General features: G+C 45.0%; 59 protein-coding genes (2 of these 59 running past the window's edge). 23 read left to right on the top strand and 36 right to left on the bottom strand.

Annotated elements, in window-relative coordinates; all coding sequences use genetic code 11:
* Positions 1–507 carry the 5' portion of an SHOCT domain-containing protein gene (locus MYF79_RS26120; RefSeq protein ID WP_247810829.1) on the bottom strand. It extends 96 nt beyond the left edge of the window, so the window shows 507 of its 603 coding nt (coding positions 1–507); its start codon is at positions 505–507; the stop codon falls past the left edge of the window.
* 492 nt (positions 508–999) lie between these two features.
* Between MYF79_RS26120 and MYF79_RS26125 the strand changes: the two genes are divergently transcribed.
* A complete protein-coding gene (locus MYF79_RS26125) occupies positions 1,000–1,461 on the top strand; it encodes a hypothetical protein (protein ID WP_247810830.1) in 462 nt (153 codons plus the stop codon).
* 112 nt (positions 1,462–1,573) lie between these two features.
* On the opposite strand, the gene MYF79_RS26130 is transcribed toward MYF79_RS26125, so the two are convergent.
* From MYF79_RS26130 to MYF79_RS26140, 3 genes are all read right to left on the bottom strand, one after another.
* Positions 1,574–2,605 carry a glycoside hydrolase gene (locus tag MYF79_RS26130; RefSeq protein WP_247810831.1) on the bottom strand — a complete coding sequence of 344 codons (1,032 nt, stop codon included), beginning with the start codon at positions 2,603–2,605 and terminating at the stop codon, positions 1,574–1,576.
* Between the two features lie 161 nt (positions 2,606–2,766).
* The gene (locus MYF79_RS26135) at positions 2,767–3,360 is read right to left on the bottom strand and encodes a DUF1877 family protein (RefSeq protein WP_247810832.1); all 594 of its coding nucleotides are present in this window, start codon (positions 3,358–3,360) and stop codon (positions 2,767–2,769) included.
* Between the two features lie 299 nt (positions 3,361–3,659).
* On the bottom strand, positions 3,660–4,529 hold the full coding sequence (locus tag MYF79_RS26140) for a helix-turn-helix domain-containing protein (protein ID WP_247810833.1): 870 nt from the start codon (positions 4,527–4,529) through the stop codon (positions 3,660–3,662).
* A 178-nt stretch (positions 4,530–4,707) separates the two neighbouring features.
* Between MYF79_RS26140 and MYF79_RS26145 the strand changes: the two genes are divergently transcribed.
* The 3 genes from MYF79_RS26145 to MYF79_RS26155 are packed head-to-tail and all read left to right on the top strand — an operon-like array spanning position 4,708 to position 7,820.
* Positions 4,708–5,859 carry an FAD-dependent oxidoreductase gene (locus tag MYF79_RS26145; RefSeq protein WP_247810834.1) on the top strand — a complete coding sequence of 384 codons (1,152 nt, stop codon included), beginning with the start codon at positions 4,708–4,710 and terminating at the stop codon, positions 5,857–5,859.
* A gap of 30 nt (positions 5,860–5,889) precedes the next feature.
* Entirely contained in the window at positions 5,890–7,143 is a 1,254-nt protein-coding gene (locus MYF79_RS26150; protein WP_247810835.1) for an MFS transporter, read from the top strand.
* Positions 7,144–7,193: 50 nt separating this feature from the next.
* Positions 7,194–7,820, top strand: a complete 627-nt coding sequence (locus MYF79_RS26155) for an NAD(P)-dependent oxidoreductase (RefSeq protein ID WP_247810836.1) — start codon at positions 7,194–7,196, stop codon at positions 7,818–7,820.
* A gap of 55 nt (positions 7,821–7,875) precedes the next feature.
* Here MYF79_RS26155 and MYF79_RS26160 read toward each other — a convergent pair whose 3' ends face one another.
* Positions 7,876–8,616, bottom strand: a complete 741-nt coding sequence (locus MYF79_RS26160; protein ID WP_247810837.1) for a hypothetical protein — start codon at positions 8,614–8,616, stop codon at positions 7,876–7,878.
* A gap of 70 nt (positions 8,617–8,686) precedes the next feature.
* Between MYF79_RS26160 and MYF79_RS26165 the strand changes: the two genes are divergently transcribed.
* From MYF79_RS26165 to MYF79_RS26175, 3 genes are all read left to right on the top strand, one after another.
* Positions 8,687–9,076 carry a hypothetical protein gene (locus MYF79_RS26165; RefSeq protein WP_247810838.1) on the top strand — a complete coding sequence of 130 codons (390 nt, stop codon included), beginning with the start codon at positions 8,687–8,689 and terminating at the stop codon, positions 9,074–9,076.
* 299 nt (positions 9,077–9,375) lie between these two features.
* Entirely contained in the window at positions 9,376–10,191 is an 816-nt protein-coding gene (locus MYF79_RS26170) for a hypothetical protein (RefSeq protein WP_247810839.1), read from the top strand.
* Positions 10,188–11,183: a hypothetical protein gene (locus tag MYF79_RS26175; protein ID WP_247810840.1), complete on the top strand. Its 996-nt coding sequence runs from the start codon at positions 10,188–10,190 to the stop codon at positions 11,181–11,183. The genes MYF79_RS26170 and MYF79_RS26175 overlap by 4 nt, the downstream gene beginning before the upstream one ends.
* A gap of 384 nt (positions 11,184–11,567) precedes the next feature.
* On the opposite strand, the gene MYF79_RS26180 is transcribed toward MYF79_RS26175, so the two are convergent.
* The 6 genes from MYF79_RS26180 to MYF79_RS26205 form a co-directional block, all read right to left on the bottom strand.
* Positions 11,568–11,906 carry a nuclear transport factor 2 family protein gene (locus MYF79_RS26180; RefSeq protein ID WP_247810841.1) on the bottom strand — a complete coding sequence of 113 codons (339 nt, stop codon included), beginning with the start codon at positions 11,904–11,906 and terminating at the stop codon, positions 11,568–11,570.
* A gap of 117 nt (positions 11,907–12,023) precedes the next feature.
* Positions 12,024–12,935, bottom strand: a complete 912-nt coding sequence (locus MYF79_RS26185) for a helix-turn-helix domain-containing protein (RefSeq protein WP_247810842.1) — start codon at positions 12,933–12,935, stop codon at positions 12,024–12,026.
* Positions 12,936–13,012: 77 nt separating this feature from the next.
* Positions 13,013–13,819 carry an SDR family oxidoreductase gene (locus tag MYF79_RS26190; protein WP_247810843.1) on the bottom strand — a complete coding sequence of 269 codons (807 nt, stop codon included), beginning with the start codon at positions 13,817–13,819 and terminating at the stop codon, positions 13,013–13,015.
* A 287-nt stretch (positions 13,820–14,106) separates the two neighbouring features.
* On the bottom strand, positions 14,107–14,781 hold the full coding sequence (locus tag MYF79_RS26195; protein ID WP_247810844.1) for a hypothetical protein: 675 nt from the start codon (positions 14,779–14,781) through the stop codon (positions 14,107–14,109).
* A 187-nt stretch (positions 14,782–14,968) separates the two neighbouring features.
* Positions 14,969–16,453, bottom strand: a complete 1,485-nt coding sequence (locus MYF79_RS26200) for a sensor histidine kinase (protein WP_247810845.1) — start codon at positions 16,451–16,453, stop codon at positions 14,969–14,971.
* Between the two features lie 9 nt (positions 16,454–16,462).
* Complete coding sequence (locus MYF79_RS26205) at positions 16,463–17,167, bottom strand: response regulator transcription factor (protein WP_247810846.1); 705 nt, start codon at positions 17,165–17,167, stop codon at positions 16,463–16,465.
* A 139-nt stretch (positions 17,168–17,306) separates the two neighbouring features.
* On the opposite strand from MYF79_RS26205, the gene MYF79_RS26210 reads away from it, so the two are divergent.
* The 8 genes from MYF79_RS26210 (at position 17,307) to MYF79_RS26245 (ending at position 23,381) form a co-directional block, all read left to right on the top strand.
* Positions 17,307–18,605, top strand: coding sequence for a spondin domain-containing protein (locus MYF79_RS26210; RefSeq protein WP_247810847.1), 1,299 nt, complete (start codon positions 17,307–17,309; stop codon positions 18,603–18,605).
* A 56-nt stretch (positions 18,606–18,661) separates the two neighbouring features.
* Entirely contained in the window at positions 18,662–19,129 is a 468-nt protein-coding gene (locus tag MYF79_RS26215) for a YHS domain-containing (seleno)protein (protein ID WP_247810848.1), read from the top strand.
* 31 nt (positions 19,130–19,160) lie between these two features.
* Entirely contained in the window at positions 19,161–19,604 is a 444-nt protein-coding gene (locus tag MYF79_RS26220) for a YHS domain-containing (seleno)protein (protein ID WP_247810849.1), read from the top strand.
* 50 nt (positions 19,605–19,654) lie between these two features.
* Complete coding sequence (locus MYF79_RS26225) at positions 19,655–20,065, top strand: DoxX family protein (protein ID WP_247810850.1); 411 nt, start codon at positions 19,655–19,657, stop codon at positions 20,063–20,065.
* Complete coding sequence (locus MYF79_RS26230; protein WP_247810851.1) at positions 20,062–20,568, top strand: DinB family protein; 507 nt, start codon at positions 20,062–20,064, stop codon at positions 20,566–20,568. The genes MYF79_RS26225 and MYF79_RS26230 overlap by 4 nt, the downstream gene beginning before the upstream one ends.
* Complete coding sequence (locus MYF79_RS26235) at positions 20,556–22,346, top strand: NRDE family protein (protein ID WP_247810852.1); 1,791 nt, start codon at positions 20,556–20,558, stop codon at positions 22,344–22,346. The genes MYF79_RS26230 and MYF79_RS26235 overlap by 13 nt, the downstream gene beginning before the upstream one ends.
* Positions 22,343–23,011, top strand: coding sequence for a LysE family transporter (locus MYF79_RS26240; protein ID WP_247810853.1), 669 nt, complete (start codon positions 22,343–22,345; stop codon positions 23,009–23,011). Before MYF79_RS26235 ends, MYF79_RS26240 begins: the two co-directional genes overlap by 4 nt.
* Before the next feature lie 88 nt (positions 23,012–23,099).
* Positions 23,100–23,381, top strand: a complete 282-nt coding sequence (locus MYF79_RS26245; RefSeq protein WP_247810854.1) for a hypothetical protein — start codon at positions 23,100–23,102, stop codon at positions 23,379–23,381.
* Positions 23,382–23,655: 274 nt separating this feature from the next.
* Here MYF79_RS26245 and MYF79_RS26250 read toward each other — a convergent pair whose 3' ends face one another.
* From MYF79_RS26250 to MYF79_RS26265, 4 genes are all read right to left on the bottom strand, one after another.
* Positions 23,656–24,696, bottom strand: a complete 1,041-nt coding sequence (locus tag MYF79_RS26250; protein ID WP_247810855.1) for a hypothetical protein — start codon at positions 24,694–24,696, stop codon at positions 23,656–23,658.
* A gap of 310 nt (positions 24,697–25,006) precedes the next feature.
* Positions 25,007–25,423 (bottom strand): RidA family protein, encoded by a 417-nt coding sequence (locus tag MYF79_RS26255; protein ID WP_247810856.1) that lies wholly within the window; start codon positions 25,421–25,423, stop codon positions 25,007–25,009.
* 4 nt (positions 25,424–25,427) lie between these two features.
* A complete protein-coding gene (locus MYF79_RS26260) occupies positions 25,428–26,933 on the bottom strand; it encodes a M20/M25/M40 family metallo-hydrolase (RefSeq protein WP_247810857.1) in 1,506 nt (501 codons plus the stop codon).
* Positions 26,934–26,940: 7 nt separating this feature from the next.
* Positions 26,941–27,939 (bottom strand): MBL fold metallo-hydrolase, encoded by a 999-nt coding sequence (locus MYF79_RS26265; protein WP_247810858.1) that lies wholly within the window; start codon positions 27,937–27,939, stop codon positions 26,941–26,943.
* A gap of 201 nt (positions 27,940–28,140) precedes the next feature.
* Between MYF79_RS26265 and MYF79_RS26270 the strand changes: the two genes are divergently transcribed.
* Complete coding sequence (locus MYF79_RS26270) at positions 28,141–28,500, top strand: winged helix-turn-helix transcriptional regulator (protein WP_247810859.1); 360 nt, start codon at positions 28,141–28,143, stop codon at positions 28,498–28,500.
* 38 nt (positions 28,501–28,538) lie between these two features.
* On the opposite strand, the gene MYF79_RS26275 is transcribed toward MYF79_RS26270, so the two are convergent.
* Positions 28,539–28,847, bottom strand: a complete 309-nt coding sequence (locus MYF79_RS26275) for a winged helix-turn-helix transcriptional regulator (RefSeq protein ID WP_247810860.1) — start codon at positions 28,845–28,847, stop codon at positions 28,539–28,541.
* Positions 28,848–28,993: 146 nt separating this feature from the next.
* On the opposite strand from MYF79_RS26275, the gene MYF79_RS26280 reads away from it, so the two are divergent.
* Positions 28,994–29,941, top strand: a complete 948-nt coding sequence (locus tag MYF79_RS26280; protein ID WP_247810861.1) for an MBL fold metallo-hydrolase — start codon at positions 28,994–28,996, stop codon at positions 29,939–29,941.
* 28 nt (positions 29,942–29,969) lie between these two features.
* Here the strand turns inward: MYF79_RS26280 and MYF79_RS26285 are convergent, their stop codons facing one another.
* Together MYF79_RS26285 and MYF79_RS26290 are read right to left on the bottom strand one after the other, a co-directional pair.
* Positions 29,970–32,273 carry a S9 family peptidase gene (locus MYF79_RS26285; protein ID WP_247810862.1) on the bottom strand — a complete coding sequence of 768 codons (2,304 nt, stop codon included), beginning with the start codon at positions 32,271–32,273 and terminating at the stop codon, positions 29,970–29,972.
* Positions 32,274–32,454: 181 nt separating this feature from the next.
* Positions 32,455–33,897 carry an amidohydrolase family protein gene (locus tag MYF79_RS26290; protein WP_247810863.1) on the bottom strand — a complete coding sequence of 481 codons (1,443 nt, stop codon included), beginning with the start codon at positions 33,895–33,897 and terminating at the stop codon, positions 32,455–32,457.
* 232 nt (positions 33,898–34,129) lie between these two features.
* Here MYF79_RS26290 and MYF79_RS26295 point away from each other — a divergent pair, with 232 nt between their 5' ends.
* From MYF79_RS26295 to MYF79_RS26305, 3 genes are read left to right on the top strand one after another with little or no spacing between them, the layout of a single operon-like run.
* Positions 34,130–34,705: a Crp/Fnr family transcriptional regulator gene (locus MYF79_RS26295; protein WP_247810864.1), complete on the top strand. Its 576-nt coding sequence runs from the start codon at positions 34,130–34,132 to the stop codon at positions 34,703–34,705.
* Positions 34,706–34,765: 60 nt separating this feature from the next.
* Positions 34,766–35,218 (top strand): carboxymuconolactone decarboxylase family protein, encoded by a 453-nt coding sequence (locus tag MYF79_RS26300; RefSeq protein ID WP_247810865.1) that lies wholly within the window; start codon positions 34,766–34,768, stop codon positions 35,216–35,218.
* A 47-nt stretch (positions 35,219–35,265) separates the two neighbouring features.
* Positions 35,266–35,916 carry an HD domain-containing protein gene (locus MYF79_RS26305; protein ID WP_247810866.1) on the top strand — a complete coding sequence of 217 codons (651 nt, stop codon included), beginning with the start codon at positions 35,266–35,268 and terminating at the stop codon, positions 35,914–35,916.
* 284 nt (positions 35,917–36,200) lie between these two features.
* Here the strand turns inward: MYF79_RS26305 and MYF79_RS26310 are convergent, their stop codons facing one another.
* From MYF79_RS26310 to MYF79_RS26375, 15 genes are all read right to left on the bottom strand, one after another.
* Positions 36,201–36,665, bottom strand: coding sequence for a heme-binding domain-containing protein (locus MYF79_RS26310; RefSeq protein ID WP_247810867.1), 465 nt, complete (start codon positions 36,663–36,665; stop codon positions 36,201–36,203).
* A gap of 7 nt (positions 36,666–36,672) precedes the next feature.
* Positions 36,673–37,260, bottom strand: a complete 588-nt coding sequence (locus tag MYF79_RS26315; RefSeq protein WP_247810868.1) for a DUF3347 domain-containing protein — start codon at positions 37,258–37,260, stop codon at positions 36,673–36,675.
* A 137-nt stretch (positions 37,261–37,397) separates the two neighbouring features.
* Positions 37,398–37,850 (bottom strand): hypothetical protein, encoded by a 453-nt coding sequence (locus MYF79_RS26320; RefSeq protein ID WP_247810869.1) that lies wholly within the window; start codon positions 37,848–37,850, stop codon positions 37,398–37,400.
* 122 nt (positions 37,851–37,972) lie between these two features.
* A complete protein-coding gene (locus MYF79_RS26325) occupies positions 37,973–38,458 on the bottom strand; it encodes a DUF305 domain-containing protein (protein ID WP_247810870.1) in 486 nt (161 codons plus the stop codon).
* 33 nt (positions 38,459–38,491) lie between these two features.
* Complete coding sequence (locus MYF79_RS26330) at positions 38,492–39,886, bottom strand: hypothetical protein (protein ID WP_247810871.1); 1,395 nt, start codon at positions 39,884–39,886, stop codon at positions 38,492–38,494.
* A gap of 190 nt (positions 39,887–40,076) precedes the next feature.
* Entirely contained in the window at positions 40,077–40,475 is a 399-nt protein-coding gene (locus MYF79_RS32545) for an HYC_CC_PP family protein (RefSeq protein WP_410688330.1), read from the bottom strand.
* 508 nt (positions 40,476–40,983) lie between these two features.
* Entirely contained in the window at positions 40,984–42,336 is a 1,353-nt protein-coding gene (locus tag MYF79_RS26335; RefSeq protein WP_247810872.1) for a DUF3526 domain-containing protein, read from the bottom strand.
* A gap of 3 nt (positions 42,337–42,339) precedes the next feature.
* Positions 42,340–43,776, bottom strand: coding sequence for a DUF3526 domain-containing protein (locus MYF79_RS26340; protein WP_247810873.1), 1,437 nt, complete (start codon positions 43,774–43,776; stop codon positions 42,340–42,342).
* Between the two features lie 33 nt (positions 43,777–43,809).
* Complete coding sequence (locus MYF79_RS26345) at positions 43,810–46,302, bottom strand: TonB-dependent siderophore receptor (protein WP_247810874.1); 2,493 nt, start codon at positions 46,300–46,302, stop codon at positions 43,810–43,812.
* A 5-nt stretch (positions 46,303–46,307) separates the two neighbouring features.
* Positions 46,308–47,012: an ABC transporter ATP-binding protein gene (locus MYF79_RS26350; RefSeq protein WP_247810875.1), complete on the bottom strand. Its 705-nt coding sequence runs from the start codon at positions 47,010–47,012 to the stop codon at positions 46,308–46,310.
* 115 nt (positions 47,013–47,127) lie between these two features.
* A complete protein-coding gene (locus MYF79_RS26355; protein ID WP_247810876.1) occupies positions 47,128–47,457 on the bottom strand; it encodes a hypothetical protein in 330 nt (109 codons plus the stop codon).
* A 224-nt stretch (positions 47,458–47,681) separates the two neighbouring features.
* Positions 47,682–48,803, bottom strand: a complete 1,122-nt coding sequence (hxsC, locus tag MYF79_RS26360) for a His-Xaa-Ser system radical SAM maturase HxsC (RefSeq protein ID WP_247810877.1) — start codon at positions 48,801–48,803, stop codon at positions 47,682–47,684.
* Complete coding sequence (gene hxsB / locus MYF79_RS26365) at positions 48,803–50,308, bottom strand: His-Xaa-Ser system radical SAM maturase HxsB (RefSeq protein WP_247810878.1); 1,506 nt, start codon at positions 50,306–50,308, stop codon at positions 48,803–48,805. The genes hxsC and hxsB overlap by 1 nt, the downstream gene beginning before the upstream one ends.
* Before the next feature lie 2 nt (positions 50,309–50,310).
* Positions 50,311–50,679, bottom strand: a complete 369-nt coding sequence (gene hxsD / locus MYF79_RS26370) for a His-Xaa-Ser system protein HxsD (protein ID WP_247810879.1) — start codon at positions 50,677–50,679, stop codon at positions 50,311–50,313.
* Positions 50,657–51,412, bottom strand: coding sequence for a peptidoglycan-binding domain-containing protein (locus MYF79_RS26375; protein ID WP_247810880.1), 756 nt, complete (start codon positions 51,410–51,412; stop codon positions 50,657–50,659). Before MYF79_RS26375 ends, hxsD begins: the two co-directional genes overlap by 23 nt.
* A 323-nt stretch (positions 51,413–51,735) precedes the next feature.
* Here MYF79_RS26375 and MYF79_RS26380 point away from each other — a divergent pair, with 323 nt between their 5' ends.
* Positions 51,736–52,296 (top strand): Crp/Fnr family transcriptional regulator, encoded by a 561-nt coding sequence (locus MYF79_RS26380; RefSeq protein ID WP_247810881.1) that lies wholly within the window; start codon positions 51,736–51,738, stop codon positions 52,294–52,296.
* Positions 52,297–52,395: 99 nt separating this feature from the next.
* The gene (locus MYF79_RS26385; protein WP_247810882.1) at positions 52,396–52,920 is read left to right on the top strand and encodes a YceI family protein; all 525 of its coding nucleotides are present in this window, start codon (positions 52,396–52,398) and stop codon (positions 52,918–52,920) included.
* Positions 52,921–53,029: 109 nt separating this feature from the next.
* On the opposite strand, the gene MYF79_RS26390 is transcribed toward MYF79_RS26385, so the two are convergent.
* Positions 53,030–54,157, bottom strand: coding sequence for a hypothetical protein (locus MYF79_RS26390; RefSeq protein ID WP_247810883.1), 1,128 nt, complete (start codon positions 54,155–54,157; stop codon positions 53,030–53,032).
* Entirely contained in the window at positions 54,114–54,956 is an 843-nt protein-coding gene (locus tag MYF79_RS26395; protein ID WP_247810884.1) for an AraC family transcriptional regulator, read from the bottom strand. Before MYF79_RS26395 ends, MYF79_RS26390 begins: the two co-directional genes overlap by 44 nt.
* Positions 54,957–55,087: 131 nt before the next feature.
* Here MYF79_RS26395 and MYF79_RS26400 point away from each other — a divergent pair, with 131 nt between their 5' ends.
* The gene (locus MYF79_RS26400) at positions 55,088–56,095 is read left to right on the top strand and encodes a zinc-dependent alcohol dehydrogenase family protein (protein ID WP_247810885.1); all 1,008 of its coding nucleotides are present in this window, start codon (positions 55,088–55,090) and stop codon (positions 56,093–56,095) included.
* 122 nt (positions 56,096–56,217) lie between these two features.
* Here the strand turns inward: MYF79_RS26400 and MYF79_RS26405 are convergent, their stop codons facing one another.
* Positions 56,218–56,780, bottom strand: the final stretch of a protein-coding gene (locus MYF79_RS26405) for a glycoside hydrolase family 43 protein (protein ID WP_247810886.1). The gene runs 949 nt beyond the window's last position; 563 of the gene's 1,512 nt are visible here — the last part of the coding sequence; its start codon lies beyond the right edge, outside the window; it ends in the stop codon at positions 56,218–56,220.

Consider the following 56,780-nt stretch of genomic DNA (forward strand, 5'->3'; position numbering starts at 1 on the left):
AACGGAGCCTTGATTTACAATTACTGTCTGGGCCGGAGCATTCTTAGGCATTTTATCGGCAAATTCCTTTGGTGGTACTATTTCTCCAGCGTCTAGTGCATTGTCAATTTCCACCCAATAATTTACCATTTCACCTAAGCCAATTTTAGCTATAATTGTATAGCCAGGCTTCCTACTACCTATTGGCATAATGTCCTTTATTTTAGCTGTTTTACCTGCAAGGTTTGATTTTAAGTAATTTTTACTTATTTGCATATCCATGGTGCTCATGGATGTCCATCCAACAGGTGATTGATAAATAAAAGCGAACGTCCTGTTAGGCATAGTCCCCTTGCCCAATGTGATAATATCCCCTTCTTTTAATGTCCAGCCAATTTGCGTAGTGTATCCATCTTTTATTTTTTGCTGAACAGAAGTGAGTTTTTCACCCCGGTCAATGAGAGTAGGGGTTTGTGCCAATAACTGTATTGAGACGCACATAGAAATAATAACTAATATTCTTTTCATTTGAGGTGTTTTTTTAAGTAATTATTCGGTTAAATGATGTTTAATACATGCCTATACAATTTATAAATACAACTAAACAGTGCCAAACTCCGGGACACTCGTTGAGCCTCGTTCCCATATACCACAGTATATATCTATAGATTAGTCTATTTAACGAGATTAACATTACTTCCTGGTTGCGTAAATGACAAAGTGATAACACGAAATGATTCGGGGAATGTATAATTTCTCTTATCCCATTCTATTTGCAACAACTGAAGGCACGAAAAAGCTTTCGGTGCTCATTAGGTGTTCATCTGTGTTGGAAAAAATAAATTGTAATATATTGGGCGATCTAATTATTTTTTATACTAATAACTAATAATGATAAAATCCGTCAGCTTTCTAGTCGTTGTTTCAGTTCTAATGTCGTGTCAGCAAAAGAAGTCAGATTATAGCAGTCAGCCTATCGCTCAAAATGATAGTACTGCTGTCTATTCCCAAAATGGTGGCATGCAGTTTTTCTCTGTTCCCTTCAATAGAAAAACGCAGGACCAGCATTCATTATCTTTTGGTTGGGAGCCATCTTTCGGAACCGCTTTTGTGCTAAATCTCTACAATACCGGAACTGAAATACAGGCGGTCGCATATGAGGTGAGGCCTAAAGACCGGGGAAGTATTTTCGGATTCAATTCCAGAGTACAAAAGATATTGCCCTTCGAAGGCTATAGTTTTACCATTGACCTAAATCAGTGGAATGCACTGGTAGAGAAGGTGGAGAATATTCTGAGCCGATCATCTTCCAGTACTGACAAAAGCAACAGGTGTTTTGATGGAACCTATTACTACCTTGAATACGGGGACAAGCAGGTTGCAGGTCACAACTGTGAGGAAGATACTGTTGCAGCGTTGTCAAAATACATTGAGCAGGAGATATTAGCAACTGTTCATGAACTTAGAAAAGCTGAGAAGTAATATAAAAGGCCCTGAAAATGTGAAGTGCCACAAAAAGTTAGCCACTTTAGAGGCAAAAAAGAGGGTGCCTCAAAGGTAATTGAGGCACCCTCTCTTGTCTTATTCATTTAGTTTAGGGTGTTTCTATCATAAATGGCGATTCATCAGTAGTGCCAACCGCATTTGCCCATTCCAGATACCCATTACCACTTGGTAAAGCATAAATAATATTAGTATTGGTTTTAGCTTTATATATTATTACGCCACAAGTGATACTGATAGCAGGTCTTCTGCTGGTAAATGCGAGCTGACCTGATCTTGTTGTGATCTTAACAGGTGTAGTCCAGTTAACCAGATCACTGGACATAGTAGTTTTAAGCTGTCCATCCGTATCCATCCCGGCGATAACAGCAGAAGGCGGCCTGCCAAGGTCAACTGAATTGATGGGCGTTGCCGCAGCGTAACGGAAGAACCCAAAATTTAACTGCGAACCCTTTGTCCAGTTTATTCCATCCACAGAAGTTAAAATGGTAAAAGCAGGAGCTGGCGCAAGGGTGCTGGTATATAAGATACAGATTGCGGAGTGAAAAGTAAATATATATGGATCACCAAAGGATGTATAAGGTAAATTTACCTCAGTCCAATTAGATCCATCTGAACTGTAAGAATAGTGAATAGTGGTGGAGTTATCTCCCAGATGAAAATCGTTGCCTGGATAGGCAAGGAACATCTTACCTCCATAAGTACAAGCGGAAAGGTCACCTGATGTTGCGGCGAAATTCCCCAACATTGCATCCGCAGTCCAGGAACCACCTAAATCGGCGCTGCGGGTATAATATAAGTAATTACTTGTCGCACTTCTATGAAATACATAGATATTCCCATTGAAGACAGTCGCTGCAGGACTACCATTCGCGCCTAGTCCTGAATTATTAAGAGCACTGAAGGTCCAGTTAGAGCCATTGACGCTGTTTCCGGAAAAGATTTTCTTAGCATCAGTGCTATTACCGGTGCCTTTGTAAAAATATCTGTAGAAAGCAGTTATTTGGGCTGCATTACTACTGGCAATCAAATTGTTACTACTTAGCTTTTCGGTTTCTTTCTTTTGGCAGGATGTTAAAGCAAAAGCTGCATACAGCAGAATAAGGATAGTGCTACGGTTCATGGTATAGCGTTAAAGGTTAACGGAAAAATTACGCTGCAAAGTTGCATCATCAAATAATTAGCGCCAAAATAAATTAGTCAACCACCTATGTTTTTGAGTAGAAAATTTAAAAACGAGAAGGCAGCTTGGATAATTATGCGTTGACCGGTTTTCGATGCCTGTCAGGTGTACAGGATACGGACATAAGCTTTCAGTGCTGCAGCATGTTCAAAAAAGGAAACTAATTCCTGGTACTCTTCTTCAATGTATTGAAAAAGTTCCGGACCTTTGGGTTTATAGGCATTTTTCAACACTTCTTCATAATTATACAGCTCCTGCAGCTCTTTAAAAGAAACGGTTGACAAAATACGGCTGATCCTCAATACTTCATCAATATCAAGATACGATCTATAGTCACCTTTTAAAGCAGGGAACGCACTACCATTAAGGAAGTGAAAACCCGGTTCTCCCCTTGCATTATAGTGTTTACTTAAAAGGAAACCCAAGGTGGAGTAGCAACGATAACGACTGAAAAAACGGTAGGGTTTAGCGTTTTGTCCTGGATAAGTCTGCAGTAACTCGTGCCAGTCTTTGATTGTCTCCATCAGGTTTTTTGCCCTGGAACTATTATTATTGGCTTTAGCCTCTAGTAACTCTTCTTCAAGGAGGCCAGGTTCATCAAATTCGTACCATATGTCGGCATAATACGAGGCGTCAGTTGTCTTTTCAATTATTTTATAAAGCGGTATTGCTATAAGGCCAAGATCAATTCCCATAAGTTACTTTAGCTTTCACAGTATATTAGGATATTCCTGCAAAATAATGCAGTCCCCCAATTTACAACTATTGTTTTTATTCTGACATTAAATGGGGTTCTTCATGCGCTTTTGGTGTATCAGACGTCACTTCTTTAGTTCGTCTATTCCAGGTGTCTATTTTTCTTTGCATCTGCCATCCCTCTGAAAAATAGGACGAAATGAACACGACTAAACATCCTAAAACGAAAATTACAAACAAAAGTATCCTATATTTCATGTATTGACGAGCAGCAGATACAATATTTAACACTGTAATATTAATTAACGGAGCTACGATACTGCATGGGCGTAATACCCTTTTGTGACTTAAAGATTGCAATAAAATGACTGGGGTTGGGATAGCCAAGCTGATAACTGATTTCTTTTGTACTTAGATCTGTGAACTGTAACAACCGCTCGGCCTCTCTTACGCAATGTTCCTGGATAATTGACATTGTCGATCTGCCGGTGAGTTGCTTCAGTGTGTCATTAAGATGGGCAGTAGAAACGGTAAGCTTTGCTGCATATTCGGATGGTTTCTTCCACTCGCTGTAATGCTGATAAAGTAAGGCAAGAAACTGCTGCTTGATCTGCTGTGGCCTGTTCTTTTTTCGGGATGCTGTTTCCGTGATATTTAAGGCCAGGCCATTTATTATGTGTAAAACGGAGATCAACAGAGCTGCAATTGCTTTATGCCTTGTGTCCAAAGGTTGGTTATAGAGGTCCTGCATTACATTTAATAATTTCAGGATATGCTGGAAAGCAGCATCAGATGGAGATTGATGCAGCGGCAAAAGGTATTTGCACCTGGTTTCCAGATCCTCTCTCATTTCCTGATCTATCATTGCCCGATCAACATCAATAATCCATCCATACAACGGCGTTTGAGGTGTTAGTAAATGTACCTGTCCGGGAAACACCATCATTAAAAAAGGTCCCTCTAACCCGATTTCCTCAAAATCAATATTTCCGTTAAGTTTTCCTTGTTCTATAACAACCAGCATATAGTGATCGTCACGATGAGGGCTTGCAATACTATGTTCGCCTGAAATATCAATTTCAGGGTCCAGCCTGTTTATTTTGATCCCTTTGGAGCCGGAATCGTTCATGCGAAATGCAGGGATATGTAAGATCTTTTTCTTTGCCATTTTTTACAAGTTCCATGTAGAACGTTCCATCCTTCGGAATAAAACGATTTGCATCTGATTAAGCGTGAATATATCAAAAAACCGCGATTTCTGATATGAATACCCTCTATTCTTCTATATTAAAGGCCTATTACCCCTCTATTTTTGCATCCAATAATTAGATTCAAAAACAGACAATATGGTAAATGAAGATTTCAATCAGGTACACAAACGCTTCAGCGTAATTATTGCCGGAGGAGGACTCGTAGGCATGACAGCGGGAATCGCATTTAAGCGTATAGGCGCCGACGTCCGCGTTCTCGAACAGGCTCCTGAGATCAGAGCAGCAGGTGCTTCAATCAACCTTTGGAAAAACGCACTTGATGTATTTGATGATCTGGGTATTGGTGAGCAGATCCGCTCAAATGGTGTTTCTGTGGATGCATGGTTTTATGATCCTGCCGGGCAACCTTACAGGGCTGCTGGCTTCGATCCTGAAGATTATGCCTTCACTCTTTTTCCAAGACCAACATTGAACACGATCCTTGCAGATACAGTGGGAAAAGAAAATATACTGCTAAACAGCAGACTGGCAAGCTTTGAGGAAGAAGACGACAAGATAACGGTAATATTGGCAGATGGCAGGAGGTTGAATGCCGATCTTTTAGTCGGCGCGGACGGCGTGTACTCTACAGTGCGCCAGCAAATGCTGCCAGGTTATCCGGCAAAGGAGCATAAAGGTCATCATGTCTGGAGAGGTGTTATTCCGATAAATGGTCAGACAATTGAAAACACGATCCTGACCGTCGGCGCCGACAGGACCAGGGGCGGCTTAGCCAAAACTTCAGGCGACCAGGTATTTTGGATGATTAACCAATTTGACAGTTCTGATCCTATAGGAACAAAGAAAGAAGAAGCGCTGCGCCGCGCACAAAACCTCAATGACAGCGGCTGGGGAGAACCCCTGATCAGACTGATCGAATCCACCCCGGAAGAGAAAATTTTGTTTAATCAGATCATGTATGTTCCTGAGTTACCTTTTTGGGCATCAAAACGTGTTGCACTTATTGGCGATGCCGCACATGGACTTTCTCCCCACATTGCGGCTGGCGGTGCATTAGGTATCGAAGATGTAATGGTACTTATCAACGCTATAAAGCATGAAGCCAGTGTGCCTGCAGCACTCGATCGCTATCAGGCTCAGCGCATGCCTTATTTTGAGATAGTGCGTAAGTTTTCCGACGATGTGGAACAGTCAAAAGATTCGAAAGATTTTGCCACGCGATATGCTGCTTTTACTCATTGGATGCTCAACGACGGGTATAACGCTGCACGTTTGACGTCGTTTTGAGTGCTAAAGGATTTACTATTATAAACACCGATGTTTAGAAATCACACTCTTCGGGCTTTCCAAAACCGAAACTTCGCCTTGTTCTTTGCAGGTCAGTCTGTATCACAAATAGGCACATGGATGCAACAGACCGCGGTGATCTGGATTATCTACACGACTACGCATTCCGCTTCTATGATAGGTGTAGCCGCATTTGCGCAGCTATTCCCAACATTTCTGCTTTCTATTTTAGGAGGGGTAATTACAGACCGGCATAGCAGATATAGGATTTTGCTTTTTACCCAAATCGCAGCAATGATACAGGCAATATTGCTTGCCGCCTTAGTTTTCGCTAATTGTTATGTAGTATGGGAAATACTTTCACTTAGCATCCTTCTTGGTGCAATTAATGCGCTTGACGTACCGGCACGGCAAACGATTGTACATGAAATGGTCAACGACAAAGAAGATCTGGCCAACGCAATTTCGCTTAATTCTGCAATGGCGAATCTGGCAAAGCTTATAGGGCCGGCATTGTCGGGGCTCATCTTACAGCGTTTGGGTGCAGGTACCTGTTTTGCTATAAACGCGGGGAGTTATATTGCCGTGATCAGTTCCCTGCTGCTAATGAAGCTCCCGGAATCTCAGGCGTCTCCCATAAAGAAAAAAGTTATTTCCGAATTGGCAGAGGGGTTCAATTATCTTCGGCAAATGCCCGCTATTACCCTTGTTATTGTTCTGATCACTTTTCTGAGTCTGTTGATCTTGCCTTATGACACCTTGGAACCTGTCTTTGCTAAAGTGGTCTTTAAAGGGAATGCCTCTACTTATGGCTATATCAGTAGCAGCATAGGATTGGGAGCATTGACCGGCACACTACTGATTGCATCAGCGCCTAAAGGGATCAATCTAAGAAAGGTTGTGCTGATCAGCATTGCAATATTGGCCATTGGGTTGATCTTATTTTCCCGGATGGGAACCCTGAAACTTGCACTGCCGTTTGCCTTGATCTTAGGTATAGGATCAATAACGCCTATATCAACAAGTATTGCAATTATTCAAATGGAGGCTCATCCACAGATGAGAGGCCGTGTGATGGGCTATGTGGTATTAGCGTTCTTCGGCATGTTACCACTCGGAAGTTTACTAATCAGTACCCTTTCACAAAAAATAGGTGCGCCGGCAACGATGTTGTGCCAGGGAATTGCAGCCCTTCTGATCGCTACCGTCTTCTATAGGCTGTTTGGAAAAAACACTAAAGCGTCCGATATGAATTTGTATAATGAATACGAGATCCCGAATTAAAATAGCCTGGAAAAAAATCTTTAACGACAATTAATTTTAAAAAACAAGCAATGAAATTAGCCATTATTGGAGCTTCTGCGGGAATAGGTGCAGAAACGGTGAATCTTGCATTAAAACGCGGGTATTCAGTCAGAGCACTTTCAAGAAATAACACGACTCTGCCTGAACATGATTCGCTAACTAAAGTAACAGGCACGGCCTTATCAACGGATGATCTTAAAACAACAATTGCTGGTACCGATGCGGTGATCGTGACCGTTGGAACTAAAAAGAAGAAAGGTACGACATTGTTTTCAGACCTGGCAAAAGCGTTGTCGATGGCCACATCCGAATTAAATTACGGCGCCCCGGTAATTATTGTCACTGGCTTTGGAACAGGCGAAAGCGCTAGTTACTTAACTTTTTTCATGCGCCTTATCATTAATCTTTTACTAAAGGATCAGTATAAAGACAAAACGCTTTTGGAGGAAATAATATCTAAAAGTACTATTAATTGGGAATTTGTGAAGCCTGGGATGTTAACTAATGGTCCATTGACTTCAAACTACAAGGTGATAAGTAAATTATTTAAAGGGATAAAAATAAACAAGATTTCCAGAGCAGATGTAGCGGATTACCTTATTAAAGAGGTGGAAAATCCAAGGTTTTTACACCATCATATTGCGTTAACGGTCTAAGTCCTGTTGTGATTTTAATAAATGGTAGAAGGCGTGGATAGCAACAACGATTGAATTAGGAAGAGGTATTGAAGTTCAGACGTTTTTGGAGATGCACCATGATGGTCTCAAAATAACGCGCCAGTTTGTTATTGATGCCGGCCAAGGATAATACGTTCTCTTTAAACATGGACTGTATCTTGTCCAGCGCAACCTCGGTACCGCCCAATTCAATAATTGAATTTTCTTCGCCATTTATTTTGTCCGACTCCAGGTCGCTGATATCATCCAATATCAGAGCATTTACCTTTACACACGACCATGCTTGGATAATGCGCTGTAGCAACTGTTCTTCTACAGGGATGTCGCATAACGTAAAGAAAAAGGCATCTGCCCGGTCGAGCGCCTTTACAGACGTTCCAAGTGTATATTGCAAAGTCTTTTCGTTGTTTAAATGCAGGAGTAGGTCATTGAAAAAAATGCTATTTGCAACAGTTGGAGCATATAACACCTTACAGGCGCCAATAAAATCCTCGTAGCTGATCTGCTTTATTTCATATTTTGCCATCAGGTCAAATCCATCTTCCATTAGCCGGATATGCTTTTCATCCAGCAGGATGGGTCTTTCCACTCCGAGTTTATATTGTAGGTCGAAAAGGAAGGGAATAATGGTATAGCCTAATGAATTGGGCAAATAAACATATTTTCCCTTCCAGAAATGGTTGTTATCAGGAGGGGTCCGGTCTGCAAAGAATGTGGCGATATCATAGTCAATACCATATTCATCTGCCAGTTTTCTTTTGGTGATAGGGAGCATGTTACGCAAACTTAATATTGTTGTAAAAAATACGATTCTTTTACTTTATATTAGATAAAACCTTTGAAAGATGCAAACCCAAACCCATCAACGCCCCATTGCTCAAATAGGCGAGCATGTAGGTATCGAACTAGGTACCAAATTAGTAAAAGATTATTTTGATGCTTACCCCGAACAGGCCTATGGACATGTTATTGGCAGAGCTATTATGGACAAGATCCTGGCACAACCCGGTTGTGAAGGGGTTGTCATTTATCCTGCTTTAAATGAAAATGGCAAAAAGACGCTGGTATATGCCGGTATTGATGCCAACGGAAAAGCTATCGTAAAAATACCGATAGTAAAAACGGACGGTGCTATTCATTTTGAAGACGGAATCGTAGCCGACAGGTCCATTCCTTCCGGCGGTGACGAAGAAGGAATAGACCCGACAGAACCTGGCATCATTCCTGAGTGGTAACACCCATGTTTTGTTTCGTCAGTTAACGAGTAAAGCTGCCAGGTCCTTTGGTCCTGGCAGCTTTTTGATGTGGGCTAAGCTCTTCCAAACAGTAACCTTCTGCTGCCTTCCAGCTACCGAAAGTGGCAGCCATACCCAGATTTACGGGCTTTTTTTTCCTGCACAACGAGAATTGGGAAGATTATAAAAAACACGGTTCGAAAAATACAAACTAGTTGGTATTGCTACAAAATGCTAATCTAAGCATCTTTGTTTTTTAGGGTATTACTATGCTGAACAAACTTCAAATCAAATTAACCATGAGTATCCAGAAATTACTTTGTGACGAAGTCCACTTTAATTATCCGCAATATTTCGCAAACTTTCCGCCAAACACACCTCTTAGAATCGGAGACTTCGGCTATCTTGACAGAAAAATTTTCCAACACGAAAGCAATATCGAGGTGGCCTTCGGCATAAGCCCCGGAAAGCCAAGAGCAGGGAACCTTGCGAATGTGGAATTTAAATCTAAATCGGGTGTTGCCGTCAAAACATCAGGAAATATCCAACTAGATACAAATACCGGAGTAGATCAATTCGGCGAAGCAGTGATAGAATTTAAAAGGGCGAACGGGGTTTTCTTCATGGCCACCGGTTGTAAAGTAAAAATTATTGAAGACAAAGCGACTCTCGCCCAAAAACTAATAGATCTTTTTGAACGTGACCGATGGAAATCAGAATATGTAGTAGTCACTTCAATAATTGAGGTGCAAACGCTTAATCTTTTTATTTCTGATACAGCGAACGCTTCTATAAAGTTAAAGGCGCATTCAGATAGCCCTCATCTTGATGTGTTTAGCGCAGGCGCTAAATGTACTGTCATCAATGAAACGGGAATTGCCAATAAATGGGTGACAGCTGAAAATACTACTCCGCTGATTGGTCTCTCTAAAATTTCAAGAAAATTCTTCTTTGGAGAACCGGTGTTCAAAGTAAGTTATTTGGTTGGTGGCGAAAACAATGGAACTGAGAATCTTGATGAGCTTAAAAATGAAGTAAAATTATCAGGCAGATCTTTCGCGGAGACCTTTGACCTCCTGCCTATTGATGATCGTGACAATCTTTCTCCGTTATGAGAACCTGCTGTAAAAATAGAATAACAAATATCTACCTGGATTTTCTCAAAAAAAACTCAGGAAACACATCTATTTTAGACGCTCGAATTAAACAGCTTTTCGAAAAATTCTCCGGCTGCTCCCTTTTTTTCAGAAGCTACGCTGAAATAAGAACTGCCAATCTAAAAAACAATGTCACCGCCCAGGCTATTACCTTTCGTTGTCCGGAATGTCGGGACAATGCAACTTTGGTCATTATTAACGCACCTTTGCTTTTACTTATCTGGCGAATTGCCACATTTTTTATGGGACAGATTGCTCGCTGGGAATTTGAAGACAACAAGATAATTATTGAAAAAAGACCGCCGGATGAAGATCTTAAATCAGCATTTGAAAAAATGCTCGATGAATATTTGAGTGGTGATACATTGGATCCTCTAATAGTTGAAGAAGAACTTGAAAAACTTAATGGAATCCCCGAACACTGTAAAGAGGTATTCTTTAATGCTATAGACTATGCACAAATGTGGGTAGTAGCTCACGAGGTTGCTCACGCCATCTCCAAAGACATTTTATCAATAGCACTCCCCGAGTTCGCTGCTATACGTGAAGGATCAGAAAACTTCGTTGAAGGATTTAATTTGTATTCAAGTGTAGCTGCCAAGTGGGAAGAAGAATTTAACGCGGATCTGACTGCTATTCTTATTCTGTTTACCACGGAAGGAAAACGATTAAATATAAACATGGATGACGTGTATAACCGGGAAATGATTGCATCTCAAATAGCAGGGGGCGTAGGCCTTGCCTGCGATGTAATGTACCACATTGTTCGAAAAAACTTTCCTTATTACAATGCAGACGCCAATGATCTTGAGCACCCCCCCCTTGAAATCAGATGGGCTGTAGCCAAAAACTATATTACACATATTAGCACACCCCGCCCGACAGTTTCCCTCTTTTATATTGCAGAAACAATCGGTATAATATCGGCATCGTTAACAAAATGTCTGTAAGTACAACTTGACTGAATAAGGGAAATTCATTTAAAACCGTTACTCCAGGTATCTGAAGCAATTTAATGCTGCAAACAAACCCAGACACGTTCCGTGCATTTGAAAAGATTATCTAATATTATATTATCTATCTTTCGAACTGCTTTGTTTCGAATACAACAAGCTGTTATCTGTGGTTCGAACAACAATACCGATGCATGTGTGTATACTGGATTATCGCTTAAACCTACAATTATTTATACTGTAGTACTACATTTGTCACGAGTCATGTCATCTTCTTTTAACGTACACTCACCGCCGTGTTGCACATCCTACGCGTTGCATTTCTTACTTAAGTTCACGGTCCGGCAAATAGTTCCCGTCGATGCATTTGTAGGCCTATTTTTAATGTATTAAATCTGCTTTTGCAAAGGCTATTTTTCCATTCCGAAATCTAAGGTCAAAGGTCCCGCCAATTTTCCCTTCCGGAAAATCACCTGTAAATTCAACTTCCAGGTGAGCGTTTTCACTATCCACCACCACAAGTCTGACAATTCTGCTTTGTGTATTGTAACCTATAAAATAGCTATCGAAATAATCTTTTATGCCTTTATGGCCTATGAATTTTCTGCCTACCGATGGATCGTCTAAAACTGCATCCGGCAGATAAAAATCAAGATATCTGTTTGTATCAAAGGCATTGCTGGCGGCTATCCAGTTATGAATCTGATCGTGTATGTTCATGTTTTTATTGTTTAGAGTGGGACCGGCAGGATTGACTCCCTGCAAACGAATATGCGGAGCCCGCAATGCTCCTGCTACGGGTATTGCTCCCCGGATGTCATTTTTACTGAGCAAGGGTCAATTCAATAAACGCTTTCTGTAACCGGAAGGAGACAGCGTGGTTTTACTTTTGAATAGCTTGTTGAAAGACTGTGGATGTTCAAACCCCAGGTAATATGATATTTCGGCGATTGTTAGTTCATCTTTTGCCAGGTACTCCTTGGCTTTTTCAATCACTTTTTCATGGATGAACTGTTGCGTATTCAACCCGATCAGATGCCTCAGTAAATCACTCAGGTAACGGGGTGTTACATGCAGCGCTTCCGCCAGGGCATTAACGGATGGTAATCCTTTCATCAGGGACTTGTCATTGTTAAAATATTCATCCAGTTGCTTTTCCAATTGGCTAAGTAAATCGTTATTTATAGCCTTCCGCGTCAGAAACTGCCTGTCATAAAAACGGCTGGCATAGTTAAGGAGCAATTCAATCTGTGAAATCATCACATCCTGGCTGAATTTGTCCATTCTTTCATTGAGCTCATCCTGGATGAACGCATAGATGCTCAGGATCGTTGCTTTTTCCTTTTCAGACAGGTACAATGCTTCCGCAGCCGAGTAACTGAAAAAGCCGTATTGTTTGATCTTAGCATTCAGGGAATAAGGACGCAGGAAATCGGGATGTATATGCAGGGACATCCCGCTGTAGTCGGCTTCCTCATCCTGCATGCGCAATAGTTGCCCGGGGGCGATGAATGACATCCCTCCTTCTTCAAAATCATAATTTCCCTGTCCGTATTTCAACTGGCCTGAGAAATGGGTTTTAAAAGAGATCTTGTAAAAATCCAATATTATACCCTGTTCAAAATCCACCGGATCAAACACTGCCTTACCATAATCCAGGATGCTCAGAAGTGGATGCTTAGGAGCAGCTTGCCCCATTGCTTTATGCAGCTGGGCGATTGAATGAAATATGACAGGTTGCTTCTTCATTTCCATGTGAAGTTAATTATTTCCGGAAACATGATTCCTGCTGCGGCTTATCAGCTACAACAGGAATCACCATCAATCTAAAACAGGAAGCCCGCCCTCATTTCCCGGAACTGTCCTTCCGGCGTCTGTTCCAGTCGACTGTTATATAAAGCAATAGCGTCTTTACCGGCTATGTACCTCAGTTGGTCTTTATTATCCGTTGCGGCATCATAGATGATCTGAGCGACCTCTTCTGCCCTGGTGTAATTGGCGATCTTTTCCTCGCTATAGCCTTCACTTACTTTGGCCACCAACTGCTTGTAGGCATCGTGCATCCCGCCCTGGAGGGATCTTCCGGCAAAGTCGGTTTGCATGCCGCCGGGAGCGACCACTTTCACTTTGATCCCGAATTGCGCCAGCTCGAGCGCGAGGCTCTCTGAAAAGCCGTCGACACCGAACTTGGTCGCATTATAAATAGAGCAGGTGGGATATCCTAACAAGCCAAACGAAGATGTAATATTGATGAATGTTCCACTTTTCCTTTCCCGGAAATAAGGTACAAAAGCACTTGTAACGCGGATCACGCCAAACAGATTTGTCTGCACCTGCAATTGTATCTGCTCGTCACTGAGCGCTTCGAGGGGACCTATTAATCCGTAACCCGCGTTGTTCAACACAACATCAACGGTGTGGTGTGACAAAACCGATTCGACTGTTTCCCTGATCTGTTTTGTGTCTGTTACGTCAAGGGGTAATAAGGTGATATCAGGCAGTTTGGAGAGTTCGTATTCCTTTGCCGTATTACGCATGGTGGCTATTACCTTCCAGCCGTTTGCGTGGAACAACAGGGCGGCTGCTTTGCCTAAGCCTGATGATGCTCCTGTAATGAAAATTGTCTTTTGCATATGGACTTGCTTTGATTGTACAATGCAAAATTGGATAAGATGTGAGGGGAAAACTTAGCCGAAAAGGTAAAATATCAAGCCAAAATTGCAGCACTGACACTACTTATAATGTTCCGACCTTACAATGCAGATTTTGTTATGCTTTGGCCAATCCGGGAGCTGGCACCGGATTACCCATCTTATATGTTAAAGAAAAAAGGGAATGCGCTAAAGCACACTCCCTTAAAGAAAAATATGTAAATGAAGATTATAAAAATTGTTCCTGTCGGCGTATAAGCACGAATGATTTACACTGGCAATCCCTTTTCCTGTCTTCTTGCCTGTTCTACCTCCTGATTGAACACGGGCCTTCCTGCCTGGGCTGCCTGACGAACAAGGTGTAAATCCACAAAGTCGCCACCTCTTTCGAGTACCGCGGGGTCAAAAAGTTCCGGTTGGTCGCCGTCGAGGAAGTCAGGTTTTGTTGGCCAGCCCTCGCCACACATGATCAGTGCATCGATTTGTTTCGAGGCTTTTGCCGGCGTATGCGGGTCGAGTAATACACCACGTGCGGTGAGCGTTCCCGTTACATCGAGGCTTGCTCCCCCATCGCCCCAGGTGCCTACCACAAAGCCGTCCAAAGTGGTATCGTCTTCAATTGCCAGTCGTGCGCTACCGGAGAAGAAAAGATGCTGCGCTTTCAATTTCCCTAAAATCACCAGTGTGCTCAGGCGTTCTTCAGGCGTTTTACAAATAAGGGTTCCTTTTATCTCCACATCTCCGTCTATAATAACCGCCCAGGGATCCTCCTCCAGGATGAAATCACCATCCATCCGCAAGGGTCCTGCTATGTGTCTGATTGAAACCGGTTCATCATTCAGTGATGCAGTTTCTTCAAACCATTTCCACCAATACTGTTCACCGTATTGTGCTTTTAATGCGTCCATAGATGTTGCAGTACCAGGCGCCTGTTTGTCTTCCATTATTGAATATTTAGTTGTGCTTTATCATGCTGATTACAGTCTCCTCAAACCATCCCTTCCAGTATTGTTCACCGTATTGCGCTTTTAATACGTCCATAGATGCACCTGTACCAGGCGCCTGTTTGTCAATACCCAGCGCTACAGCGCTTTAAATCTATGAAGAAAACTGCTCAATATGAAACCTGGTTTAAGCACCGGTCTTGGAAAACGCAGGCAACACAAACCAGAATGCGGCACCTTTTCCAGGTGAGCTGGTGACATGTATGGATGATTGGTGGAGCTCCAGGATCTTCTTCACAATCGCCAGCCCTATTCCCATTCCCTTTTTGGGCGCCTCATCTTTGTGCAATTGCTTGTACCGTTCAAAGATATATGCCTGGTCTTCGGGCGCGATACCAATGCCGGTATCTGCTACCTGTACCTGTATACCGGCAGCTGTCTGCTTTAACTGGATCGTAATTTTGCCACCAGGAGGGGAAAATTTGAATGCATTGTCAATCAGATTCTGTAACACCCGCTCTGTAAGGGCAATGTCGGCAAAGACCGGCGGCAGGTTAGCGGCTGCGTCGAGGTGCAGGCCGATATTACTTTCCTTTGCTTTCAACTGGTAAGCCATAAGTATGTCAGAGACAAGGTCATTCAACAGGAACTGCTCCTTCTCCGGCGCTACCTGGTTCGCTTCCAGTTTGGCATACTGGAACAATTGTTCTACCAGGATGGACAATTTCTTTGTGCTTTCCAGTACCACAGATAAATACCTGCTTTTTTCCTGATCTGTCAGGTTATCATTTTTAATCATCAGGGTCTCTATATATCCCTGCGTGATAGACAAGGGCGTGCGCAGGTCATGGGATATATTGGCTATCAGTTCCTGCCTGAATTTATCTGTCGCGTTGATCTTATCAAAATTGTCCACAATCACATCGGCCATTTCATTAAAAGTGGATGTAAGCACCCCCAGGTTGCCCTTAGCGTGACCTTCTATACGGGCATCATAATCTCCTTCTTTGAACCGGCGAACTACCATTGCAATCTGGCAAATGCTGTCTGTAATAAGGAAAAAAGTAATGACCCCAACAACAAGCGCAATCAACAAAGCAGATAGAAAAATAAATTTACCCAGCCGGAAAGACAGGTCGCTATTCAGTGTGTTCAATATGTTGCGCTGTGTCTCACTGGCCAGAACGGCATACACATAACCTGTCAGTTTCCCGTTCTCATACACAGGGGCTGCAGAAAAGATGCTGGGTTCACCAGGTTGCTTGGGATTATCGCCTAAGGGCCGTTCTCCGTTCCTGACTGTCAGCCATTGTTTCACCGTGTTAATATTTACCTGGTGCCTGCGTACAGATTTGTCAGGTACAACATAGTCTGTAATCCTCCCGGCTGTATCCAGCAAATAAACCTCTACACTGGGATTAGCCACCATCATTGAATGAATGATATCATGCGTTACAGTAGTATCTGGCCGGCCATTTTTCAGTGGATGAGTAAAATCAGCGAGGTGTGAAGCAATATTTCCATACAATTCCTGGTGTGCGGTTGTATAATAGGAACGGGATAAGTTGGATGCAATCCACATATACACAACTCCCAATGTAAATAAGAGTATGGAAAACACTGCGGCTATTTTCCAAAACAACAAATTCCCCCTTATCGTTTTTACTGACATATGATTGCTTTATAATTCTTCATTGAACCTGTACCCCACGCCCCATGTGGTCAATATAAATTTAGGGTTGGACAGGTCTTCCTCAATCTTTCCCCTTAACCTGTTGATATGAGAGTTGACGGTATGCTCATACCCTTCGAAATCGTAGCCCCAAACCAGGTTAAGCAGGCGCTTCCGGCTATAACTTTTCCCCGGGTTGGAGGCCAGCAGGGTAATCAGATCAAACTCCTTGGGGGACAGGTCTACCCTGTTCTCGTTCAGCATTACTTTTCTTTTATCCATATCTATCTCCAGCCCCGCAAACCGGAGCACAGAGGTAGCGGGGACAGCTTCGGGAGCCGGCACATAATCTTCCTTTCTGCGGAAGATCACCTTTACCCTGGCTATAAATTCCCGTATGCTGAAAGGTTTTGTCAGATAGTCGTCCGCCCCGGTTTCCAGTCCTATTATCTTATCGATCTCTTCCGACTTGGCAGACAGGATCAATATAGGGATACGGCGGTCTATCTGCCTGATCTTCCGGCAGACGTCCATACCATTCATTCCGGGAAGCATAATATCCAGTATCATCAGATCAAAGGTCTGCGCGGTGGCCATAGCAAAACCTTCCTGCCCATTGGTGACAGCGGCTACTTCACAACCCAGGTCATTCAGGTGGATGGTCAGCAGCTCTATTATATCGGGATCATCTTCCAATAACAGTACCCTATTCATAATTTCCTTGTTGGTCTGAAATTACCTCAAAATTCATTAAAAAAATCCGTCCTGTCAGCGCTGTGATACTTTTGTTATACTTCTGCAATCGCTTTGGGATACCCTCTCTGTTTCTTTGTCCTGTTAAAAAAACAAAAATATGAAACAACGTAACCTGAAAGCCTTAGCGATACTGTCAACAGGCATATTATTAGCCTCCTGTAAAAAAGACGACAACGACAATGTATCGCAACCGAACACGATCACTATCGAAAACGTACTTGAAAGTAAGCCACTGGTAGAATCGGGGACGTTTAAAGGTACGGGCGCCGCTCCGCTTATTTTTCCCGGTGAATCAGTATCCTTTACATTCTCTGCTGCGAAAAACCAGCGGCTCACCTTTGCAACGATGTACGGTTGGAGTAATGACCTGTTTTTCGCCCCTGCAAACCCCGGCATTGAATTATACAACGCCGATGGCACACCCAAAACGGGGGATGTTTCCGCCCAGATCAAATTATGGGACAATGGCACCCGTGTTAACCAGGCGCCTGGCATGGCTGTTGTACACCCGGGAACAGCCGAGGCATCCGCTAAAAACGTCAAAGAGGTGGCAGGTACGGATGATTTTGGCCACAACTACCTGGCAGCGTCACAGTTGATGAAGGTATCATTGGCCTATAATGGTAATTCGACGTTTACCATTACCATCATGAACAATTCGGGAGGTACAGCTAATGAGACGCCTTTCAGCCCCGGTGTATGGGCCATATCTTACGTAGCCGGCGGGAACCTGCTCTTACCTGAGCCGATCTATTCATCGGATAAACCGACTGCCAATGGCCTTACCAATCTTTCTGAAGCAGGCGATAACTCCATACTAGGTACGTATCTGAGCGGGCAGACAGGCATTTTCACGCCACTCTCACCGGTTCTGGTGGTTGTATACAACGGTGCTGAAAACCCATTCTATAAAACGGGTGAAATGGACCGTGGAGAAGGCCTTAAAGACCTGGCCCAGAAAGGCGACGCTTCCGTACTGGCTGCAAGTCTGAAAAACAGGGCAGGCGTTAAAAGTGTATACGTATTGAAAGATCCGGCCAGTACCGTACTGCTGCCAAAGATCGGAGGTGCTGCCGGCGGTAAAGTTTCCCAGCTACTTAATGTGACAGCCGGAGACAGGATAGCGATTGCAACTATGTATGGTTTCTCTAATGACTGGTTCTTCGCTACGATGGGAAACGACGTAGACGCTACACAAAAAGGCGATATTTCCAGTGCCATCGGACTGTTTGATGATGGAACAGCCATTAACCAATTCCCGGGCGCTGGTATTACACAGTTCAACCTGGCAGGTACGCCACTGAACGAAAGCAAAGCAATAGCAGCTGTGCCTAACCCTAACATGTTTACAACGTTACCATCTCTGAACAATATCATTAAGGTAACGCTGCAATAAGCAGTGTTTGTGAGGAGCGTTGCTAAGGATTTACTCAATAAAACAAGCAATAGTATATGAAAAATGTGATCACCGCGCTGGGGATGCTGCTCTTCTTTGCCATTCATGCTTCAGCGCAAACGGTTGACGTCCGTAAGCAACAGTTTAATCTGGATCAGTCAAAACTGGCTATTGAAGGTTATGACCCTGTCGCCTATTTCACCAGCGCCAAGGCCATAGAGGGTAAAAAAGAGATCAGCACCGTATATGAGGGTGTTACCTACCGCTTTGCCACCGCGCAAAACAGGGAGGCTTTTAAGGCGTCTCCCGGCAAATATGAACCTCAGTATGGCGGATGGTGCGCTTATGCCATGGGAGCAAAAGGCGAAAAGGTCGAAGTTGACCCGGAAACCTTCAAGATCGTTAATGGCAAGCTATACCTGTTCTACAATAAGTATTTCAATAATACCCTTAAAAGCTGGAATAAAGACGAAGCCCATCTGAAAGGCAATGCAGACAAGAACTGGGAAAAATTTATCCATTAAGGTCCTTATTATTCACACAAAAAAATAAGTAATGAAAAACTTCTTATTAGTAGCCGTAATGATGGTTTTTACAGCATGGCAGGCAAACGCTCAACAACAGGAAGTGTTCTCTAAAGATGGTAAAGCCATCAATGGATATGACGCAGTTGCATTCTTCAAGGCAGCAAAGCCGGTGAAGGGCGCCGACAGTCTGTCTTATGTATACAAAGACGTTCGCTGGCTGTTCTCTTCGAGAGAAAATCTCGAAGCATTCAAAGGCAATCCCGAGCATTACGCTCCGCAGTACGGTGGTTACTGTGCGTATGGTACAGCAGCCGGTCATAAGGCCCCGACAGAAGTGGAAACATGGACAATAGTGAATGATAAGCTTTATTTCAACTATAACATGAAAGTAAAGGAATCGTGGGTGAAAGATCGGGCGGCATTGATCGAAAAGGCAGATCAGCAGTGGCCGACAGTCAAACAGCAGAAATAGCGCGCCTTTCGAATTAACAAACATCTGTTAACAAACTACAACGGTAAATTATGATTCCGAAATGGAAGAATATCGCCGGCTGGATATTCAGGATCCTTGCAGCCGTGATCATGCTACAGACCTTGTTCTTCAAGTTCACGGCTGCCCCTGAATCAGTATATATTTTTTCCAAGCTGGGCATGGAGCCATGGGGGCGGATCGGCATAGGCATATTGGAACTCATTGCATCCATCCTGTTGCTGATACCCTACACCGTTGCCTACGGCGCAGTATTGGGACTGGGTTTGATGAGTGGCGCCTTGTTTTTCCACCTCACCCGGCTCGGTATAGTAGTGCAGGATGATTCCGGCCAGCTATTTATTTATGCTTTAATGGTATTTATCAGTTGCCTGGTGGCAGCTATTATTTACAGCGCTCAAATACTTCGTTTATTTCCATTCACAAAAGACAAACTGTTATGATCGGACAGATAACACAACCGGTGTCAGACTTAATTTATCAGCTGAGAGCATTACTGGAAGGCCTTACAGATGAACAATATGTCACAAAGGTTCCCCTGTTGTCGCATGCTTCTATCGGTCAACACACCAGGCATATTATTGAATTCTTCCTGGAGCTTGACAGGGGATATGATACCGGTTGTGTTAACTACGACGCCAGGGAGCGGGATTACAGTATAGAAACGCAACGTGCCTGTGCACTGGAAAGGTTGCAGCACATTGCCTCCTTTATCCTGAAACCGGACAAGCCTTTGATATTGATGAGTGATTACAGTCAGGGCGATAAGGCGCCCCTGCGGGTACTAACCAACTATCAGCGGGAACTGGTGTATAACCTGGAGCACACTGTTCATCATATGGCCCTTTTGAGGATCGGCGCAACCATGATATCGACGGTTGATCTACCGGAGGGTTTCGGCGTAGCAGCATCCACCATCAAATACAGAAAAACATGTGCACAGTAACCTACATTCCGACGAGCAGGGGGATCTATCTCACTTCAAACAGGGATGAGCGCACGGACAGAAGCCAGGCCCTGCCGCCGGGGCAATATACCAGGAAAGGAACCGAGCTGATATACCCACAGGACCAGGATGCCGGTGGCAGCTGGATAGCGTTGAAAAGAAACGGTGATGCAGGTGTTTTATTGAATGGCGCTTTCAGCAAACACCAGCATTGTCCGCCATACCGGTTGAGCAGGGGATTGATCTTCCTGCAAATAATGGAAGAGCTCCTGCCATATCAGGGGTTCAATACAATTGACCTCAGCGACATCGCACCTTTTACGCTGGTGCTTTTCAGCGATGGTCAACTCCGGGAGTGCCGGTGGGATGGCACCTGCAAGCATACGCTTATTTTAGATGCTTCCAGGCCTCATATCTGGTCATCTGCCACATTGTACAACGGCGATGCTGCCAGGGAGAGAAAAAGCTGGTTCCTGCAATGGTTTTCATCCACTGATCCGGTAAATACCGCGAAGGTCATGGAATTCCATAAAAATGCGGGAAAAGGCGATCTGCACAATGGATTGATCATCAACAGGGATAATAAGATCCGCACCGTCAGCATTACTTCCATCTTCGCCGGTAACCGCAAATTACAAATGGACTATCTCGACTTACAGAACGGTACGCATAGTACAAATACAGTTATGCCTGCGTCACTGACAACAAAAGAAGGTTTTTTCAGGAATACATTATTGTACCTGAAGAAAATAAAGATAAGGATCACGAACTGGGAATACTGGCCTGCCTACATATTGTATGGACCACTTTATCCGTATTGGCTCTGGCTAAGCTTCAAGGCGCGTTCGCTGTACTTCTTCAGCACGGCGAATCCCGGTATCGAATATTCGGGCTTTGTGCAGGAGAAGAAAAGTGATATTTATAAGTTGATACCACAACAATACTACCCCCGGACCCTCCTATTTCAAGCGGGTGAGCCGCTTACAACATTGATAAATGCATTGAAAAGCGCAGGGATGCGCTTTCCGCTGATTGCCAAACCGGATGTCGGTCAGAAGGGCATGCAGGTCAAGTTGCTGCGATCCGAAGAGGAATTAAGCATTTACAGCAGCCGGAGTAAGGTCGACTTCCTGTTGCAGGAGTTTATAGATTACCGGCAGGAAGCGGGCATCTTTTACTACCGTATTCCGGGGCAGGAAAAGGGACATATTTCAGGAATAGTAGGGAAAGAGTACCTGACAGTAACCGGCGATGGCAAGTCAAGCATTGAAGCGCTGCTGATACAGGAAGATCGTTTTCTATTACAGCTATCAGCACTGAAAGACATGTATGGTAATTTTCTTGACACGGTGCTGCCTGAAGGATTACAACATATCCTGGTCCCTTATGGAAATCATAGCCGGGGGGCCAGGTTTACAGACCTCCATGATAAGATGACAACTGCGCTGACCTCAACGATAGACAGGGTATGCAGGGAGATACCCGGATTTTATTATGGCCGGTTGGACATCAAGTTCAACAGCTGGGAGGAAATGTGTGAAGACGGAAAATTCTGTATTATAGAGCTTAACGGCACAGGCAGCGAACCGACGCATATCTACGATCCTGCCAATTCCCTGTTCTATGCGTGGAGAGAGATCTGTAAACACTGGCGGCTGCTCTACCGGATCAGCCGGTTAAATGCAGAACAAAAAAATGCGCCGAAGATGAGGACCAGCGATGCCCTAAAGATGATAAAGGGCCATTACAGGCATTTGAAGCAGCTAAGCAAAGTATGAACAGAAATACCAAATTAATTTGCTGGGCCTTTTCTATCAGTTTTGCCGGTTCCCTGCCCTTAGGCACCTTAAACCTTAGCGTGGCCAATTATACATTACATCATGATCTGACAGGCGCAATAGGATTCTCTGCCGCCGCCATAGCAGTAGAAATAATCATCGTCCGGCTATCCCTGCTGGCCGTCAGCATACTTGCGGGAATAAAGCGTTTCTATACGTTGTTCAAATCACTTATCTGCCTCATATTAATAGCCATGGCTATTAATATGTTCATTACAAGCGGCGGCATATCAGGGGATGCGCACCCTGTCATCAGCCTGCATCCCGTGTTGGCAGGTTTGATATTAAGCGTTGTCAATCCCTTGCACCTGCCATTCTGGATGGGCTGGACGGCGGTATTGCGATCTAAGGGCATCCTGGAACAAAGCTCCTCCGCCTATAACAGGCTGATTGCTGGCATAGGCGCCGGTACCGCTCTTGCCTTCACCGCATATGGTACTATCGGCAGTTACCTGATTAGCCTGATAGGCCGGCAGCAGGAAAGACTGAACTTAATGATGGGTATTGGCTTTTTGCTTACGGCATTGGTACAAATATTTAAAATGTTGCCAGCATGGAAGAAAGGCGTTTACAGGGAAAACTCGGGGACTGATAGTATAGTGTAGGATTATTGCGGGTTACTGCGCAGAATACAAGTTTGGAAGTAATAGCGGGACCACCGGAACAGATAGTATTCGTAAAGAGGTGCGCCATATGTGGGGCTTGTCCTACAAGGGCGAGCTCTATAAGTATGATGGCGGCGAACTGATACCGATAGAACGTAAAGGCAATGCCTTTGTACTGTCCAAATACATGGAAGATATTAACAGGAGGAACAGGGCTATATTCTGGAACTCATTTGCATTTGGGGCGACAGGTGGAATCATTACCTATTCATATACACAGGTACACACAGCGACGGCAATGCCGGCTATTATACGTTTAGGTCCGGAGGCAACGGCATTGGATGTGGAGAGCGGGGATCTGGTGTTTTGATGAATATTTCTAAGGGGAGAGTTAAAGCTCCCCCTTAGAGACAAATAAGTAAGTTCTTCGATCCATAAAATCAATTTCTTTTACGAGCGCGATATCTATCCCAAATTTCCAATAAGATACCCCCGGTGATAGCCGTTAATACAATAAAGATATCCCAGTCTTTGCGAAAAATAGCAGATAAAATTATAAATGGGATAGCATATGTCAATGTTCCGAAAATGAAAGAAATTATATTTGACTTTTTATCGCTACTCATAAACAATGGTCAATGTTTTTAAGGCTGCAATGGAGGTAAAGATTGCAATTGTCTTTCTGCAATCATTAGCTTAATATATGGATCACCACTTTCTATACCAGCGATTTGCAGGGCTATCGGAATATTCGTTGTGTTCCAGTCAATAGCTTTTTTAACATAGTTCCAAAACGCCCCTCCGGCAGAACCAACAATAGCACCTCCCATCATTCCGACAAGGCCGCCTACAGCTGTACCTCCAACAGTTCCAACACCGGGAATTGCAACGGTTCCACCCGTAAAACCAACCCAGGCACCCTTCACTGCACCACCGCCAGCTCCGATAATATCGGAGAAAATCACGTCTTTCCAATCTATACCAGGACCACGCGCATTGTATCCATAGTAACTATTTGCTAAGCTCTCCCACTTACTCCTGTTCCGTTGCCAGTATCCGGCAGAATTGATACCAACGCGGATCATAGTGACTAATATAACTTTTTCCAATGTATCCGACAAATAGGGTAATGTAGAATTAATAATATTCTCACCCTGTGTATTAATTTTTAGCGTATCAACATTGCTTTCAATGGCCACTTGAAAATTATTGATGCTAGTAGCGAGACGAGTACTAAAGGCCTTCCTATAGACGTATTTCATATAATCCGAAACCCAATAACGATTGTGATCAAATAAAAAAACCTTAACGTCTAAACTGTCTTCAATAATTCCGGGACTAACTTTTGACAAGCTGTCCATGTTTAAATTCAGTTTTGTTTTCATAAACTGAATAGTGTATTGCGGTATAGGAGCAGCTAATGTTGGCGGTCCATTAGGGTTGGGTGGCTGCTGAATAATGCCAAACTCATTGAGACCTTCATTTATCCTACCATTATCAGACGCGATAAATTGCTCATAAACGAAATCAAGGCCCTCATCATGGTAATCTGCATATAAAGACATACCGGCATAAAACTCCATTTCAGTTTTTGGGTGTACATTGGATTGAGATTCTTTCGAACATGAGACAATTGAGGCCAATGTAGAAATGACGAGCATGCCATCTCGAAATACTTTTTTCATTTTCAGGAGATTTATTAAATAAATAACAGGACAACATTTTAACATTAGTCGAGTGTATATTCGTCCATGCATAAGCTTTGGGGATCCATTATTTCGTTGCTCTATACATTCCAAACTTAGGAGAAAACTTTCTTTATTTTCTGTATAAAAGGAAAATGAACAGAGATTGAACAGCCTCTATAAGAATGGTATTATCATTCCAATTCGGAAAGTAAAAAATCTATCATTACTGACTACATACAAACGGCTTCCTCTGTTTATAAGTGCGCAGAGGAAGCCGTTATTGTGTGGTTTAATTCAGGTGCATGCCCTATTTGCCGGCAATGACACTGATCTCGACATTCGCATTTTGCACAAGATCATTTACAGCTACGCAGGTCCTGGCAGGATATGGTGAGTGGAAATATTGTTTGTAAACACTATTGAACTCATCGAAATGATCCAAACTGCGCAGATACACGGTTACACTCATTACCTGCGAAAGAGAGCTACCAGCCTGTTGTAAGATAGCGTCAACATTCTTTAGCGCCTGGTGTACCTCTTCACTAAATCCAACGTGCTGATGGTCTTTAGCTCCGATACCAATTTGTCCGGACACAAATACCAGTCCCTTATGCATTGTATAGTTACTAAATGGCCTGGTTTGAGCACTTGTCGTTTGTCCATGTGTAGTTATCGCGAACAGCGATAATATACTGCTTATTGTTACTACTATAAATGTCTTCATTTTCTTATAATCCATATTTGCATAAAAGGGCAGTCATGGCTGCCATAGCACCGGCGCCCATCGCTACTTCCCTGGGATTTATCTTATCGTAGGTATCCAGCGCTGAATGGTGGATATAAAACAGCCTGCTATCATCGCAATCGAGGCTAAGCAACGCTTTTGCCATTCCCTTCATAGGCACCAGGTCAACGCCGCGTTGTTGTGATTGTATGTCACCAGCTTTATAAGGCGCTAATAACAAAGCCCAGGCTTTGAACTTAGCTGTTACTTCGGGTGACGTTTCCAGTCTGAATCCCCTGGGCGTAAAGCCCCCGGCGTCAGACTCTATAGCCGCCACGTGATATTCGTTGCGTGCCCTTGCCTGTTCTGCGTACTTCACGCCGCCGTGCGCCCCTGCTTCTTCGTTCATATAAAGGATCACTCTCAGTGTCCTGGCCGGTTTTAGTCCCCTTGCTTTAAATGCTCTCAGCACTTCCATAGCCTGCACAAGGCCCGTGCCGTCATCGCTGGCGCCTTGCCCTACATCCCAGGTATCAATATGCGCTCCAACAGTTACAAACTCCTCCGGATGGCTTGCTCCTTTCAGTTCTGCAATGACGTTATACGAAAGCACATCCGGCAATTGTACACAGTTCATGCGCAGGGAGACCCGCAGTACAGGGTCCTTCTTCAATGCCTCACTTAGTTTGTCAGCACTATTTGTACTTAAAGCCGCAGCAGGGATTTTCTTCACCGAGGAGTCGTAGCTCATTGCACCAGTATGAGGATAGTCGTCCTTTGCCAGGGTCAACGATCTGATCAGTGCCGCGGTCGCGCCTTTCTTCGATGCGGCAATAGCCCCCTGTGCCCGTTGATCGACCGCGGAGAGATAGGCCCTGAAGGTTTCCACTTCACGCGGGTCCATTGCCCTGTTGAAAAAAACAATTTTACCTTTTACCTGCTCTTCACTGAGTGAGGATAATTCGGCCCAGGACCTTACTTCTACTACCTGCGCTGTTAGTGTTCCACCAGTTCCTACCGATCCGCCTAAAGCAGATACATCCAATTTTACTGTTCTTCTGCCGGCAGTAAAAGAAGCCGATTCCTTTTCACCTCTCACCCAATGCGGCACCATGACCGGCTGGAGATAAATGCTATCCGGACGATACCGGGACATTGTTGCTTTTACCCAGTCAACAGCCAGCTTTGCCTGTTGTGAACCTGCTATCCTTGCGCCGATGTGATAACTCAGGTACCGCAGGTTCGCATCCATTTCTTCACTTTGCAATATTTCATCGTACAGTTTGCGGATCATTAGCGAATCATCCTGAGAAGGCTGCTGTACGGCAACCGGATCATCCTGAGCAGGTCTTTGTGCGACAGCTGATTCATCCCCAATAGACTGCTGTACGGCTGCCGGATCATCCTGAGTAGATTGCTGTGCTGCAGCTGATGGAACCATTAAAGCAGTAACTGCGGAGAGGATAAAGCAACATGTGTACTGTCTGAGAAAATTAAATAGCTTTTTCATACACTGATCATTGACCTGCACCACTTGTTGTATAATTAATAGGAAACCAGCGATAGCCTTGCGCTGTCTTGCTTATATGCCCTATACCGGGAAAAGATATATGGTCTGCAGCTATCCAGTACCTGCCCTTTGCTGCATCCTCATAGGCTTTCTTTCTTGACTGAGCAGCTGCTGCGGGATCAACATCATATACGATCGTGACAGCAGGATCTACAAACTGCACCGCGGCTGAATGCATGATATCTCCCCAGAACATTATTTTCTCGCCCTTACTTGTTACCTGGTAAAAGCTATGTCCCGGAGTGTGCCCCGGGCTGGCAACGGGAAGAATGCCGGGAAACAGCTCTTTCCCATACTCATATGTTTTTACTTTCCCAGCTTTAAGATATGGCAGCATTTTCAGTCGCGCCTGATCGTAGTATGGTTTCAACCTGGCGGGTGCCCGGGCATAGCGCTCATCGCTCAGCCAAAAATCAGCTTCCGTTCTGCTAACATAGATATCTGCATTTGGAAACACCATCTTATCGCCTGCCATTAGGCCACCGGTATGATCAGTGTGAATGTGCGTAACCAGGACTGCATCGATCTGCTCAGGTCTATAACCGGCACGGATCATGTTGGCGGGAAGATAACCAAGAGAGGGACCGTATAACTCGGCAGTACCTGCATCCACGAGGATGAGCTTACCATTTATTTTAAGCAGGTAAGCATTCACAGATGCTTCTACCACCGGCGACTGAAAGTTTTGTTCCGTGAGTCTTTTAACTTCTCCCGGTTGGGTATTGGTCAGCAACTTCTCCAGCTCCTGGGGGACGCTTCCATCGGAGAATGCGATGATCTCGATATCGCCCAGTTTCATGTGATAACTGCCAGGCTGAACAAATACCCTTGCTGTATCCTGTGCAACAGCAGATGATACATCGCTCAGCGCGAGGCCTATCACTACAAAAAGGGACAGCATTAATTTCGGGAGGAAATGACTAAAACGAAGTTTTATTTTTTTCATTGTTGAATATTTTCCGGATATATTTTTATCAGATCATTATCTTCCTGCAGGCCTGACCAGGAAGACTTTTAAAACGGGTACAAAGCTATGCCGGTAGTGCATTTTTGACAAGTACGTACTTCATTATAGCATAGGGTTAAAATTGTCTCTATGCTCTATCCGGGTATTATTTTTTAATTTTGCAGGCGTAATATGTTTGCAATGTTTGAGAGAAAGATTCCGAAGGATTTAGATTGCGGGATGGCCATGATCATGGAAATTATCGGGGGCAAGTGGAAGCCCTGCCTGATCCATAACATCTGGCATGGTCACAGACGGCCGAGTGAATTGCAGCGGTTGAACCCCAAAGCGAGCCGGAGAGTGCTTTACCAGCAGCTCCAGGAACTGGAGGAACATGGCATTATTGAGCGGGTGATATATCCTGTACTCCCTCCGAAAGTGGAGTATTTTTTAACTGAGTTAGGCAAGTCTTTATTGCCGGTCATCAGCGTGATGAATGAATGGGGAACACAGTACCTGGAGAACCCCGGCCAAAGGCCACTTTTAAAGAAGGAAGCATAAAGCATTGAATGAATATAGCGTACATGATGCGCGATCTATCAACGAGGCTTCTGGTTGGATGGAGCCGGATTATGCTTTTGGTTCCACCTGGTCAGCATATTCAGAATAGGTAACAGCTCAAGTCCTTTTTGTGTCAGCGAATACTCCACCCGGGGAGGCACTTCATTAAACGCTTCCCGCATAACGATCCCGTCTTCTTCCAGCTCCTTTAACTGCTCTGTAAGGACCTTCTTGCTGATAATACCCATCTTGGCGTGAATGATGCCAAAACGTACTTTCTTTTTACCGATAGTATATATAATGATCGGCTTCCATTTGGTACCTATTGTTGCCATGGTCCTTGTCATAGGACAATTATGGCAAATAAAAATGTCGTTGTTCATTCTGGTTACTTTAACGTTACCACTATCTGCTTTCCCCTGCTACACCACCACTGCCTCAATAGTAACTTTGCGTAACTAATATAATTATTATTTTGAAACGCAACGATTTTATGAAACAGCTGACACCTAAACTTTTGATTTTCTTATTGCTTTTTCAGTTCGCGACCATGCTGGCACAATCCCAACCGGCTCAGTCCGGGTACTACAGAACAATGGTGGGGCAGGTAGAAGTGATCGCATTGTCTGACGGTACGGTGCCCGTTGATGCACACATGTTGCTGGGCAATAGCGCAGATATAGACAGCCTGTTAAAAAGCGCCTACCTGAAACCTATGGTGGAGACTTCTATCAATGCTTATCTGATCAACAATGGCACACGGCATATTCTTGTTGATGCCGGCGCAGGAGAGCTATTTGGCGGCAAATACGGAGGACTACTCGTTCAAAGTCTTCGGCAGGTGGGATATCAGCCGGAACAGATCACAGACATTCTCATCACGCATGTTCACCTGGACCATACCGGTGGCCTGGTCATGGACAACAAACTGGTCTTTCCGAATGCTACTATACATGTAGACAAGCACGATATTGATTTCTGGATGCAGCACCTGCAGGCGAAAGCTGATGATACAAGAGGCATCCATGCCAACAGACCGGCATTTATGACCTTAAAAACATACCTGGATGCCGGAAAGGTCAGTCCTTTTACAGGCCCTACTCAACTATTTGAAGGGATCAGTACCATTGAAACTCCCGGGCACACAGCAGGGCATACCCTCTTTGTGCTGGAAAGCAAGGGAGAGAAAATGGTGTTCTGGGGGGACCTGGTCCATATAGCAGAAGTACAACTGACGCTGCCGGACAATCCTGACGAATATGATTTCGACAAGGACAAGGCTGCCCGGCAGCGCGTCAGCTTATACAGGGAAGCTGCTGTGCAACAATACCTGGTGGCAGCAGATCATATCTCGTTTCCTGGTATTGGACGATTACGGCCACAGGGAAACAGTTACCAGTGGGTACCCCTGCACTATAGTATCCCTCCCATCATCAGATAGGATAACAGGGTGATATGGCAGACAGCCGCTAATATCTTGGGTCTGGCTTGTTTACCAGCTGATATTCCTTTGGCGGTTCTTTATGCAGCAGATGGCGCACAAAATAATCCCAGCGGCGACGCATCATATAGGGACCATCTGCTGCAAAGCCATGCCTGGCCTGCGGAAATATGATCAGATCATAATCCTTGTTGGCTTTCGTTAAAGCATCTACCACCAGGAAAGTATTATAAGGCGGTACATTATCATCCATCATACCATGGGCCAGCAGCAGCTTTCCTTTCAGGTTACCGGCATAGAGGGCATTCGCCTGCCTGGCGTAGTCAGATTCGGAGGTAAGGCCGTTGTAACGCTCGCCCCAGTCATCTTCATAGCTACGATTTTCGTGGTTCCCTGATTCTGCAATGCCTACCTTGAAGAAGTCGGGATAGCGGAACATGGCAGCCGCTGTTGCGAAGCCACCTCCGGAGTGCCCCCAGATCCCAACACGGCTGGTATCGATATATGCGTAACGTGCCGCCAGCTGACGGATACCGGTGATCTGGTCGGGCAATGTGTTCTCTGCCATGTTGCCATAGTTCATATCATGGTAACTCTTGCTACGCAGGGGATTGCTGGTACCTTCCAGCACCATGACAACGAATCCCAGCTCGGCCAGTGCCTGGTGATCGACGCGGGCCGACAGGAATGACCAATCGCGCACACCACCTCCCTGTGGACCAGGGTATATATAGTCAATGACAGGATATTTCTTTTTGCTGTCCAGGTGTGTGGGTGTGAACAGCAAACCATAGATATCCGTTTTCCCGTCGTGAGCCTTCACTGAAAATGGCATTGGCGCTTTCCAGCCTATAGCTTTAAGGCGCGAGATATCAGTCTTCTCCAGGCTGACCAACGGTTTACCCTGCAGGTTGCGTAAGACCGTTACAGGGGGGATATCGGGCTGTGAATAGCGGTCAATAAAGTATTGACCATCCGGGGAGAATGCCAGCTTATGATTCCCCTGCTCGGGGGTAAGGTCAGCAAAGCCACTGCCATCGAAATTGATCTTACAGAAATGGCTGAAATAGGGATTGCGGGCGTCCAGGCCACAGGCGTTAAAGAAGATCACCCTGCCCTGTTCATCGACCTTTTCCACGCTGGTAACCAGCCATTTTCCTTTCGTGATCTGGTTCTTCAGCGCCCCGGTAGCGGCATTGTACAGGTACAGGTGTCCCCAGTCATCACGTTCGCTATACCAGATAATTTCATTTGACTTTTTCAGGTAATGCCAGTTAATGGCATCCTGGCCGGATTCGTATTGTGTGGCAACCTTCTCTTCAAAGACTTCGCGGACAGCGCCCGTAGTCGCATCAGCGATACGCAGTTTCTCTTCTTTGTGATTGCGGGAAGTGGATACGAATGCCAGTTCTGTATTATCGTCGCTCCAGTCAACATCGTCGAAGGTGCCGCTGGAGGAGATATCATCGCTGAGTGTACCACGATGCGGATCAGCAGGGACCTGTAAAGGGATCACCTTTGCCTGGCTGACGTCAATGATGACGCGATGGATCATAGCAATGGCAGCATCGCCGGCCAATGGATATTTCCAGGCCTTCAGCGTGGGCTTGCCTATGTTGGTTGTAACCAGGTACATGTCGCTTACATTACGCTGATCCTGTTTGAAGGTGGCTATCTTACGGGAATCGTGCGACCAGCGTAATACAGGCTTCTCGCTGCTGCGCCAGCCGGCATTGTCTGTAGCATAGCCAAAATCTTTAACACCGTCGGTCGTAAGCGCACGTTCAGGCCCATTGGGCAATTCACGCACCCATAAATTATGATCTTTTATAAATGCAGCCAGCCTGCCATCCGGAGAGATCACCTCATTCCGGCTGTCCCTTGCATTGGTCGTCACTGATCGTTGCCCTGCCTTCTGACATTGATAGGACTGCAAACTGCAGGTCCACTCCTCTCCTGCTATATCAAAAGCGATACCTTTATTACCGTCTGTAAAACGGAAGTAGTGAAAGGGCAAGGCATAGGACTTATAGCTTGTACCTGTAGCTTTAGATAAGGACGCGGCCAGCTTTTCCTGGTCAAAGGCGGCAGTGCGTGTAGCCTTTGCCGGATCGACCAGTATAAATTCGCTGCCGCGGGCGGTCAGCACCCGGTACCAGCAACGGCCATCTTCCAGCCATTCGGGAGCGATGGTATTATTATCTACCAATGGCTCGGTATTGTAGATTAAGCGGCTTTCTGCAAAGCGGTAGTCGCTAAGGGGAACGGCCTGCTGAGCGTTCAGTCTGCAGACTGCGGTAACACAGGAAACAGTTAAAAGTAATTTCTTCATAGTTAATTCCGGATGCATGAGCATATTCAATTCTGGCTTAAAGGTAAGATTGTCGGTCTGTACATTCTGGCCGTTGGTGTAGAAAATCTCAAGTTAAGGAACAAAGCTCAGTAAAAATAAACCCCTGATGATAAAGCGCCTATCCGAAGCCGAAAGGTATCAGTGGCGCTGTCCATCCGGCCTATTGGCTGATCGTCTTCTTCCAGTCATAATCTCCTTTCGCCGCATTATTGCGCCTGGCGAGATCTGCGAGCATGGCGTCTGTGGCATGCCTGCTAAGCCATCGTCCGTTGACAAATACGCCGGAGATATTCCTGGTATTTTTTACATCGCTGAGGGGATTAGCATCCAGCAAAATGAGGTCTGCGCGCTTGCCGGCTTCCACTGTACCCACTTCACCATCGATCCCGAGCCATTTAGCGGGTAGCCGGGTAGCGGCAGCCAGCGCCTCCTCCGGTGTCAATCCCGCTTCGGCTAAAAGCGCTATTTCATCGTGCAGGGAAAAGCCTGCAACGACGCCTGAGAGGCCGGAGTCTGTGCCGGCAACGATCGGTACGCCGGCTGCTTTGAAGGCTTTCACCAGGCGGACGTGGAAATCCACCATCTTCTGGAAATAGGCAACTCTTTCCGGAGAGGTATTACGGCTATAGTTATTGGCAGTGATCCATTTGCTCTGCAACAGCGGATGCACATACTGCAATGTGGAAGAAGCCCGCAGCTCGTCAAGCGAGCGTGCCTGACTCAGTATCCACTTCATGGTTGTTAATGTAGGGGATAACCAGGTATCATTGTCTTTTGCGAGTTGCGCGAACGTTTGTGCGTCCTGATCGCTGAAGTCAGTCGTTTGTTTTGAAAACTCTTCCGCATGGGCCACCATGCCGAAATAAGGTACGAAGGCTTCTTTCAGCCTCCCCCGGAAAGCATCGGGAATATGCCCGATGGTTTTTAATCCCTGTTGGTGCGCTTCGTCGACAATGGCCTTGTAGGTCTCTACATTAAGATGGGAATATACCTTAATGAACTCATACCCTTCGGCTTTTGCACTGCGAACGGCCTGGCGTCCATCAGCGGGGGTATTGACAATTCTTCCCGATGCATTGCCGCCGTCCAGGAGCGCTGCCAGTGCCATGCGTGGCCCGATGACAGTTCCCTTTGCGATCTCGTTCCGCTGAGCGAAGTGTTCTGCCCTGGAATTAAGTTCCAATACCGTCGTAACGCCATTCGCGATATAAGGCGTCATGACGTCCTGCGTATTAAAGAAGATGGTAGCGCCCTGCGTGGGGTACTTATGAAAAAGACTTATATCAGCAGGCACATGAACATGCATATCGATAAGACCGGGGATAAGCCATTTTCCCCTGCCATCAATCAATTTTGCACCGGCAGGCACAGGCCCGTTGAGCGATGTAATCCGCTCGTTCCTGATGATCACAGTAACATTTGTCAGTACGCTGTTTCCCGGAGTCATGGGGATAACATTTACATTCTTTATAGCGAAGGTCTGTTCCTCCTTCTGCTGCTGCAGCGAAGGCTGCGCAGGTGGGGAAGCTACTCTTGCGCAGCTGGCCCCGATCAGGCAAAAAGCGGCTAAGTAAAGGAAATAATAAAAACGGGAATGTCTCATTGGATTATTTTATTTCTGAGCTTCGGAAGGACGGCATAAGCAAGGCATTATGTCGTCTCTGTAAGCCGGGGTTATAAATATAGTCATATATTTCTTTTATGGTAATAAGGGGAAGGGCTCCTCTCAGGTTCCTGTAATGAGGAAACAGGCATGACAGCACCAGCAGGCATCTGCTATGTGTACAGGCAAAATAATTATGCTACTTTTGCGGGTAGTGAAAATATAAAAGCTGGTGATAGAACATCTTATAGCACATATCAGCAAGTTCTGTACAATTGATCCTGAAAAAATGAACATGCTGGAGTCTTTTTTTGAGCACAGGACTTATAGGAAAAAGGAGTTATTACTGAGTGAAGGGGACAGAGGTTATGAGAAATTCTTTATTGTCAAAGGATGCGTACATATATTCTATCTCAGGCAGAACGGGATCGAGCAAACAGTCGACTTTGCTATTGAGAACTGGTGGGCATCAGATTTCATGGCTTTCCAACATGGCTCCGCAGCGCAGTTCTCTATTCGTGCGGTAGAAAAGACGGAAGTGCTCAGCATTTCGGCAGAGCGCCAGCGGGAGCTGTTAAAAGAAATACCCGAGCTGAACGCCTATTTCCACCTGGTATTTCAGAAAGCCTATGCGGCCTCCCAGATGAGATTCCGGTTCCTTTACGAGTTTTCCAAAGAAGAATTATACCGCCATTTCACCCAGCATTTCCCTGATTTTATGCAGCGGGTTCCTCAGTACCTAATGGCTTCCTTCCTGGGTTTCACACCGGAATACCTCAGTGAGATCCGTAAGAAATACCTTTCTTAAACCAGTTTAAGTAAATAGCTATTTTTCCTGCGGAACTTGCAGCTATAAAAATAGCTGTTTATGATAAAGACAATTAAGCATCGTTTAGATGTATGGAAAGAAGAACCATTATACTGGGACCAGATTGCTGCGATGGACAAACGCCAGTATGCCTCTACAGTGCCAAGAGCATTAATAGAGCTCATTAAGGTCAGGGTATCACAAATTAACAAATGCGTATTTTGTATTGATTACCATACCGATGAGGCCTTAAAACAGGGAGAATCCCCCCGCAGGCTATTTGCCCTCTCTGCCTGGGAAGAAAGCACCTTCTTCGATGAACGTGAAAAAAGCGCGCTTAAATTTGCAGAAGAAATAACACATATTTCTGTTAATGGCGTTGCGGACGAAACATATGAAAAGCTCAAAGCTCACTTCAATACTAAGGAGATAGCAGATCTTATCGTCGTGGCGTGTCATATTAACTTCCTGAATCGCGTAGGCATTTCCACGAAAACAGTATCTGTTCTTTAAGGTATAGTGTTCCGTGCGAATGTTATTATCTGAAAAATTCAAGAGATATGATAACACAGATGCCTAAGGCTGTAGCCGGTATTAAAATACCTGACAGCACCATAACCCGTCAGGCTACAGAATTGTTACGGGAGCATGGAAGTGAGTTATTATACAATCATTCATTGCGCACGTTCCTGTTTGCTGCCTTAAATGGCGAGCAGAAAAAGATAGCTTATGATGCGGAGCTGTTGTATGTGAGCGCAGCCTTTCATGACCTGGGCCTTACCCCCCATTACAGCAGTCCGGATAAATGTTTTGAAGTAGATGGCGCCAATGCAGCCCGTGAATTCCTGCGGGGCCACGGGCTTCCGGCACAGACGCTTCAACTGGTATGGGACGCTATAGCGCTGCATACCGTACCCGGTGTTGCGCCTTATAAAGAGGCTGAAGTCGCATTATTGAACTACGGTGTAGCGCTGGATGTGGTAGGCAAGGGTTATGAGCAGTTATCCGAAGCAGTGCGTGAGGACATTATCAGACACTTTCCCCGCGGTGGATTCAAGGCGAAAGTCATTCCTGCTTTTTTCGATGGTTTCAAGCACAAACCGGAGACCACTTACGGCACTATCAATGTTGATATCTGTGCCTTCATGATGCCCAATTTCGAAAAAAAGAATTTCTGCGATGCAATTCTCCATTCGCCCTGGAGCGAGTGATCTGCTGCGGGTGAAGCCGGGCCAGACTGCAGCTAAGGTACTGCCTGGTCACTGCCTTATGCTGATGACTTGCAAGGTGAAGGCACGTTAACTCCAGTTGAAGCGCTGCCTGGTCACTGCCTTATGCTGATGGCCTGAAAGGTGAAGGCGTACCAAACTCCAGTTGAAGCGCTGCCTGGTCAGTGCCTTATGCTAATGGCCTGAAAGGTAAAGGCGCGCTACATTGCAATTGAAACGGCAGAACAGGAAAACAATCCGCATACAGCTGTATAGCTGTATGCGGATCAGTTTGCGGTAGCAAGGCTATCCCTGAGTTTACCTGTCCATGTCGTTATCAGTTGCTTTTCTGCCGCTGTAAGCCGGGCCTCTTTGTGTAACAAGGTATAGGACGATAAGGGCATACTCCCATCGTTAATACTGTTTTCAATTGACCGGAGCTTATTGATCCGTTTCCTGGGTGAGTAAGCTCCGTAATCGCTGAAATTCAGTTCTTCTTTGCCCTCGTTGACGTGATATGTCAACCACCAGCCGGCAGGTTGTATACGGGAATACCAGGGATACCGGGTATTATTACTGTGACAGTCGTAACAGGCAGCTCTTAAAATAGTCTGTACCTGGGCAGGTACCGGGTACACATGTGTAATATCTGTCTGTAATACCTGCCCGCTTTGATTGCGGGCAGGTTGTATAAACTGAATAACAGCGAAAGCAATTAATAGCATTAAAAGCCATTTATTTGATCTGCGCATATTCGTTTTATTTTAGTTCTTCTTTTACAGTACCGCATGCAGGCATTTCCTTACCGAGATAGGGATTGGCAATGTCTTTCGTTTCACTGATCCAGTCGGCTCCCTTACCCTTGTTATACATAGGGCAATGATCGTAATAGAGGTGTTTTCCGGCGCCGAAGGTTTTCACGAGTTCATACATATCCTTGCTCAGCATATCAAAGTGTTCGCGCTGATGTTTGATATTACCGGCATTCTTTCCGATATGCGCTGCATGTTCCCTGGCGTCGCTCTCTATATCTTCATATATCTTCTTTTGTTCGGCCGTTAATGAAGCTTTATCAAATTTCCCGAATGCGGCAACCATAGCATCACCGGCAGTGGCTGTGCCTTTGTCGTTATCAGCTGCCAGTGCATTCTTCATGTCAAGATAGCTGTTAACTATCTCTTTAACAGGAGATGCCGGCTGCTGGTTTTCTGTTGCTGCCGGTGCGCCGGCGGAAGTGCGTTGCGCCGGCTGTGCCGTATCAGTATCTGTTTTTGCCTGATTATTATTGCTGTTACATGCGGCTAAGGATAATATACCGGCAGCTGCTATTAAGATAGTGTGTTTCATTTTTGATCTTTGTTTTACGTTTATTCATTTGACAAAGGCATAAGTATGCCAACAGGAAAGGGTATGCTCCTGCAGATGTTTAAAAAACAAGTATCCTGCAGGATATTTAAGGCCCCGAATACTTTGTAAAGACTACATCAAATCTGAAAACTCTGTATAGCTATGCGGATGTCTGGTATGGGTGGATGATAGCTCCGGACAAAATACCTGCTATTTACTTTTGCCCTTGAGGTGGCCAAAAGATCAATGTTGCAGAAGCCGGGAACGGATAACGTAACACATGCGGGATTGCTGCTAAAATCAACTACCGGAGACAGGGATTTGTCGGTCCGGACAAATTTCATCACGTTGTCATTGCAACAGTTATCTTTCTCTTTCCTGTGATGATGATGGTGATGATCTACACTGCTGTGATGGGCTGCGCCTTTTGCATTCCCGGCTCTGCCTTCGCTATGTTCATGATGATGATGAGTGGAATTCGCGCCCATATCCGGCCATACCGCACAGGCAAAGCCTACAACCGTATTCAGTAAAAATACGGTTAGCAGCAATGCTGCCCTGAAACGGCGTATGGACGGACTTCCTTTCATTCAAGTAGCTTTTTGCCTTCTCCGGTTCACATTTGCCGGAAAGGCAGCGCTCGTATACGAGCAAAAGTACTGGTAATTCCGAATTATTTGTTATACAATTTTGAGCTTGTTTTATATTATTCTTAGCGATGATACTTTGTTCGCAGCCAGGTCTTCATCTGTTCAATTTCCTGCTGCTGGCTTGCATCTATGGACGCGCACAACGTCTTAATTTCCGGATCTTTTATATTGGCGTGCTCACACATTAAAATGGCTCCCGCATGATGCGGTATCATTGATTTCAGGAATTGCCTCTCGGAAACCGCCGCCTGCTGACGGATACAGAGGAAGAATGCGACCAGTCCGAGGGCAGCAAGGCCCATTATTCCCAGGTTGAGCTTTCTATCCATATACATACCACGCATTACCACTATTTCTATGATTATCATTGGCATAGTCATTAAGCCCGCCATATAGAACTGGTTGATGTTTGGGATTACATTGCCGATCGAATTAACCATTGCGTACATCAGTATGTACATGCAGATGAAAGACAGCACAGCCATCATAATAAGTTGTTTATAATGACTCGTATGCATATCGTGTTTTGTGTTTTTCCCTTTATCCATAGTAAGAATTTTTAGCTTGAGTGAAATTGATAATTACATTTTCATTTTCTTGTCCATCTTCATTAATGAAGGATATATTCTCAAATACACCTGGAGGGCCATCGGGTTTTCACCGTATAATGTGTTAAGAGATGCAGGTGCGTGATAGATGCTCCACTGCCCGCCAAGGGCTACCCTCGTATGCTTTAGCTCAAACAAGTCATAAGCAGCGCCCAGTGTGAATGCGTGGATATTGAACACATCATGTTCTTCAAACATTGGTTCCAAGACCAGTTCCTCGCCGGATTTTTCCGTGAATTCATATCTGGTATATAGCGCCAGCCGTTTCTTTCTCCAGGCCCCTTCAGCCATAAAAGCATTTTCGCCCGAATGCTCCTTTTGCTTATTCATGCCCCAGAGAACCGTTGCATTGATCCTGCTGTCATTTCCCAGGTCTGCACTATAGACAGCAGATGCGGTTGTTTTATGAACATTTTCTTCCGGATGAAGTTCTTCCGGGCTTTTCACGTAGCCGTGAGAGACCTGTAATGCCCAATTATCGGATGGGTTAAAGGAAAGTCTTCCGCTCCAGGAATTAAACCTTGGTTTATCAAAACCATAGCGTTCTTCATTGGGTTCCCTGCCTGTAAATGAAGATCCTTCCAGTTTGAATTTATCAATCCGCAGACCTACAGTAACAACACCGAAAGTGATATGTGTTGCGTCAACCCAATGGTGCGAGATGGGTGAATTGGGATTATCGAGCGCGGATGGCCGGTGCATAAATGTAACGGGCCCCAGTGCAGGTTCGCCCGGATAAGCGACATAAACAGACGCATCTACCTTCTTTGAAAATGCATGGGTATAACTTACTGATAGCTCAGAAAAAAGATCGTGGGGGTGTTGGCGGTCAACCAACGGTTTGCCCTTGTAACTTTCACCTGTCTGGAATAACAAAGGATAACCTCGTCCACCTTCGATCAGCGGATCCAATGAGAACATCGAGCTAAAATGAAAAAGGCCATTCTCTCCTACTCTTCTTTGTCCCATCAACATAAACCATGTAGGCGCATCGAACCGCGCATCTCCTCTTGTTCCCTTATTAGTAAAGTCCTGGTCATTATACCGGATAAAAATGCTACCATGCACCATATACATCCACTTCTTCGTGTGTATCATATAGCCGTACATCGGCGATGCATCGGGCAGCCAGCCTGTTCCTGAGCCATTCCTGTTCATGGGCAGGTTCAGGGAAAAAGAATGGCTCATAGGCGCATCCGTTTGCATATTCATCCCCATTTCATGCTGCATGTTGTGCATAGCGCTATCCTTTACTTCCCGTGTACGAGGCTTTGTTGTGTCCTGCTTTCCGGGCATGTGGTGCTCATGTTGTGAGAAGACTGGTTGCCATATATAACACATGGCAATCAGCATAAGTATTTTTTGCATGGTCATACCATTTAAATTAATGACTGTTGTTCAAATACCCGCTTCTACAATGGGCCTGTCCCCTATTTATGATGCAGCATTTGTGCATGTACTTCCTCCCTGTCAACAGGCAGTGTTAACCGGGAACAGGCACAAAAAAGGCAATGATACATACTGCAGCGGTTGCAGGTATACATTACCTGGAAGAAGATCAAATGCGGAAATTCTGGTATTGAAGGAACAGTGCCTCCCTTTTAAAAGGTGGCGCATGGGCTATAAAAGAGGTATACAAGCCATCGTCCTGTATCACCGGCGCGGGGAGAAGTATGAAAGGGGCTTCGATATACAGACAATAGTCCGGACCTAAGTCTGGTAAGCCAGGGGTATATAGATGTGATTCACTTACTTTAACGCTTATTGCAATATCCGTACAGCAGCCCTTGCCTTCGCTCAGGTGCTTTTTCATTCCACATTTGCCGCAGGCTGCATCAGCTACTGAAAATATAGAGGTGCTTACCAATTCACCCATACAATAATGATGGTAAATGGTAACTCCCCCTATGTAAGCAAGGTAGGATACAAGCAGTATGATGGAGCAAAGCCGCTTCAAATGCGTTTTGTTTTGTAAGGATTGCCATAAATATTATACCACAATCAAGGGGCAGTCGTCTGTTTTCTGTTTCGCTGCTGCTTCAATGAGATGCCTTATACTATAACAATCAATTTATTAGGACAGCACAAGCGGGCAAGACCATAGCGTTAAAGTATTTTCCTTTCATTTCTGATGCCAGGGATAGTTGAGGGATTAGATTCTACACTCTGAGCAGGACAAATGAGCAGGGTCAGAAGGCTCAACAATGGCGATACCTGCACAAAGGCATGACCAGTTGAGGACAGGCCTTCCCTTGCAGGAGAACGGTCCGGCAGTACGACTGACGGCATTACCAGCGCCTTCGGCATACATTACTTTCCCCGGTGGGAAACGACTGTTGGAGGCATCCTGAACAAGAGCACCCGCTAAATGTGAACAGGGTATGTAAGCGGTGATTGGTTAAAGCAAGACAAAAGCATGCAACCCTTACCGGATTGCATGCTTGCATTTATCATTCCTGCTGTTGTCAGCTATTTGATGTCATTCTATTAAAGACGAAGGTGGCAACTGCCCCCAGCATCAGCATAAACAGCACGAACGGCGTAATCAATAAGCCCCAGCTGACCGGATTGGGCGCATGAAAGTACTCCGGCTGATGTCGTGTCCAGTCTTCCCCTGCTACTGCACTATCTCCAAAGATCTTAGGATAGAAGTGCAGTCTTTTCTTTTCATGAAAGAGGGCTGTACTGTCGAGATATTGCAAGTGCCGCTGCAAACCGGTACCGGCTATATCGGTAAACTGCAATTGGGCCTGCATGGATGGGAGAAAGAGGGCAGCATAGCTGGCAGCGCGCACCCGCTGCTGCAGCTTTTCAAACATGGCTTTAGTCATGGCAGCGGCTTCATCGTCGCCCATTTGCTGCATTGCATAGAACCACAGGTAATTGAATTTTGGCGATTTCCATTCATAGTGGCGGTACTGTGGATAATGTTCCAGGAATGTCTGTATGGTACCATCCTGATCTTTATCCCATTTTGTGTGATAGCCATCCCGCTGTTTCAGGAAGGTGTCGTATGCCTCATTCACGGGATAGCGTAGCGTCAGGTAATTATTGACCATAGCGGGCCCCAGGAGACATAGCAGTACCCATGTACTTAATAGTAAGAGTGCGCTGATGCTGCCAGTCAGCCGAAGGGCGATTATCAGAAAGCAGATGGCGAACCAGAAAAGGATGTACAGGATGGCGGTGACCGTGTAGGCAAGGAAGTGTACAGTTACTGGCAGACCGATGATGAAAAGCGCCATCAGCAGGAGTAAAAACAACAACGCAAGCACTACAATAAGGCGTATGCTGAGTTTATGAAGTATAAATCTTATTGGCCGCCTGACCTGTACTCTCACTAGCGACCATGTTCCGTTCTCAGTCTCCTGCGACAATACATTAAAATTAAAGGCGATGATCAGCAAAGGGAAAAGGAACAATATCACAAAGCTCAGATCCAGGTTGCCCGTTAGCTGGTTGTAAGGATTGAACAGGTCTGTATCGTAGCGTTGCGCTTCCAGGCCACGTATTGTGAGGTATTGGATAGAAGAATTGACATCCTGCTGCCCGATAGCCAGTGCTGCTACGGCATCAGGTTTATTGATATAGGCGAAGCGCAGGTAATACATCAGCAATCCAAACTGATCGCCGGCATGATGTACATTCCTTTCGATCTGCTGTCCCTGTAGCGCTGTTACCGCATTGATGGCCTTCTGCTGTTTACGCAGGAACTGTTTTCCGATACAGATGCTGATAATGCCAACAAACAGGAAGAGGGCCAATGCAAGGATCACCGACTTACTGCGGATAAAGTTCTTAAATGCTAAACGATACATATCTTAAATTGCTTTAGCGCTGCCAGCGGTGAAATAAATAAGTACAAAAGAAAGGATGAACCAGCCGGACATTACCAGGAGCGCTAATGCCTGCTGCGCCGTCACCGATGCTATTGATGGATAGGTGTAGTGAAAATCAGGGAATCCTGTCCAGTGCTCTTTTCCTATAATCTGTGGTTTATTATCACCGGTCTTCGCATTGCCGATATACTTCATCTGCCATTCATTCATGGTTTGGGCAAGTATATACCGGTATGCCTCTGCTTCATGCTGAAAGTGCCTGTAGGCATTGAAATCAGTGCCGCTCAGCCCCATACTGATATTCTTAATGGCAAGGAGCGGATCAATGAAAGCAGCATAACTGCTGATCTTATTCTGTTGCTCATAAACATCGTGCAATTGCTGCTGGTGGCGATTATATACTTCCGCGCTGAGTCGCTCTCCTTCGCGCATCTGAAAACCTCCATAATTAAACGGAAGCTGTTGCACGCTGTCTGCGTGATGGGCCTTTAATACGGAATCTTTGAGGTGTTTGAAATGCGGATCATCGGGATTGTGGCTATCTCCTATCTGCAGCACATCCTTTTCTACTGCGGTATCGAATTCTATCTTGCCCGGGGCCGGATGCAATGCACTACCAATGGACTGCAGGGTTTTAGGGAGCACGATTGCCATCAGCAGCCAGAGGCCCAGCAATTTCAGCAGGGCAGCCCTGCTGTCGCCGCTACCTGCTGAAACACAGACAGCTACAGTACTGACCAGCCATAGATAAACCAGGAAGGCAAGCGCCAGGCAGCCGCTCCGCACATTGACAAAACTGCCTGCGGGCAGGCGTGTGCATACAAGCTGCCAGGCTGCTGCCAGTACAACAGGTAACAGCAAGAGCAGGGCCAGCAGGAACAGACCAAGGGTATTGCCCCAGATAAGTGTGCGAAAGCCTGGACCCTGGCTCAACAATATTTTCAGCGTTCCATTCTCCCTTTGTTGGGAGATGGCATTGAAACCAAGAAAGAAGAGTATCAGCGGCAATATGACCTGTACTAACATAGACAGGCTGACTTCTCCGAAGCGTAAAAGCCCGGTACTGAAACCTGCTTCACTGAAGTTGACCGTATTCTGCCTGTGCGCCTCGAGGAACACAGCGTTGCCGGTATAACTTTCCATTCCATGATCGAACATGCTTAAGGGATGTTTGAGCCGAAATGCAAAGGATCCGAAATGTGCCATGCGGTGCGGGTGTTTGTCGGGATTAGCCTCCCAGCTTTGCCTGGCCTGCTGCTGGAACCTGTTGAGCAACGCATTGCCGCCTGTATAGGTCTTATAGCCGGTAAAGGCAGCGAAAAGCACCAGCAGCAGCCAGACGATATAAATAGCCACCATTGCCTTACTGCGAATAGTTACTTTCAGGAAATGGCCGGCAATAATTTTTACCTGATTCATTATTTCTGGTTTTGCATTTTTTACTGTGGTGAATCAAAAGTTGCACGTTGCAGAGAGTGTAGCATTACGTGGTGCGCCGGGGAAAAGCCGTTGATAATTCTGTGCGCCTATCCACCAGGTGCTGTTCAGTACATTGTTTACATTCAATGCTATCTGCATATTGCTTTTGCCAGGCGTATAGTATGCAGCCAGGTCGAGCAAGGTGTAAGCAGGCGTTTTAAATGACCTGTCGAACCAGGGCAAATGGTCCCCGCTATGCTGCAGGCCCAGGCCAATACCCAGATCTTTCAATACTGCTATACCTGTAAGGTTGTAGCGTGTCCACAGACTGGCACTGTTGTAAGGCGTATTCTGTTTGCGGGCGCCTTTGAGCGCTTGTTTATTATCATCTATGATCCTCGCATCGATGTAGCTGTATGAAGCGAAGATCTGCCATTCGGGCAAGGGGTAGCCTGTGACATCTATCTCGAAACCACGGCTACGTTCTGCTCCACGTGTGACGAGGGAGTCGGGATAATCGGGCAGTTGAGCATTTATCAACAGGTTCTTCTGATTGATCTCGTAGATGGCCAGGTTTACGTTTAATGATCCGTTGAGCAATTCCCCTTTTGCACCAGCTTCTTTCAGGTCACTGATCAGCGGTTTGAATCGTGATGCAGATTGATCGGTCCAGAAGTAATTGCCTGTAGACGGTAACAATGTGACTGTGTTACTCTGCGGCTGGTACCCCTGCAGGTAGGTGGTGTAAATATTCACCTGCGGGGTGATACTATAGGTGATCCCGACACGGGGCAGCAGTTTCTTGTTGGTGAAAGATAATTCACGCGGTGCTTTATAATTAGTGATGTCTTCAAACCATTCCTGGCGTAGTCCTAATAGCAGGATCAGCCTGTTCCATCGCAGCTGTTCCTGGATATACAGGCCATTTGTTGTTGTCAGTGCTGAAGGTATGGCTGTGCGGGCGTTCAGGTTATAGTCGCTGATATTCCTTACGATGTACGAAGGATTATTCAGATCAAAATAATTCACATTAGGCCTGGGCAGGGTTTGTCCATTGTAAGTGATGGATTGATAATTAGCAGCGTTGGCAGGTATGAAGGTATTCGCCACAGCGCCATCTTTAAGAAGATAACCGCGTGCAGCGTTTTGTCCGCCGCCCTTCAATTTCCGCCATCCGCTCAGATCATATCCAGCCAGCAATTCGTGCCTTGCCTTACCGGTAGCGAAGCGGAAGTTTAAATAGACATTGATGTTGTCAGTATTCCAGTTTTGCTGGCGCTGTACAAACTGCATTCCCACCAGGGAGGTAACGGGCTGATTGTTTATGTCGACCGCAAATGCGTTTGTTGTTCTGTGTTCCTGCAGATCTTCACGCCATGTTTGTTTCATGTAAGCCGCGTTGATGCTGATGGCATCATTGAACTTGTGGGACAGCGTACCTGTGATCATGAGCTCTTTGGACCTGAAGAAATCATTGGCAGCGCCGAGGTTGAGCGATATGGGCGTACTATGCAGATCTGTTTTACCGGCAACAGCGCCAAAGATGGGCTGGCCCCTGTCGAGGTTTCCCTGCATATCGCTGTAAATGACTTCAACGTTAATAGCGGTCATGCTATTAGGTATATATGAGAATGAGGGCGAGATGAGCAGACCATTATTACGCACCAGGTCGCGGTAGCTCTGCGCCTGCTGATAAGCTCCATTAAGGCGGTAAAGCAATTTCCTGTCCTTGTCCAGCGGGCCGGTAAAATCCATCGCACCACGGATGGTGCTGAAGCTACCGGTGCTAAGGCTGATCTCCTTCCGGTTGAATGCCAGCGGTTTCTTTGTAACGAGATTGATACTACCGCCGGGATCGACACTGGAGAAAGTAGCGCTGGCAGGGCCTTTGAGCACTTCTACCCTTTCGATGTTCGCCGTAATTGGCTGGAGAAAGTAGTACTGGTGGGTACGCATCCCGTTAATGATCTGTCCTTCTTCATTCTGGCTGATACCACGTATAGCGTACTGGTTATAATAGCTGGAGGGTATGACACCGGGAATCACCTTTACAGCATCTGCCAGCTGGAAAGCCTGCCGGTCTTTGATCAGTTCTTTCGTGATGGTACCGATAGCCTGCGGCAGTTCCTTATTCAGGATGGCGGTGCGGGTAGCGCTGAAGCTATAATCGCTGTTGTATTTTTTTGAGGAGCGCCCCATCACTTCAACAGTCTGCAGTTTACCGGATTCAGATAAGAGGATCAGGTTATATTCCCCGTTGCCGGAGAGTGTCAGCCATTCGCTGGCCGTTTTATATCCTACTGCAGAGATATGGATCTCTGCAGCATCCTTGTGTAGACCGGTGGCTGTATAATACCCGGAGGTATCGGTGATGGTCACCCGGGTATTGTTCTTTTGTCTGACGGAGATGGAGGCCCCGGCAACAGGTTGGTTAAACTCGTTCTTTACCTGTCCCCGGAGTACATGCTGGCCATAAGCTGTTACAGCAGTAGCAGCAGACAGGATCAGGAGTAATATTTTTTTCATGGCTTTTATATTGTTTCGAGATAGAGCTGCTGCAATTCGCTGGCGGAGATACCGCTGGTGCTTACGGTGTGGACCAGGGTACCTTGTTTCATGATGCCGATGCGCGAGCCGACATTTACGGCATTGAATATATCGTGCGTAGCCATGAAGATGGTCTTACCGTCTGCGGCCAGTTCTTTGCAGATGGTGGTAAATTCTGCGGTAGTTTTCGGATCGAGGCCGCTGGTAGGTTCATCCATGAAGATCACATCCGCATTTTTGGACAGTGCGATAGCGATGCCTACTTTCTGGCGCATTCCCTTGCTGTAAGTTGATAAGCGTTTATTATGCGCTTCGGCCTGGAGCCCTGCTTTCAGCAGAAAGGCGGCCAGTGCCTCACCGGCATAAGAGAAGCCGGCGAGGCGGCTGAAAAAATCAAGGTTCTCCATACCACTAAGGTTGCCATACAACTGTACCACTTCGGGAATATAGGCGACCATGTTCTTCGTCGCATTGTCATCAGGCCTCACTTCTACACCCTTAATGAGCGCCTTTCCTCCGGAAGCTTCCAGGAAACCGAGGAAGAGATTGATGGTGGTGGTTTTACCGGCCCCGTTCTGTCCGAGGAGACAGAATACTTCACCGGCATGGATGGTCAGGGATAATTGCCTGAGCGCTGTGTACTGCTGGTATTCTTTGGTAAGACCTACCGCTTCTAATACGACTGACATATAGATTGATTTGATATTAACAGGAACCTTAGGGGCATAGTGTTTCCACTGATACCGGCAGGTATGCGCAAATAGCATCCGGGATACGGAAGCCTATTTATTACGTATGGATGGATTATGCAGCCGGAGAGCCCCGGGTGTTGTAGTGCCGTGTACAATGAACCAGTATATCTGTTACACAGGACTGGTTATACTGCAGGTAAAAGACAGGCGCCGGATTGAGCCAGGCGTCTTCTGTGGATACATATGGCGCATAGGCATGCTCACATATGATACAGGAATGGGTGGTGTTGACTTGTTGTTTGTCCGTGCCAGGCGCTTTAAAGTACGCGTGTGATGGCTGGTGGGTATGGGAATGCCACAGCGCCACGGGCGTCATAATGAAGCCGTAAAGCAACAGTAAGAGTGTTGCTAAGATGCGACGGTATCTGCGGTTTGTTAGCATTCAGAATTGTAACATTGTTGCAAATATAGGAGTTAATTGATTATTTGTGGGTGTTTTTTTGGGTGGGTGGTGGTACCAAAAGTTAGAGTGGATCAGATCAGGTTTCGCTGAACAGCACTCCGGCTTCACTTTATTTCAATACTGTTTTTATATTTATTCTTTTTTGTATTCCGCTAATATTGTTGGCAAAAACAGATAATAGTCGTCGTAACACGACATTATCTTTAAAGAATGGCAGATATACCACGGCTATGCTTTAAAATACCTGACGCAAAGAAACCGCCGCAATTGTCTCTGACTGAGCATTTAGTACATTCGTCATGATAGATATTCTTCCAGTCAGAAATTGATTTCCTGGTGTATTGCCAAACATTCCGCGGAGTAATGCAAAGCTGAGCGTTATAAATTGATACATTCATTCCCATATCAGCCAGATATGTAACCGACTCGGACAACTCATTATTATAATCCAGGGGATCAATCCATAGTTTATTAATATTAAACGGAGTATACCCTTGATGCTCTAGCCCCATAAAAGTGACATGTTCTGCAAAAGGCAAGTTCCTGTAGATAAACTTTGCGAGTTTCAGTAAACGGGGAATTGTTTGTTGATGAAGCACTATACGCAATTCGATGCGAACATTTCTTTTAGCCAGGTTATAAAGACCTTTAACAGTCTGGTTGAAGGCATCCTTTGCCTGCACAATATAATCATGCTGTGCGGAATAGTCGGAATATATCGGAATACCAAGCATCATCCTGGAGTATTCCATATCCCCAAGCCGGTTGGCAATATTAGGCCAGGCAAATGAGCGTCCATTTGTGAGACAATGTATTTCTGTATTAGGTAACTCTTCCTTAAGCAACTCCAAAAGAGTGAAATAGCGGTCTCCTAAAAGTGTAGGCTCACCACCTGTGATCCCTAATTCAGGACAATCCTTGGGGATCAGCGGAATTGTTTGACTATGCAAACTAAATAAATAATTCGTGTCATCTTTATCCCTGGGTGGCTGAGAGCACATTAAACAATTACTATTACATCTCTCAGTAAATAAAAGAAAATTGTGAAATGAATTGATCCTATATAGGGTATTCACAACGCCATCAGAATGAATTCCGACGATGTCTCCTTCACATAAATGACTCAAATCGGGAATGGAAAACACACCCCGCATACTGGTAAATAGAGGCACATCAGTTGAAAGGATAGCCTTATACTTTGGGTGATCCGTCTGCAAGGCATCACTACTAATCAATATTTCCGATGGCCCATTTCCTGAATATGTAACCCTTCCCACAATTAAACTATCCAAATGGTTTGGGATACCTTTTGTTTTAAGTAGCATCAGCTTTTACCTGTTATCCAACTTCGAAATATTTTTTCTACCCGTTTATCATTCTCGATCAGCATAATAAGATGTTGTATAATTTCCATATTTCTTTGACAAAAAGAACTGGTAGGCCTATAACCATACATGTCTCCCTGTGTTGCATGATTAAATACAGGATCCGCTCCGCAATACGACTGAAAGGCGCATTCAGAGCATCCCGCCAGTGATTCATTGGCCATTGCATCGCTGATCGTCAATGCTTTTTCCCCGTAAAAAACTTCGTTATATGACGTCTCACCAAGAGTACCGAGTCTGAAGGTATAGTCCCCCATTTCAGCCAGCATTCTTGATTCATCAGAGGCATAAATTGCCCCATCATAGTTAAATACCACAACATTGTTGATGAGCCCCGCAGGAGACTGTAAATCGACATATCCAACAGGAAACGGGGTCAACAACTTTTTGAGAATTATTGAAGCATAATCTTCACGGATGAAATAGCCATTCATATTATGCTCAATGACCCTGCCTAATGCAGTTTTGTAATAGTCAAGAAACTTACTTGTCTCATACTTATTCTTCTTCTCACTTTTCGTAGCAAACCCATATGGGCTGATTGGGCGAAGAAAAATATTTCTAAAGCCAAGTTTCACATATTCATCTACAATCTCAATTGGATAATCCAGTGACAGTTTCGTAGTGGTAGTTAATGCAGATATATTCCCTTCTCCCAACATGTCTCTACATCTCTTAATACCTTCGACCGCCAATTGATAACTACTTGCATTTGGCTTATGTCTATTTTTGTCGTGAATGTAGGCGGGGCCATCCAAAGAGGTGGATATCAGGATGCCATTTTGCTTGCAATATTCCAACATTTCATCTGTCAACGGTGCAAGATTTGTGCAAATAACATAAGTCACATACTTACTATACTTTTCTGACTCAGACTTCGCACGTTCAACTGCATATTTTACATTATCAAAAGCCAACAATGCCTCTCCTCCCTGAAACTCCATTGTTACATTAGCACTCGGGGACATCATCATCATCTCTATTCCGGCATCTATATGAGTACGGCTCATATCAAACCTGGCCTTATCACCCGTTACCCGGGATACCTGGCAATAGTGACAGGTATGCTCACATCTAAGGCTTATAACGAAAATATGAAGTGATGTAAAGTGATCTAAAAATGACTTCTTTGTCCGATATCGCGTAGCAATAACCTCTATCAGTTCAGGTATGCTATGGGTAGAAATGAAAAAATTCGATATTAGATCTTCATATAAAGTCTTATCTAACAAGTCATGAAAATCAAGCTTTCGTTCCACTATACGAGCAGTTGTTCCCTCCGGAACAACCATAAAATCACCGATTTCATTTACAAGTATTTCTCTTCCATCACCCATGCGATGGAAACGGAATGGCAACAAGAAGTATTTAACTCGGCTCTCAGCATAATACCCAAAATCCTTAAATTTCCTGTTCTTCCTGTCCATGCTACTGCTCGCTTCCATAATTAAACATGTTGGGGATTAAAACCAACGGGATCTGTTATTGGTGATTGGGGAATCTCTTCCTGGTCATAGTAAGCGAAAGCTTTAGCAACAATTAATTCCCTAACTGTTTTGGTTTCATCCGTAACTATTTGCCTCAGTTTAAAATCCACAAGATCCTTCTTCAGTTTAAAAATCACAGTATCCCAGTCCACCGTTATTTGAGCATCCTTGTGTGCAAGCACAATTTTGTACCTGGTCAGTTCAAAAGGCATAATTTCGACTTCAAAAGCATTACTATACCAATAGAAACATTTTAATAATACCGATTCGGGGTAAAATGCTCTATCAAGGATCAACGTTAGCTCATTATCTACTACCTGTAGTTCCATTGTACTTACTTCTTAAAACTTCAAGTGTTTTTTCATCTACAATTCCATTTGGCCTCAATTCATTCTCTTCCTGAAACTTAGTTACCACACTCTGCGTTTGATTACCGAAAAACCCTGTAATCAGCATACCTTTTTTATAATTCATAAGCAATTTTTGCAGTTGTTCAACATCGTTTCCTCCGCAGCCCCATCTTAGTACACGATCCCCCAATTTTAACCTGCTTGAATCCACATTTGTTCCCATATTGGGCGGAGTGTATGTGGTTGTTGGTCCGTGCTGATATGTGGCGGAATTATAAAAGGACTGGCTACCTGAAGCAGAAGAAGCCTTACTCTCAGAGGATGTTGACTTACCCGCTGAAGCACCAGAGGACGAAGTTGGTACGCTGGGTGAACTATAAGAGGGGGTCACCGAAGGTGTATAACTACTACCCGAGCTATAGGATGACGAATAATGTGAGCTATGGGAAGAATGTGACCTATGTGAGCTGTGCGACCGATGGGAAGTATGCATCAGCACAAGACTACTGGCAGGATCAGCTGTATTTAACTTTAGTACCAATTTGGGCTTTAAAACATTCTTATGTGCTTCGAAGCTCAAATCCCTATCACTCTCAATATCATGATTTGTGACTGGTACAGCGCCACTGGCGGACAGAGTACTTATTGCTGCTGTAATGACAGCAAAGCTCTTTTTTATAAGAGATTGGAAACCAAACTTTTCTTTATCCATTGATATCTGTTTGCTTGGTGATAGAATATAGGTATCAATTCAAGAATTGGATAAAATTTCATTCAGGGGCATAATACAAAGTACGATTTTTTCTAATAATACAGCGAATTATATACTAAAATAAGTAAGAACACCTAGAATGAACAACAAGGGCGGTGTCACGTCTCATGTAAATTATCAACACCTCGGCATCTACTAAGCCAACAATAACAAACATTTATCTCTTCCTTCTCAACTAAACAACCAGTTAAGATTTATGTATTTTAGCCCCAAACACAACCTGTTCCAACATCACCATGAACATCCACCTACTTCTCACCCACATGAGGCAATTCATCGAACCCACACAGGAAGAAATCGCTTTCCTGGAGTCGGGCTTAATTGCACGGCCCTTTAAACAAGGCGAGACGATCATTCAAAGCGGTGATCCGGCCCGCTACCTGGCCTTCGTAAATGAAGGATATACGCTCACCTATTATACCGACGCTGAAGGTGCAGATCATGTCATCCGGTTTGCGGCCGCGGGCTGGTGGTCCGGAGATCTGTACAGTTTGAGCCCCGAGCCTGTCACTCCTTTGACAACTAAAGGCCTGAGTGACGGGGAACTGTTATTATTACCCAGGTTAGTGCAGAACCAATTACTGGAGAAGTATCTGAAGTTTGAGCGGTACTTCCGCAATTTGTTCCAGACGGCCCTGATGCGGCAACAGATGCGCTTTGTAGAAAGTCATTCTATTCCTGCAGAACGACGTTATCTGAAGTTGAAGGAAACCTTTCCTGGTATTGACCAATACCTGCCGCAGAAATATATAGCTTCTTACCTCGGCATTACGCCGGAATTTCTAAGTAAGATCAGAAAGCATCTTTCCCGAAAGACGGCTTAACATAGATTAATTTCTTTCATTGTTCTTACTAATCTGCTTTATGAGCGGGATGCAGGCGCCGGGGTACTTTTGCTGCATCATCCAAATAAAAGCAGTATTATGAAAGAACAAACGAAAGCTACATGGAAAGTTGATGTCGGACATTCATCCGTAGGATTCAAAATAAGACATATGGCAATCGCCAATGTAAGCGGGGCATTCCTCAGCTTTGAAGGTATGGCCTATACTATAGCGCAAGACGATTTTGAAGGCGCCAGCGTTGACTTTGAGATAAAAGCAGATAGTCTCAATACTAACAATCCTGAGCGCGATGCTCACCTCCGTTCTGATCTATTCTTCGATGTACAACGGTTCCCGACTATTAATTTCAAGGGTACGCTAGTTGGCGACAAGCTCACTGGCAATCTGACTATTCGCGGCGTTACAAAAGAAATCAGCCTGGAAGCAGATTTCACCGGCGCGGGACAGGGACGTTTCGGCGACACCAGGGCAGGGTTTGAGCTGAGCGGGAAAATCAACAGAAAAGACTTCGGCCTGACATGGAATATGCTCACGGAGGCAGGCAGCCTCATAGTGGGGGAAGATGTTAAGCTGGATATGAATATTGAGCTGGTTCGATCTTAGCCTGGGCGTCCCTCCTCTTCCGGGAAGGCCGATCACTGACCAGGGTCCATCTTCCTGGAAGCAAGGGACAACACTGTTAACATTGTACATTATACTCATACTCCTGGCACTAAAAATATTCAATTTGCCTGTTTATCTCAGCGTTGCTGAGTAATACCTTACGGTAATCCTGAAACCTGAATTTGTTCGTTTTCTTAAATATCCAATTGCCCTGATCATCATAGCTATAGCTATTACCGGTTTCAAAACCTATATTGTTATTAATACCAGACTCCTCTATGTAGACCGGGTTGCCTTTCTCATCGTATTCCCATGTCTTTATCTGAAAGCCATCATTAAAACGGTTCAACCGCCCATTGGCATCATACTCAAAATTCAGTTCCTGCCTGAAATTGCCGGCATAAAACCTGGACGGCATATGTCGTGTATAGACGATGTTATTAAGTACATTATCTGCATTATAAAAAAATTCGGCTTCATACAACAACACTGATTTATCTTTCTGACTGTACGCCTTGGCTGTCAGGATCTGGAACGCCTCGTTATACGTTATGATACTTTTTGATTGTTCATCACGATCATTCCGGTTATGCGTTTTTCGAATATCTCCTGCCCTCAATATATACTTAGTTGTCCGTTGACTGTTTAGCGCCTGATGTTTTAAACTATTATCATGGAAGCTAAGTTCATTTATTTCCTCATACTCCAGTGCATGGTTAAATAAAATAACACTTTGACTAAAACGTGTATTATTAATTGATCTCTCTACCTGGTATTTTTTAGGTTGCCTAAGACTATCAAAAAAGATCCAATCCGTTTTATCGCCACCACCGTCCTTTGTATGCCGCACCAATTCACAGTTATCAAGAAAGTTATAGCATGCGCTGGATGTTTCAAATGGCCCCGACCGCACTACGCCATCAAAAAACTGTTCTTTTTGAACTTCAGTAATTTCCCTTATCGTTCCTTTCAGATTGATAAAGAAGGAATATCTTAATCCTCCTAACTCTTTGTTATAGAAATGAATGTGTTTAGCCAGGTCATTGGCTTTTACATATGGGTTATCCAGAAATGCTTTTGTGTAATAAATAGGGTCAGCATAGTTAATCCGATTGATATCGCAAATTGTTTCAAACATTATGAGCGTTGATTTTATATAAGGATTTGGTATAGGCTTTAGTGCTGGACAGCGACTATATCTGCTGCTGCCTTCTGTACTGTGCAGGACTAACACCATTATATTTTTTGAATAACCTGTTCAGATGGCTTTTATCTGTGAAGCCCAGGCTATCAGCGATTTCATTGAGCCGCATACTGCTATGCAATAATCTGCTCTCCACCAAACGCAGTTTATAATGCATGATGTATTCCTGCAATGTTTCGTTGGTATGCTTTTTAAAATAACGTCCCAGGTAATTTTCAGATATACCGAATTGCTGGCTGATGGTCTTAGCTCTTATCTTTTCAGGTTCTGCTATATTCGCCTGCACATATTGCAGTATTTCCAGGGCTTTTTCCTCTGTATTTTCACTCACCTTCCCGGGTAGGCGGGTCGTGATATTCCGGACGATCAGCATGAGGATAGTATCGATAAACTGCAGCAATAACTCCTGTGGGTAAAAATCGCGTTCATGATGCTCCCGGATGATCGCTTCCATGATAGACCTTGCCACTACCTGATCGCCTTTATTTTTTAAGAGGCTCCCTGACTCCTGGTTGGCATTCTTTAATATGTAGGCAATACTTTGCCTGGAACGTTCCTGGAGCCTTGATGAACCAATATAGGACTCATTAAAACGAACAAAAAGCAATGTTGTCTGTTTCTGTATGTCAAAGTGATGCGTATCACCAGGTGTAAGAAGAAATAAATGCCCTGAGGAGTATTTGAAGCCGGATTCATTCACAAAGTGCCTGCCCGTTCCGGCAATTATATATACAAGTTCAAAAAAACTATGGGAATGGATCGGTCTCGGACATTCATCCATCGGCTCTGAAAGGGCTATCTCAAACGGTTCGTATAAATGTGCCTTCACCATGGTACGAAATTACACCTTTATAGCAAATTAATACCTCAATTAATACTCCTCAATTGTACAATTTTGCCTTATCAATTTGCGGAAAGAGGCCAAGCAGGGCTTTTCCGCATCATAAAATTAAATTTTCAGCTATGTCTACAGATCAAAACAATAATACGATGAAAGCGATGGTACTTGAGCACTATGGAGAGGCCTTCAAACTGAAGGAATTACCTGTTCCCGTTCCGGCGAAGGGACAGGTTCTTGTAAAAATCATGGCCAGTGGTATCAATCCGCTGGATACAAAAATCAAACGTGGTGAGGGAAAACATGCGAAACAGCTGGCTCCGGCCATACTGGGACTGGATCTTGCCGGTGTAGTAGTAAGTACCGGTGAAGGAGTGAACGCTTTTCAACCAGGGGATGAAGTCTATGGCATGGCGGGTGGCATTGGCGGTCGTCAGGGTACACTGGCAGAGTACGCAGCAGTAGATGCAGACCTGCTGGCTCTCAAACCGGCCAGTCTCAGTATGCAGGAAGCAGCCGCGTTGCCGCTGGTGTTTATTACCGCATGGGAAGGTCTTGTAGACCGGGCAAATGTAAAGGCTGGTCAGCGAGTGCTGATTCATGGCGGCGCAGGCGGCATCGGACATGTGGCTATACAGTTGGCGCTTTCTTTTGGCGCGTCTGTATTTGCTACGGGTAGCAGCAGATCTCTGCAGCTGATTGAGCGCCTGGGTGCTACTCCTATAGATTATAACAGCCTGTCAGTAAAAGAATATGTCGGGAAATACACGGACGGAGAAGGATTTGACATCGTCTTCGACACTGTAGGCGGTGAAACACTTGATAAATCATTCGAAGCAGTACGTAATTATACCGGTCATGTTGTAAGTGCATTGGGCTGGGGAAGCCATAGCCTGGCTCCGCTATCTTTCAGAGGCGCTACCTATTCCGGCATATTCACGCTCCTGCCTATGCTGACAGGAAAAGGCATGAAACATCATGGGGAGATCCTGCGTGAAGCAGCGAGGCTTTCGGAAAAGGGACAATTGAAGCCGGTGCTGGATAAGAGGGTGCTTTCACTGGCAGAAGCAGAGGTTGGGTACAAGGCGATTGAAAGCGGAGATGTCACGGGTAAATTGGTGGTGAATATCTAACATTGGTGTTCCAGGCAGGAATAGTGTATCCGCCAGGAGCGTAATACTGTCAGTTGGAACAAGAATCTATAAAAAAGGCCTCCGGATCCGGAAGCCTTTTTCAATATCAAAACCTATGACAATTACTTATTCATCACCCCAAAGGCTGCAAACGCTGCCTCAAGTCCAGATTCCCCTTTAAAATGCAAACCCGCCCGGGGGCTCCTATCCCACTGTGGCAGGAAGCTCACATCCTGTTTTATCCCTGGCGCCATCTGTTGCCAATCACTTCCCTCCTGCCTGTAATATACTTCGCAGGTCAGGTCGGGTTTCATCGTGAATTTTAACTGGACCGGCAAGCCGGCCTTTATGTCTTGTGTAGCCAATACCGTTCTGCTATTGTCTTTCACCATCCAGAATTCCACTTTATTATTCACAGCACCGATCCCTATTGCCGCATTGGCATCTCCATAAAATGCGAGCCCTTTAAGAGCAGCATTGCTGTTTACAACCGTAGTGGTCATATCGAAATGATTACTTACGGGGCGAACCGCTAACACGACGCCTGTGTTATTCGTCTCCCTGCATGTTCCTGACAGGTAGAGCTTTCCTTTACCCTGGCGTACAACCGGGGCAGCATTGCGGAAATCCCATTGCCAATAGGGCGCTATTTTCTGCCCCTCGAAGGAGGCGGCTATATTACCGA

This window comes from Chitinophaga filiformis (assembly GCF_023100805.1).
Classification (GTDB): Bacteria; Bacteroidota; Bacteroidia; order Chitinophagales; family Chitinophagaceae; genus Chitinophaga; species Chitinophaga filiformis_B.

Excerpts from the sequence above, each read along its gene's own strand:
- MYF79_RS26125 (WP_247810830.1), top strand. The coding sequence starts at position 1,000 with ATGCAGTTTTTCTCTGTTCCCTTCAATAGAAAAACGCAGGACCAGCAT.
- MYF79_RS26130 (WP_247810831.1), bottom strand. The coding sequence starts at position 2,605 with ATGAACCGTAGCACTATCCTTATTCTGCTGTATGCAGCTTTTGCTTTA.
- MYF79_RS26135 (WP_247810832.1), bottom strand. The coding sequence starts at position 3,360 with ATGGGAATTGATCTTGGCCTTATAGCAATACCGCTTTATAAAATAATT.
- MYF79_RS26140 (WP_247810833.1), bottom strand. The coding sequence starts at position 4,529 with ATGGCAAAGAAAAAGATCTTACATATCCCTGCATTTCGCATGAACGAT.
- MYF79_RS26145 (WP_247810834.1), top strand. The coding sequence starts at position 4,708 with ATGGTAAATGAAGATTTCAATCAGGTACACAAACGCTTCAGCGTAATT.
- MYF79_RS26150 (WP_247810835.1), top strand. The coding sequence starts at position 5,890 with ATGTTTAGAAATCACACTCTTCGGGCTTTCCAAAACCGAAACTTCGCC.
- MYF79_RS26155 (WP_247810836.1), top strand. The coding sequence starts at position 7,194 with ATGAAATTAGCCATTATTGGAGCTTCTGCGGGAATAGGTGCAGAAACG.
- MYF79_RS26160 (WP_247810837.1), bottom strand. The coding sequence starts at position 8,616 with ATGCTCCCTATCACCAAAAGAAAACTGGCAGATGAATATGGTATTGAC.
- MYF79_RS26165 (WP_247810838.1), top strand. The coding sequence starts at position 8,687 with ATGCAAACCCAAACCCATCAACGCCCCATTGCTCAAATAGGCGAGCAT.
- MYF79_RS26170 (WP_247810839.1), top strand. The coding sequence starts at position 9,376 with ATGAGTATCCAGAAATTACTTTGTGACGAAGTCCACTTTAATTATCCG.
- MYF79_RS26175 (WP_247810840.1), top strand. The coding sequence starts at position 10,188 with ATGAGAACCTGCTGTAAAAATAGAATAACAAATATCTACCTGGATTTT.
- MYF79_RS26180 (WP_247810841.1), bottom strand. The coding sequence starts at position 11,906 with ATGAACATACACGATCAGATTCATAACTGGATAGCCGCCAGCAATGCC.
- MYF79_RS26185 (WP_247810842.1), bottom strand. The coding sequence starts at position 12,935 with ATGAAGAAGCAACCTGTCATATTTCATTCAATCGCCCAGCTGCATAAA.
- MYF79_RS26190 (WP_247810843.1), bottom strand. The coding sequence starts at position 13,819 with ATGCAAAAGACAATTTTCATTACAGGAGCATCATCAGGCTTAGGCAAA.
- MYF79_RS26195 (WP_247810844.1), bottom strand. The coding sequence starts at position 14,781 with ATGGAAGACAAACAGGCGCCTGGTACTGCAACATCTATGGACGCATTA.
- MYF79_RS26200 (WP_247810845.1), bottom strand. The coding sequence starts at position 16,453 with ATGTCAGTAAAAACGATAAGGGGGAATTTGTTGTTTTGGAAAATAGCC.
- MYF79_RS26205 (WP_247810846.1), bottom strand. The coding sequence starts at position 17,167 with ATGAATAGGGTACTGTTATTGGAAGATGATCCCGATATAATAGAGCTG.
- MYF79_RS26210 (WP_247810847.1), top strand. The coding sequence starts at position 17,307 with ATGAAACAACGTAACCTGAAAGCCTTAGCGATACTGTCAACAGGCATA.
- MYF79_RS26215 (WP_247810848.1), top strand. The coding sequence starts at position 18,662 with ATGAAAAATGTGATCACCGCGCTGGGGATGCTGCTCTTCTTTGCCATT.
- MYF79_RS26220 (WP_247810849.1), top strand. The coding sequence starts at position 19,161 with ATGAAAAACTTCTTATTAGTAGCCGTAATGATGGTTTTTACAGCATGG.
- MYF79_RS26225 (WP_247810850.1), top strand. The coding sequence starts at position 19,655 with ATGATTCCGAAATGGAAGAATATCGCCGGCTGGATATTCAGGATCCTT.
- MYF79_RS26230 (WP_247810851.1), top strand. The coding sequence starts at position 20,062 with ATGATCGGACAGATAACACAACCGGTGTCAGACTTAATTTATCAGCTG.
- MYF79_RS26235 (WP_247810852.1), top strand. The coding sequence starts at position 20,556 with ATGTGCACAGTAACCTACATTCCGACGAGCAGGGGGATCTATCTCACT.
- MYF79_RS26240 (WP_247810853.1), top strand. The coding sequence starts at position 22,343 with ATGAACAGAAATACCAAATTAATTTGCTGGGCCTTTTCTATCAGTTTT.
- MYF79_RS26245 (WP_247810854.1), top strand. The coding sequence starts at position 23,100 with ATGTGGGGCTTGTCCTACAAGGGCGAGCTCTATAAGTATGATGGCGGC.
- MYF79_RS26250 (WP_247810855.1), bottom strand. The coding sequence starts at position 24,696 with ATGAAAAAAGTATTTCGAGATGGCATGCTCGTCATTTCTACATTGGCC.
- MYF79_RS26255 (WP_247810856.1), bottom strand. The coding sequence starts at position 25,423 with ATGAAGACATTTATAGTAGTAACAATAAGCAGTATATTATCGCTGTTC.
- MYF79_RS26260 (WP_247810857.1), bottom strand. The coding sequence starts at position 26,933 with ATGAAAAAGCTATTTAATTTTCTCAGACAGTACACATGTTGCTTTATC.
- MYF79_RS26265 (WP_247810858.1), bottom strand. The coding sequence starts at position 27,939 with ATGAAAAAAATAAAACTTCGTTTTAGTCATTTCCTCCCGAAATTAATG.
- MYF79_RS26270 (WP_247810859.1), top strand. The coding sequence starts at position 28,141 with ATGTTTGAGAGAAAGATTCCGAAGGATTTAGATTGCGGGATGGCCATG.
- MYF79_RS26275 (WP_247810860.1), bottom strand. The coding sequence starts at position 28,847 with ATGACAAGGACCATGGCAACAATAGGTACCAAATGGAAGCCGATCATT.
- MYF79_RS26280 (WP_247810861.1), top strand. The coding sequence starts at position 28,994 with ATGAAACAGCTGACACCTAAACTTTTGATTTTCTTATTGCTTTTTCAG.
- MYF79_RS26285 (WP_247810862.1), bottom strand. The coding sequence starts at position 32,273 with ATGAAGAAATTACTTTTAACTGTTTCCTGTGTTACCGCAGTCTGCAGA.
- MYF79_RS26290 (WP_247810863.1), bottom strand. The coding sequence starts at position 33,897 with ATGAGACATTCCCGTTTTTATTATTTCCTTTACTTAGCCGCTTTTTGC.
- MYF79_RS26300 (WP_247810865.1), top strand. The coding sequence starts at position 34,766 with ATGATAAAGACAATTAAGCATCGTTTAGATGTATGGAAAGAAGAACCA.
- MYF79_RS26305 (WP_247810866.1), top strand. The coding sequence starts at position 35,266 with ATGATAACACAGATGCCTAAGGCTGTAGCCGGTATTAAAATACCTGAC.
- MYF79_RS26310 (WP_247810867.1), bottom strand. The coding sequence starts at position 36,665 with ATGCGCAGATCAAATAAATGGCTTTTAATGCTATTAATTGCTTTCGCT.
- MYF79_RS26315 (WP_247810868.1), bottom strand. The coding sequence starts at position 37,260 with ATGAAACACACTATCTTAATAGCAGCTGCCGGTATATTATCCTTAGCC.
- MYF79_RS26320 (WP_247810869.1), bottom strand. The coding sequence starts at position 37,850 with ATGAAAGGAAGTCCGTCCATACGCCGTTTCAGGGCAGCATTGCTGCTA.
- MYF79_RS26325 (WP_247810870.1), bottom strand. The coding sequence starts at position 38,458 with ATGGATAAAGGGAAAAACACAAAACACGATATGCATACGAGTCATTAT.
- MYF79_RS26330 (WP_247810871.1), bottom strand. The coding sequence starts at position 39,886 with ATGCAAAAAATACTTATGCTGATTGCCATGTGTTATATATGGCAACCA.
- MYF79_RS26335 (WP_247810872.1), bottom strand. The coding sequence starts at position 42,336 with ATGTATCGTTTAGCATTTAAGAACTTTATCCGCAGTAAGTCGGTGATC.
- MYF79_RS26340 (WP_247810873.1), bottom strand. The coding sequence starts at position 43,776 with ATGAATCAGGTAAAAATTATTGCCGGCCATTTCCTGAAAGTAACTATT.
- MYF79_RS26345 (WP_247810874.1), bottom strand. The coding sequence starts at position 46,302 with ATGAAAAAAATATTACTCCTGATCCTGTCTGCTGCTACTGCTGTAACA.
- MYF79_RS26350 (WP_247810875.1), bottom strand. The coding sequence starts at position 47,012 with ATGTCAGTCGTATTAGAAGCGGTAGGTCTTACCAAAGAATACCAGCAG.
- MYF79_RS26355 (WP_247810876.1), bottom strand. The coding sequence starts at position 47,457 with ATGCTAACAAACCGCAGATACCGTCGCATCTTAGCAACACTCTTACTG.
- hxsC (WP_247810877.1), bottom strand. The coding sequence starts at position 48,803 with ATGCTACTTAAAACAAAAGGTATCCCAAACCATTTGGATAGTTTAATT.
- hxsB (WP_247810878.1), bottom strand. The coding sequence starts at position 50,308 with ATGGAAGCGAGCAGTAGCATGGACAGGAAGAACAGGAAATTTAAGGAT.
- hxsD (WP_247810879.1), bottom strand. The coding sequence starts at position 50,679 with ATGGAACTACAGGTAGTAGATAATGAGCTAACGTTGATCCTTGATAGA.
- MYF79_RS26375 (WP_247810880.1), bottom strand. The coding sequence starts at position 51,412 with ATGGATAAAGAAAAGTTTGGTTTCCAATCTCTTATAAAAAAGAGCTTT.
- MYF79_RS26380 (WP_247810881.1), top strand. The coding sequence starts at position 51,736 with ATGAGGCAATTCATCGAACCCACACAGGAAGAAATCGCTTTCCTGGAG.
- MYF79_RS26385 (WP_247810882.1), top strand. The coding sequence starts at position 52,396 with ATGAAAGAACAAACGAAAGCTACATGGAAAGTTGATGTCGGACATTCA.
- MYF79_RS26390 (WP_247810883.1), bottom strand. The coding sequence starts at position 54,157 with ATGGTGTTAGTCCTGCACAGTACAGAAGGCAGCAGCAGATATAGTCGC.
- MYF79_RS26395 (WP_247810884.1), bottom strand. The coding sequence starts at position 54,956 with ATGGTGAAGGCACATTTATACGAACCGTTTGAGATAGCCCTTTCAGAG.
- MYF79_RS26400 (WP_247810885.1), top strand. The coding sequence starts at position 55,088 with ATGTCTACAGATCAAAACAATAATACGATGAAAGCGATGGTACTTGAG.